The following is a 42,703-nucleotide window of genomic DNA, read 5'->3' on the forward strand; positions in this document are numbered from 1 at the left end:
AAGTCCCTTGTACATATTAATGCTGACATCATTTTTCATACAGCAAAGGTAAACATCTTTACGGAAAATCTATCATGTATCGTTGATATATTTGGGTAGGGATGCCACGGACTTTATCGGATGAGCCATAAACCTCTTGATTAGAAGCACCACGAAGAATGTCTATCAGCAGTTTAAATCCTACTTGTTGTTTAGTGCGCATGATGGCGGAAAGAGCCTTTTGTACAAGTATTGTTCCGTTAAATCTACGAGGAGGATTTTTGCAAACATCACAGTTGTCGCAATCATGATCCATTGTTTCTCCGAAATAATTGAGCAGAATTCTTCGTCGACACACTTGACTCTCCGCATACTCCTGCATACGATCCAACTTTTCATTATTGATATTCTGTTGACCACTTTCTTCTGCAAACTTTCTAAGCATTATAAGATCACCTACTTGATAAAACAGAATAGTCTCGCAAGGAAGTCCGTCACGTCCTCCACGTCCTATCTCTTGATAATAGCTCTCTATACTTTTCGGCAGATTGTAATGAACAACAAAGCGCACATTACTCTTGTCAATACCCATACCAAAAGCAACCGTTGCGCACACCACATCTATTTCGTCGTTAATAAATGCTTCTTGAACATCGTCTCGCTCCTTAGCAGAAAGTCCAGCATGATAAGCCTTGGCACGAATACCTTTTTCTTGAAGTTTCTCAGCCACCATTTCTGTAGTTTTCCTGCTCATGCAATATATAATACCACTCTCGTTATGATGACGAGCAATCAACGAAAGCAGAAAGCGCAACTTATCTTTTGCAGAATAGCCACGACGAACATCTAGCGACAAGTTTGGACGATCGAAAGATGATATAAAAATCTTCACTTCTCCTGTTTCATCTTTATCTAAACGGAGTTGCTGTATTATATCTTCTTTAGTAATTTTATCAGCAGTTGCTGTAAATGCCGCAACAGGCACATTAGGAAACAATTCTTTTAGCTTACCAAGCTGAGTATATTCCGGTCTAAAGTCATGTCCCCATTGAGAAATACAATGAGCTTCATCTATAGCAAACATACTAACTTTGAGAGAACCAGTTGGTTCTGTTCCATGAGAATTACTGAAGATACCATATTGAATCTCTGATAATAATTTTTCAGGCGACACATATAACAATTTATATTCACCTCTGTATGCACGTTCTGCTATATCATGATTCTCAGCTTCTGAGGCATTACTATTTAGAGCAGCTGCAGCAATGCCGTTAGCACGTAGACTCTCTACTTGGTCTTTCATCAAAGATATAAGAGGAGAAACAACTATAGCCGTACCAGGCATCATCAATGCCGGTATCTGATAGCAGATACTCTTTCCACCGCCAGTAGGCATCAACACCAGACAGTCTTTGTTGCTAAGTATATGGCGTATAATGTTCTCTTGTAGAGGGCGAAAGGAATTATATCCAAAATATCTTTTGAGTGTAGATAGCATAGGTTATTATTTTAAGGTGTAATATTAATATATATATATTAATGTGACAAATGTACAAAGAATAATCGAAAAATAGAATAACGAAACGTATTATTTTGTTCAGTTTTTTCTAATGACATTTTGTCTTGCCACATAGTACTACTTCTTTTTTCTCTATCTGCTAAGTTGGGATATGATTTCTATATCTTATAGATAATCCATTCTACTATAACTCCAAACAGCAATAATTATCCCAAAAAAGATTTTGCTTTTTGGATTAATTGTTGTAGATTTGCGCTGAGATAATGATATTTAGAATAATCAATTGACTTTAGAAATATATGGATTTGACTCATAATATCATAGAATATGTAAATTGCTGTGTAGGAGCATTTGCCAATCGTTTTAGTTTGACATTGGCGCAGTCATACGCCTATTTACGCAGGTTTAAAGGAATAGATTTCCTTATAGATTGTTATGCAGCAGAGCATACTCTTTCTATAGAGGATGCTGTAGAGGATATAATGTTGTTATGCCAAAAGAATGGAGGACGATTGGGATGTTGACTTTATATCATGGCAGCAACGTTGTGATTGACAAGATAGATTTATGTCGATCACGTAAAGGCAAGGACTTTGGCTGTTATGAGCGAAGATATCCAATTTCAGATAGAATGCCTCTCTACCGAGTTGGTTGAGATGTTGATGCAAAAATATGGGTGGAATATGAAGAAGGCACTTGATGAACTGTATTCTTCCGAGACCTATAAGCGTTTGTGCAACCCAGATTGTGGTTTGTACTACGAAGGTTCGGTGTATGTGTTCTCGTATTTAGAAAACGAGATAGAAACAGGTATAGTAAAATAGATTCATGAAATCCCTCCTCTCTCACCGTCTTTCCATGGACGGGATAAATGATATTTGCTTGCTTGTTCAGGGCGAGCAAAACCATAGTTTAAAGGAACAGCTTTATCAGCTTACGCTTGACGACGACCGCCGCGTGGCTGTCAATGCGCTTTGGACGTTCACGCATTTTGCGTTGGCTGACAATGTTTGGCTGTTTGCCAAGCACGACCAGCTTATCGAACGTGCCATCACGGAGCAAGACGTGACGAAGCTCCGCCTTATTCTCACTCTGCTTCTTCGCCAACCATTCGATGAAGAAGCCATCCGTACCGACTTCATTGATTTCTGCCTGACGCGACTCGCTGACCCGAAGTCGCCCTATGCCGTCAGAGCCCTGTGCATCAAGCTTGCCTACGAGCAGATGCGCCATTGGCCCGAACTGCTAAACGAACTTCGCCAGACTCTCGAAATGATAAGCTGCGAACCGCTATCGCCTGGGCTGCGTTCGGCTTGGCAGCAGGTGATGAAGAAATGCCTTACAGGTGTTTTTTGACACGAAGAACATGTCTTCTTGTCAAAAAAACATGTCTTCATGTCCGTCATGCAAATATCGTACAAAGAGTAAAAAGCTGTTACAAAATAAAAATCAATTATAGAGAATCATAAAGCTGTTTTTATAGTTTTTTACAGCATAAAAAACACCCTTGATGACCATCAAAATAACAATAGTGCCCTCAAAGTGCTACTTTTACAGTCTCAAAGAGGCGCTGTTGCAAGGTAATAGTTGAAGTATTGGGAGGTAAAACAAGCACTATGACACCTTAAAAGAGCCACTTTTACAACCAGTTTGTTTACGCATTTTTCTTGTAAATCACATAATCGGCTGTGTGTCAGCGTTATAGCTCCAAACGCTCAAAACCCAAGAATTTCGCACCAAAGATTTCTTCGTGCGTTCAACTCATAGTATTGAGCGTTAGAAATGCAAATATTGTGTCGGACGGTGTGCCGTCCATCTTCTTGCCGTCCTTGTACATTTGGCGCATACGACGATAAAGTGGAAGACAAACGTTGATGACTTTGTCAAGTGAAAGCGCATAAAAAGCCTTGCTTGCGTAATAAATGCCTCCGAAAGGAGTGATTTTCTCAGATTTTATGTTTACCTTTGCCATATGTCGGATATTCTTTATTTAAGTTTTAAGCAGCACTAAGGTAAGTGAATTTCCTGACATATGCAAGCATTGGATAATTTATTGTTAGCCAATGTCTTGCTTTCTTGTAAAATTATAAGTCTGCTAATTTAAGGAATAACGATAATTACAATAAGTATGGAATCAAGATTGTTTCAAGTATTAAAAGCTTTCAAAGGTGCTGATGGTTGTGAAGCGAACCTATTTGAAGAGTTTAAGAAAATAGCTGAAGCAGCATTCTTCTCTGGCTATTTCCTTATTAATGGCGGTTGTAAGGATGCGTATAAGCTAAAGTTGACCTGCATCGAATTCTATTACCATGAGGATGATGGCAATATTAAAGATGAAAAAAAATATCTGAAAGGGAAAGATGAATTTGGTTATGCTTTAGGTGCTGTATGTCCAAATCCATCGGGCGTTGATGTTTTGTTTGATGATCCACAGAAGAAATACCATGCGTCTTTCTTGATCAGAGGCTATAAAGCCATTGTGCCTGGGGAAAAAGAATGGGAGAATAATGAAAAAAGAAAAAATTGGGCTCCTCATGATTTTTGGTATGATTTATTTGGTGGAGCAAATATGCTAAGCAATGGTAAGTTTTGTATAGAATGGATAGATGAGCCTGATGAAACATCGGGCTATGCAGAACCTATGCAGCGAATCAATATAAACGACAACAGATTATGGGGATTTAAACGAGTTGAAAAGCTATGATAACAGAACAATATAAAGACAAAGTGTTTTTTTCACAGTTGCTACGTACTGATTATCCCAATATCTATAAGGATGTTTGTGAAATTCTGGATGCTAATAACGTAGCGCATGAAACGCTTCCTTTAACTAAGGATTATTGGTGTCGTGATTATATGCCGATACAATTTGCATGTGATCGTTTCTCCCAATTTGTATACAATCCCGACTATCTAAAAGGAAAGGAAAAATACATTACTGATGTAGACAAAGTGACGAAGAAGATGGTTGGAAATAAATTTATTGTCAATCATTCTTCTTTGGTTATAGATGGTGGAAATATTGTTGTTGGCGAAATAGAACAACCAAATACTTACACCACTAAATCCTTTATTGTAATGACAGACAAGGTGATGATAGAAAACGAAGGATTGTCTCAAAAGGAGATAGAATCTAAAATTCGGGATTCTTTCAAACCTAAAGAATGTAATTCAACTATTGGTGAAATAATTATAGTATGGCTACCATGGGATAAAAAGGATGTTTGTGGGCATACGGATGGTATCTTAAGATTTGTCGGTGTACAAAAAGATGGGAAACCTGTAGTGTTAACCAATCTTTCTGTATATGATGATGGTATTGCGACTCTAATGCGTAATGTATTGATGGAACATTTTTATGTTATAGAGTTGAATCTTTCTGAATATAACGAATTAAGTTGGGCATATATCAACGCTCTTCAGACGCGTGATGTTATTATTGTTCCAGGAATTGGCAATACAAAACTTGATAATGAAGCAATGAGTCATTTTATTGCTTTATATCCAGATTATAAAGGAAGAATTTATCAAGTTCAGATGAAAGTATTCATCGAGAAATGGGGTGGAGCTTTGAATTGTTGTTCATGGACAATTAGTGAAGATATGTCCAAATTGCATCACGATATAGAGAATGACAAAAGATACATTTCTATTATAGAGAAGTATCAGAAAGACTCTAAGAGTGTATGCTTTGATGAAATCCGATTCCTTGGTGACTATTATCCTAAAAAACTAGAGAATGATAATAGGGATTTGGATCGTTTGTATTATGGTTTTTAATACAAAGTGGCCAGGTAAGTACACTGTCTTTCCATGGACGAGATAAAAGACATTTGCTTGCTTGTTCAGGGTGAGCAAAACAATAGTTTAAAGGAACTGCTTTATCAGCTTATGCTTGACGACGACCGCCTTGTGGCTGTCAATGCGCTTTGGACGTTTACCCATTTCGCTGTCGACGACAATGTTTGGATGTTTGCCGACCCCAAGTCGCCCTATGCAATAAGGGCGCAGTGCATCAAGCTTGCTTACGAGCAGATGAAATACTGGCCCGAACTGCTTAATGAACTGCGCCAAACACTAAATATGATAAGCTGCGAACCTCTGTCGCCGGGAATAAGTTCGGCTTGGAGACAGGTGATGAAGAGATTGTAGTTATAATGAACAGCCGCTAAAGATGCCCTTTAGCAACTACATTATAACTTCATCATGTATAGTAACATGCTGTCACAGGCATAGTCAAGCTCAGGCATAGAATCGACTTTCTTCAGTTTTATGTTGCATTTATTGCAGAAATCACTGATGAGAGCGAAGGTCAGCTTGTCGCTTACTATGATTTTTTCGGGATGTATTCCGAGCATGCAGAAATGGTTGGCGAGTTGTGTAAGCAACTTTTGTGTGTTGTCAGGATAGTTGCACGCAGAGCTTCTTCTGCTATATTACATGAATATACTATCCAGCAAATCTTTATATTGGGATATCCAGTTTTCTGCTTGATAATCGTAAAACTTATCATCAGAATTAATAGCAAAGGGAATCCCGTACTTATCAAGCTGCTTCGTCATGAATGAAGCAAATTCTATCTGTTCCTTTACACTATAATTATCGTCTTTGTTATAATCTCCAGGCATCCAAGCCCCAACCCAGGTGTAAATACCAGTTTCCTTTTGCCAATCAACTGCAACCTTGATACTTTTCTTTATCTGTTGCTTTTCTTCTGCCGTACCTGAAGTCCAGCGTTTTTTGTTGTTGGTCTTGCTGGGACCTGCAGCATAGAAATGCCATTCAGCCATCAGATAACTATTGCTCTGCGAAGGAGTCTGCAAGTATTTAAGACCTTCAGGATGAGACAGTTTTGGAGGGGCTATAAAGATGATTCGCTTTGGATTGGTCTTGCGAATGGTCGCCACACAATCCTCATAAAGAGAGTTGAGTTCAGCCACATCCTTTTTTACTTTGTCCGAAGGTTCTACAATCAAATCAAACGAAACCTTTGGTGAGAGATCCTTGCATCTTTCAGCCATTATCTTCCACCACTTTACTACTTTCTCATGCTCCTCAGCATTTGGATTCTCCTTATAAGGTTTGGCGGAGAAGGCTATAATTGGAATCAGGTCATTCTGCATGCAGGTATTTATCTGCGAAAACAGTCTCTTGAAATCCTCATCCGTGAAACGATAATGATGTAGGCGGAATCTTACATGCTTGATACCTTGCTGGGCAAATCTCTTTACTGCTGTTTCCGAATAGGCACCATATTTATTTTTTTCACTTCTTCCCCACCAATCTACATCTATTCCCTTCTTCAGCATCTGCTGATAGTCTTGTGGAGTGATGGCAGAAGGCTGGGCGTTTGCTATGAATGCTGTCAAAGTCAGCATCAGACTTATAAATAATCTTCTCATGATTTTATTAATATTTATTTTACTGACATAGTCACAATATAAATACCATCTAAAACGGTTGAAGTTAAAAACGAAAGTATCCTTTTTACATCTTTTAACCCCAAGTAAGCGTAATGTTCTTGTTTCATTCGTCCTGTTCACCGTGATGCGTCGCATGATGGGAGCCTTACCGTTCTTGTCTAATCCGCTCTTTTTGTTACAAATCCATACTCCATTTTGCAAGCACTTCTCTTGGACGAAGACGGGTTATGCTATACGACTCAATTGTGTTGCCGAGAGTTCTTCGTTCAAACTCTGAAGTTCCAATAAGGTTGTTTGCTGTGACAGAGAACTCCCAACGCTTAGCCTTGTAGGCAATGGCAAAGTCAAGAAAGTGGTTTATGCCGATGCTCTTGTCGTTGGTATGGAAGAGTTCGTTCTTCACGCTCAGCATCCATCCTTTGGCAGGGAAAACATATAGTTTAAGGAAATGTTCCCAGTCGGACGTGGGGGCAGAGGAGAGTTCTGAAGACGTGAGGTTCTTCTGCTTGTAAATGTTCACATTTGACTTTCCTTCAATAGAAAGAAATCTCGCTGGACGCAATGAGTAGTCGAACGAAACAGCGGTTGTGTTCATACGTGCATCATTCACAATGCCCGACACAAGCATACTATAATCTGTGATGTTGTGTGAGGCACCAAGACCTATTAGTGTCTTTGCCCATCCAAAAGACTTGCTTACACGACCATAAATGCCTATTGTCTGCATGGCATATTCCTTGTCTGTAGCAGTCATGGTATAGATGTTGCCGTTCATCGCACTCTCGTAAAGGATGTTTCCCGACATTCTATTATATGTAGGACGAATATTAAAGAACAGTCCCGACACAGGATTGGTGTATTTATATGCTGCAGTTGCATGAAGGGAGTGAGTAGCATCCATCTTGCCTCTATTCACTTTCTGCGTGCGATAACTTGTGAAGATAGGAATGTCATAGATAGACCTTCCCATCAATGGAGCATTCGCATAACCAAAATTAGCCGAAAATTCAGAAACAACAGTTGCCTTACAATTCCAGTTGACCGAAGGGTCTATCCACAGATGATTGCTTCTTGATTCACGATAAGACTGACGGGCATAACTTATCTTCGACTTTATTCCAATCCTGTGCTTTCCGAAAAGGAACGACATGGAAGGAGTCCAATACGTGCGAAGCAACTGATACACATTCGTCTTCTCCGCTTCCCCGTCCATTGCCACACCAATGCTCTGATAGTCGTAGTTCACTCCCAACTCATTGTTGAGATAGTGTCTGCCGACTTTCAGTTTATATTGCATTTCATTCTGTGTGGAGAAGAAACCGAGATTCAGCCGTTCTGTCATTCCACCAATAGTGAGCAACTGTCCTGGCAGATAGCTATAGGTCCAATAACTTTCAACGTTGTATATGTTGCCCTTTGCCGTTGTGTGCGACATCTGAAAATCCTCAGTAATACTGCGCTTGTGCGGCTTCACCATCATGTCGGTGCGCTGTCCGTTGTACATCATCGTGCCGACACTCTTGTTGAAGTCAATATAACCTTTAAGGTTGTTCTTGACGAAACTCTTGCTGCTGTTGTACTGATAATTAGCCTCACCCTTCCATTCGCTTCGGGTGTTGCTGACATTCTGCTCCTCAACGATGACAGGCATGTCGGCAAGGGTGAGATAAGTGGATGAATTATAGTCCTGCATGTCGGTCTTGTCTATAAATCCATTGCCTTGCACACGCAGTTCCGAATCCTTACCAGTCTTCCAAAGCCAGTTGCCGGCTACAAGATGACTATTGTTGAAAGTATAGCGGTTGTCTGCAAGGTCGGGAGCTGCAACCGACATCATTGAGAGAAAGCCCGATTCAGAACCTGTTCTTCCTTTCAACAATGCAGCAAGGTCGAGCACCTCATTATCGAGTTGCTTGCCGATGTTGTTGTTCTTGTACATCATAAGCGTCTGATACTTCTTGTTGAAACGCATACCCATCAGTCGGCAGTCGTAAAGAAAATCATCGCCACAACCAAGACCAATGTCAGCCGTCCCCGTCCAAACAGCTTTGGCATCATCTTTCAATACAAGGTTGAGAGCAGCTTGCTCGCTAAACGCTACGCCACGCAACGACTTCACCGACTGATGATTCTCCAACACCTGCACACTCTTTATCTTATCAGCTGAGATGTTTTGGTTGGCAACGCCATATTGCGACCCCATTAAGTCAAGTCCCTCGATATAGAACTTATTGATAGGTGTTCCTTGGTATTCCACCTTGCCGTCAGCTTTTACTTCAAGACCTGGCATCTTTGCTATTACATCAGCTATGCTTCGGTCTTGCCCCTGGCGGAAACCTGCAACCGAATATGTGAGCGTGTCTCCCGTACTCTTTATACGCTCCGCTTTTATCTTTACTTCCTTTAGCTTGAAGCCACCTTCTACCAACGTGATAGTCATGCCGTCCTTCAAATCAGCAAACGGCATTGTCTTTTTCTGATAACCAATATAACTTACCGTTATGCTTGCAGGATTTTTCCCTTTAGGAATAGTCAGCTTATATTCACCCTTATCGCTTGTGAGACAATACGCCACGGTTGACTTGCTCTCAGTCGATGCCACAACCGAGGCACCTACCAAGAGTTCTCCTTTCTTACCCTTCACCTTTCCCGTGAAGGTTTGTGCAGAGAGAGAAAGGTTGGTTAGCAGAAGTATGAAAAATATGGCATATCTCATTGCTTACCAAATGGTTATTGCATATCACTTATTCGTATTTATCCATTAAACAGGCATTGAAAGTCCTTTGTGCCTTAGGCGGTTCGCTATATTCGCTACCTTGCAAGCGGTTAGTGGTATTCCATTGGTCTTTCCAGTAATCCTCAAGCAGATGTTGAAACTTGACAGGAGTAGAACGCAAATAACGTTTAGGTTGAAAACAGATAGTTGCAGTTTGCCGCATTTGCTCTATTCCTGTAGCTACAAACGAAAATTCATGTCGGCTTTCAGAAGCAGCCAATATGAGTCCTGGCAAACCACCTAACTTCCATGGACCGTTATCAAAAGGCAAGTCCAACGAATACCATGCAGTCCAAGTGCGTCCGCGGAACTGACAAACGGCTTTATGGCAGGGATAACCTATAATAATAGTATCACCCTCGGCAAGTTCCCAAGTAAAGGTCGGAATGGATTCCTCATAACTGAAGAAAAAATCATTGTGCAGGACATCCGTGTAAGTGAGAGTGCCCCTCTGCGGAATATGCTTATAAACTTCATACTCGCGTCCTTTCTTAGAGCCAAACGTATTTGCCAAGAATTGCAAATAGCTCATAGGGTCGGTATTCACACTCTTTACAGAGTCGCGTTGATGCAGAAACTGCTCAAACCGTTGGCTATAAAACCGAGACGAATGACTGCCTATATCCAACAGATTTATATCATCATACGCTTCCTTTTGCTCATGTGTGTGTTTATATAATGCACGATACTGCACACGCACACTTACCGTGTCCACCACCTCTTGGGAATGGACGCATGAGGCAAATAAACAAAATGCCAATAAACTGAAGAGTATTTTCATAAGCAACAATTCTTTTTATTTACTTCAACTCAAAGGTTGCCATAAGCAGCACCTTATTGCCATCTATGTTTTCTTCGTAGAAGAAGCGATAGACGCCAGGATTGTTTGGCAGAATATCGGGAAAAAGATGGGCTGTGATGGTGCCGCTTTGACCATCGCTTAAAACATGACCGATGGCCGTGAACGAGCAATCGGTGGGCACAACAAACCAATTGCCATCCGCTCCTTGGGCCGTGATGCTATAGGCATCGCCATACACAAATTCTTCGCCACTATGGTTGGTAATCGTGAATCTGATCTCCGTGGTGCCCAATGGATAGGAAGGCTTCTCCGCCTTGAGGGAGATACCTTGGTAGATGCTCACGCCTTCCCTGTTGTCGATGATAGGGTCCAACTTGCCCTCAAACCTGATGGCGGGCGAGTTGTAAATCTGCCTACGAAACTCCTGCTGCTTCTCCTTCGTGTTCCAACGGAGCGCAACATCAATGGAGTTGGATCCCATTCCAAATCCAACAACATTTCGCAAGGCCGGGGTCTTGTCTTCCGACAGGAACTTCCGCTCAAGTATCCGCATAATGGAGTTCAGTTCCCTATGCGAATATTTACGCGCCGAAGCCTTGCGATAGGTTCTCTTCTTGCTCTTGACAACTCTCTTTTTGCTAATGGTCGCTACCTTCTTTTGTTGAGCGGCAAACGACTGTTTGCAAGCAGCAAAAGCTGTTTGCATTGAAAGGAACATTGTCAATCCTAATATTATTGCATTGAGTAGTTTTGGCTTCAGTCTCATAGTTATCAGCAATTAACAATTTAATATGTAGAGAGATATGAACTCTTATAGTATATTTCTTTTCTTATGAGAAAAGTTCAATTTATTTTGCAAATATATTGTATTTTAGTTTATCTACAAAATGACACAGCCAGAAATAATCCATCTTTTTCTTTGCCCATCCCATTTTTCTTTATACCTTTGCCCCCGAAACATCAAGAGCAGTATTAGAATCTGCACCAACCGAGCACGACAGCCACGGTGGTCAAGGTACGATGTGGAAATAAGTTTAATTTCAAAAACAAGTCTTTATGAACAATTCATTTTACAACGATTTCGCTGCGCGTTTCGCAGCCAGTACACTCCCTTCACTTGTCAGATCATTCAATAGCCAGGTTGGAAAGCGTGGCTTCAATTCCGTGCGTGCAGCCCATGACCAGGCTCTTATTGACGAGCTGGTGCGCCGTGGCATTGACGTGTCGGCAGTATTCGACGGAACAACCCTTTCTTTTGCCCATCATGTTGAGCTGGACAACAACAGGCTGGTAATCAGATAATAAAATCAATTAGCAATATATAGAAAGTCGATGATGCCGTCTGCTCTTGGCATAATCGACTGTAAAGATCGTTAGATTATCGCTGTCTTTATTCATTGTCTTTCTTAATGACAACATATTTGACATCTGCTCCCATGCCACACCAATATCCGGTGGCACCGTTCACGTTGCCTCTGATATTGTGCGTAGGAGCCATGAAGAGATTGTCTGCCATTGTAAGGTTGCGTGAATAGTCGCTCCAAAAATTGTATGAGACGTTGTCGATATGAGCAAGTTTTATGGCGAGCGTGTCGTTAAGGCAGAAGAAGGGGATGTATTTTTTTCCCGTTGCCACTCTGTGACTGCGGTATACTGTAATTTCCTTATCTTTCTTTAATGCAGCTCCCTCAATGCTTCCCAGATACGAAGCCACGAACAGACGGTTGTTGGTTCCCTCACATGTGAACAGCTGATAATATGCATTGTGCGCTTTTTCTGTGTCGATATCCAGTTTCACTTGAAACATGGTGTCTGATTCTGCACATTGTTCCAGTCTTATGTTTTTTATTGGATGCGTTTCAGGAATGGTTGTGGTTGCCGTTGCGTGCCAGTCCTTATATTCAATGTCCAGGGTGTAAGTCTTGCCAGCTACACCACGCATGTTTCCGGTGGTGTATATATAAGGCGGAAAGAAGCGCGAGTCATATTTTCCTGTCAGCACCACCTTTCTTTCTCCGTCCGAAACCGACACTTTCGCCCAGCGTATCAGGTATTGTGCAAGTGAGTCTATCCTTTGATACTTATCGCTGATGGTAAGGCTCTTCGTGAGGATAACCACTGGGTATCCTCCTTCGTCAATCCATCCTTCCACCACCATCTCACTCTTTTTTTCTGTTGTAAAGTCGGCCTCACAAGCCACAAGCATTCCTGCTATGACCATTATGATGGTAAAGAGAGCAGTCTTCTTATTCATATTTTCTTATTAGAATTTACAATAATAGCTCAACGATGGCAGCATGTCCAGCATGAAACTGACTGGGCGGACCGCAAAGTCACCGTCACGTTGTTTGTCAATACGATAGAACAGGTCGTTGCGATGAGCGGTGGCGTTATATACGGAGAAGTTTATTCCTCGTTCCTTTGCATGTTTAGGCTTCCATTTATAGTTGACCGAAATGTCCAGTCTTCCGTATGCTCCAAGTCGGTTGGCGTTATGCTTTCCGTATGTTGCTATAATGTTGCCGTTAAGAATGCTTGCCGACACGGGTGCCGTGAATGGTGTGCCCGAGGCAAAGACGAATGTGGCGCCTATGGTAAGATGTTTTCCCGTCGACCATGCCATAACGGCGTTCAGCTCATGCGGGCGTTCGTGGTTTGCGGGGTATGTATGGTTGTGTCCCTCCTCATTGAAGGTGCGTCTTGCTCTCGTGAAGGTGTAAGAGCACCATCCCGTAATTTCTCCGGCACATTTCTGCAGCATTATATTGCATCCGACATTCCTGCCTTTCCCGTGAAGCAGATAATTGTTGAGGTCGTATGACGCATTAAGGCAGTCGAGCATGCTGCCGCTGTATTCTATTTGGTTATACATACTGCGGAAGAAGATGTCAGCAGAGAGTTGCCACATACGCTTTCCGAAGTATACGGAAGCTCCTGCCGTGATGCCGTTGCAGTATTGTGGCTTGTTGTTTCTGTTCGTAGACATCCAGAACTCTGTGGGTAGTCCGGCATCAGAAAAGCCAGTCTGAAAGATATATTGGTGGCGCATAAACCAACCCACCGACATTTTCAGCCCTTTATTGTTGTCGTATTGCAGGGTGATGGATGGGTCAGCCGACTTGAAGTTATGTTTGTCAATATGCCACAGCGTCAGTCTTGTCCCGGCATTAAGAGACAACGAAGCCGACAACGGCTGCTTCCAGTCGGCATATACTGAGGTTTCCATAGCGTTCTGTCTATCGGGAACGGACGTTATGTCGCTGTAAAAGTTGTCTGCATATATGGTTTGAGGTCTGATGAAGTGAGCCACGACATCACCTCCGAATGACAGTTGTCGCCACTTACTGTTCGTCTTGAGTCCGAAGTCTGTTATATATGACGGCATGCGTCCTTCAGCCTCCTCCATCTGCAGGCGGAAGTGGTTATGATAGGAAGATACGTATATGCTGTGATGTGAGCTCCACTTTTGTCCGTCATGCAGCCAATGTATTGCCCCCGTTGTGTTTCCCCATTTTGCCTTTATCTTGGCCATGTAATTTGCTTCATTGAATTTGGCATTGTCGATGCCCGTATAGAAATCGATTAACAGTCGGTCCTGCTCGCTGAATTTATGTATTACCGATACGTTGGCATCACCGAACTGATAATAAATCTGTGTGTTGTCGGCTTTCAGCCATCGTCCGTATAGCAGGTTAAGGTACGATCCGCGTATGGATATTGTGGCAGAGATGTTTCTGCCGAGAGGTGTGCGCATTGTTCCTTGTGACGAAATCAGCCCGACGGAGTATTCGCCCTCCAGCGAGTCAGTTATGTTAAGGAAGGATGTCATGTCGAGTGTGCCGCCGATGCGGTTAGGGTAGGCGCCGTTTGTTGCAGCCCTCTTTATGTTCATCTTCTTGAAATGCGAACCGTTGAATATAGAGAAAAATCCCAATAAGTGCCCCACGTTGTATACCGGCACGCCTGATATGGTGACAGCATTATGAGCGTTATCGCATCCGTCTATGTTGATGCCGCAACGATATTCCGAGTTTGTCTGTATTCCTGGCAGCATCTGCGCATAGTGAATGGGGTCGGCATTGCCGAATATCTTGGGAAGAAGGTCGAGCTGCTGCATGTTCCAGTCGTAGCTTCCTGGTGTGTTCTGCTTTAATGCGTCAGTGTGTCGTCTTGCGCTTATCACCACACTGTCGAGCAAAACACTCTGCCTTCTCTCCACATCGTCCTGTGCCAGAGAGACTGATGTGGGGAGAAGGCAGAGTGCTGTTAATGTTATGTATGTTTTAGTGGATAAGATTCTCATATCTGTCGATAAGGTCCTCGAAGGCGTTTATGGTCTGCTTGAAGTCAGTGTCGTTGAAGAACACGTCGAACATGCTGTTGGACGACCCGTCGAAGAACACAAGCACTGGCTCCATCTCCCAGTATGTATATCCGCCCCAGTCAGAGTCGGCAAAGGATTCCAACTTCATTTCGGCCTGCTTCACTGATGTGTTGTCATAGAAGAGGTTTATCAGTGTCAGCTCGTTGGCAGAGTTTACCCATTGCTTGAATTTGTTCTCGTCAGTTTCGTTATCGTAAGCCTTATCCATGTATTCCGAATATTTGCGTACGTCTTTCACCACGCCCTGCAGCTGCAGCTTGCCGAGAATGTCGATTTTGATGAGGGCATTCTTTGCTGTTGCATTGTCGGTGTTATAGTCGTCAAAGTCGAAGTCGCCTTTTGAGAAAGCCTCTACGTTGCAAGACGGTATGCCACTTATGTCGCCTGCAATGGATACAGTGGCGAGCTTTGTGCCGTTCTTGCTCATGCTATAGCTGGCAGAAGCTTTCTGATTGCCCGAATAGGCCGCCTGTGATAATCTGAACTCATATCCGTTGCTCATTTCTATTACAGCCGACGCTGTGATGTTGTCTTTGCTCACGTCAAAGTTTTCGCCTGACAGACTTGCAATGTCAATCTTCACTGTGGTCTTGACAATCTGGGTGCCGTTCTGTGTAAGTGTCAGGACAATGTTCTCCGGCACACCAATAGTACATTTTGTACGGTCGTAATAATCGCACCATTTATATGTGTCTGAGTCGTAATCTGTCCATTCTTCGAAGTTGGCTACATACACTTTCTTGACGTTTCCGCTTGTCTCCAGTTTCAGAACGCATGTCTGTGCGTTTTGGTCTGTAAACGTAAACTGCAGGTCGTTGGCCTTGCCGCTTTCTTTCACCCACGTGCCGTTGTTGGCACGGAAGTGTCCAGTAAAGTTGGATGCAAGAGCCAAGGCTGTATATTCCGTATATACAACTGAGGCATAGTCGTCATACTTCTTCGTGGTCTTATTGCCAGTGGCCTTTCTTATGGCTTCCCAACTGTTTCTTGCCCAGCTGTTTACGTTATCCCAGTCATAATTGCATTCATCGTAAGTTTCGTCCACGTAGTTGATGAGGTCTGCGTAGTTCTTGAAGTCTGAGGCCGGGGTCATGCTCATAAACGCACGTGCGATATTGTCCATACGCTCCTTCTGGTCTGTAGGAGACATGGCGTTTTCTTCCGATGGTTTGTCAGGAGTGATGGGCTGGTCTGGCACGTCAGGGTCTTCAGTTCCGCTGTTGTCATCGCCGCAAGACGATAACGACAGTGCGCCGGCAAACATCATTGCCAGCATGCAGTTGTAAAAATAAAACTTCTTCATACGTATAGTTGTTTATAGTTTAAATATGTTTGCAAATATAGTTAATTATTATTTGACGAGCAAGAAAAATACTATATTTTATTGTCTAATACAACTATTCTACTTGTTCCTATACGCCAGCGGCGACATTCCTGACCGTTGCTTGAAGAAGTTGGTCATGGCGCTTTGGTCGCTGAAGTTGAGGTGTGCGGCTATTTCGCCCATTGACATGTCGGTTTGGGTGAGGAGGTTGCATATTTCCTTGTATACCAAGGATGTGGCGTGTTCGTTGATGGTGGATCCGCTTATTTCCTTCACCAGACGTGAGAGATAGGCTGGTGATACGTTCAGCTTGTCGGCATAGAAGCGAATCTGGCGTTCCTTGCGGAAGTTGCGGTAGAGGTGGTGTAGGAAAATCTCGTACACCTGCTTCTTGTGTCCGAGGTCGTGCGTCACGGAGCAATCTTCGTAAGGCAGCTCTTCGATTATGAGTTTCAGCACGTTAAACATACTTCTGATCATCTCCACCTTGTTGATGTGCTGACGGCGTACGATGTCGCGGATAAAGTGGAAGGTGTCCGTTATGCTTTTGTCCTTTTCGTCTGTTAGCTGGTAGCGGGTGGCGTGGTCAGCGAATGTTTCGTCCACGAGGATGCTCTCAGCCTGGAAGTCAGGCGATATTTCGGCTACGTCAGCCACTTCCTTCGGTGTGATGATAAGGAGGTCTTTGGCGGCGAGCTGTATGCTTTGTTCGTCGCCAATGGTCTGTTTCAGCAGCATGCGGCAGCTGCCTTGCTTCACTAAAAGAATCTTGGTGAAGAGTGTGCGTTCCTTCACCATGTTGTTGAATCCGCTGACAGAGAAGTATGCGGCGTATGCACCATAAATATCCTTGATGTGATATTTGGTGGCAAACTCTTCCAGATTATAGACTTTCTGTTGGTTCATTTCAGATTCTTCGATACAGTTTTTTTATACAATAGATTATGTTTCCTGTGTGCAAAAGTATGAATTTTATTCCATAACAGCAACCCTGCTGACTGGTATCTTGATGGCTTGTCTTGCAAAGAGGCAAAAAAAGAAGCCTGCAAGCCTAATCCATGTGAGAACGGACTGGCTTGCAGGCTTTCACCTTAATATATTATTAAGCTTTATCTTTTTTCTTACTTCAAAGAGAACTTTGAAGAGTGGAGCATTTCCTTCGGGTCAAGAGCCTTGTCGAGCTCTTCCTTACTGAGGAGTCCCTGCTCGATGACGATGTCATAAACCGAGCGTCCTGTTGCGTGAGCTTCCTTAGCCACCTTTGAGCTTGCCTTATAGCCGATGATGGGGTTGAGGGCAGTAACGATGCCGATGCTGTTCTTCACCATTTCGTAGCAGCGCTCCTTGTTGACGGTGATGCCGAGAACACACTCTTCGGTAAGTGTCTCGATGGCGTTCTTCAGCCATGTGAGGCTCTCGAAGAGGCTTGCTGTGATGATAGGCTCCATAACGTTGAGCTCCAGCTGACCTGCCTCTGCTGCGAAACTTACTGTGGTGTCGTTGCCGATAACCTTGAAGCAAACCTGATTGGTAACCTCGGGGATAACGGGATTAACCTTACCCGGCATGATAGATGATCCGGGAGCCTTTGGAGGAAGGTTGATCTCGTTCAAGCCGCAGCGCGGACCTGAAGCCATAAGGCGGAGGTCGTTACAGATCTTAGAGAGCTTGATGGCAAGACGCTTCAGAGCTGAAGAGTAGCTTACGTAAGCGCCGGTGTCAGGTGTAGCCTCTACGAGGTCGATTGCCGATACGAAGTTCTCGCCGGTGAGCTTGCTGAGGTTGGCAGCGCAGAGCTTTGCGAAGCCGGGAACAGCGTTCAGACCAGTACCGATGGCAGTACCGCCCATGTTGATTTCGTGGAGGAGCTTCACGTTGCGCTCGAGGTTGAGGATTTCCTCTTCGAGGTTGTTGGCGTAAGCGTTAAACTCCTGACCGATGGTCATAGGCACAGCGTCCTGCAGCTGTGTACGTCCCATCTTGATGGTGTCGTTATATTCCTCTGCCTTGTAGCGGAAAGCGCTGATAAGTCCTGTCAGAGCGCCCACCAAGTGGATGTTCATGCGGATAAGCGCGAGGCGGATGGATGTAGGATATGCGTCGTTTGTAGACTGGCCGCAGTTGACGTGGTCGTTAGGCGAGCAATACTGGTATTCGCCCTTCTCGTGTCCCATGATTTCGAGGGCACGGTTGGCTACCACCTCATTGATGTTCATGTTAACGGAAGTACCGGCACCACCCTGAATCATGTCGATGGGGAAGTTCTCGTGCCACTTACCGTCGATGATTTCGCGGCAAGCCTGTCCCATTGCGCTTGCTATCTCGTCGTTGATAACGCCGAGCGAGTGGTTGGTCTGAGCGGCAGCCAGCTTCACGTATGCGTTAGCGATGATGAAGTCGGGATAGTCGCGCATTGTCTTGCGAGAGATATGATAGTTGTTGATGCCACGCTGTGTCTGCACGCCGTAGAGTGCGTCAGCCGGAACCTGAAGTTCACCCAGAAGGTCAGCTTCTACTCTGAATTTCTTTTCGTTTGCCATAATGGTAATCTTGTTTTAGATGTTAGTTCTGTTTTCTGCTGCAAAGGTACGCTTTATATCATACATGTCTTTTATAAAAAGCGAACCTTAATTTGTAAAAAGCGAACCGTTTTGCAGTTTCCTTGACATCTTCACGCCATTATAGCAGCTTCATTCTGTATATCATTCCCAGTTCTATGCAGTCCGTGTTATATCCCGTCAGCGTGCTGCGCTTGCTGTAGCTGTATTTCCTTCCCATGTAGGCAAGGTAGAATCTGAGGTCTTGCTGTTGCTTGCGTGCAGGATAATACTCCACGCTTCCCACGTAGCCGTATGCCTTACGATAGTTTCTGAACTGCTCTGACTGTGTCATGCTGGCTGTCTCGTACGTGCCCTTCAGCATGAGGTTCCAGTCTGAGGTGAACTGCCAGTTCATCTTCGTCACCAATGACAGGTTGCATATCTTGCCCATATACAGATTTTCTTCTGTCGGCGCCAGCACCTTTGCCACCTCGCGCGTCGTTATCTTCATGCGGTCAAGGTCGTCCAAGGAGATGCTATAGTCGACGTACCATTGCAGGCGGTCGAGCTTGAGCTTCTGTCCGAAGCGTATCAGCTGGCTATACTTGTCCTTGGCTTGCGTGCGGAGCATGTATGACCATCGCGTCTGCAGCTTGCCGCCGAAGAACTTGCCGTTCCATCCTAAGGCGTACGTCAGTGGTGCGCTGGCTTTCTGGAGCAGGGCGATGTCGGGCTTCGGCTCCGCATTGCCGTCGCTTGTCATCTTTCCGTCGCTTATCTTGGCGTCTTTGCCGAACTCGTCTGCCAGCTTACCGTTGTAGGTGTTGCTCACCTCGGCGGATAACTGCTGGTCGGGCGTGGGATTATACACCACGTTTATGGCTCCCTTTGAGCTGTCTATGTTGCCCTCCAGGTCTGAATACTGATAGATGAAGAGCGGGTTCTCGCTGAACTCGAACGATCCGAGCGCCTGACATTTCTTGCCGCCTTGGATGCTCCAGTGGTCGTTAAACTTCCATCCCACCATCATATAGTCGTTGGCTTTCGAGAAGTTGTCCTCGCTCTGTTCTACGTTCGACTTGTTGATGCGTTGGCGGAAGCGGTAATATATATGGTCTGTCAGCCATCCCACCATCTCTATTTTAAGGTAGCGGTTGTAAATGCGTGCTCCCCATTCGTCGTTGCGCGAGTCGTGTGTGGCTTGTGCCGCTGCTCCATAATTAATGTATAGCTCTAAGGCTTTCGACTTCTGCTCATGCTTGGTGACCATCTCGTAGAGCGATTTGAGGTCCACTTCCTCCACTCCGAATCCGTCATTCGAGCCTTGAGCCAGCGTGTTTAGTGGCATTGCTGCCGTTGTGAATAGTGCTAATATAATTGATTTTCTCATTTCTTACAGGAATTGTATGATCAGGTAGCCCACACCTATGGAGACGAAGGTGGTGATGAAGCCAGCCGGCTGGAACTAATTATTCTGCAAAATTACTGATAAATCCTAATTCATACCGCCTTGTTTCGTTTTTTTTGTCTAAATTTGTAACTTCAATAAGAGATACATTCAATTTTGTATCTTCAGAAAAAGATACATTCACATAAGATATATCCAAGAATGAACAAAGTCTGCATATTAGTTATATGTATGGTGTCGCTTCTTCTCCTGCCACTCAAAGGTGTGGCGCAGGAGAGTCAGACCGCCTATAATTTTCTTCGTCTTCCGGTTTCGGCACGTGCAGCTGCGGTTGGCGGCGACGGCATTGCCCTCATCGAAGACGATGCTTCGCTCATATTCCACAATCCTGCGCTGCTTTCGTCTGTCAGCGACAAGCAGCTGGCTCTCAACTTCATGACGTACATGGCAGGATCGACCACAGCCAGTGCGTCGTTCAACCGTGCCGTAGGCGAACGTGCCACGTGGGCTGTGTCAGGACAGTTTATGAATTATGGCACCATGAAGCAGACCGACGCTTCCGGACAGCAGACAGGCGACTTCTCAGCCAAGGACATTGCCATGGCTGGCTATTTCTCTTACATGCTCTCTGACCGCATTGCCGGTGGCGTGACAGCCAAGGTAGTGTCTTCGTTCATCGGCGACTATTCGTCGTGGGGCGTGGCATTCGACCTCGGTGTCAACTATTATGACCCCGAGTCCGAATTGTCAGCTTCCATCGTTGCCAAGAACCTCGGCGGACAGACCAAGGCGTATGAGGAAGACTATGACGCGCTGCCTTTCGACCTCCAGGTGGGCGTGTCGAAGAAAATCAGCCATACGCCGTTCCGCATATCCCTCACAATGGGCGACCTCACGCATTGGAACTATCGATTTGCCGACCATTTCACGGTGGGCGTGGACGCCACGCTGTCACAGTCGATGTGGATAGCTGCGGGATATAACCTCCGCCGTTCGCACGAGATGAACATCAACGATGCAGAAGGAGGAAGCAGCCACATGGCAGGACTCTCGCTTGGTGCCGGCGTAAGCCTTAACCGCCTGAAGTTGAGTCTGGCTTACGGCAAGTATCACGTCTCAAGCTCTTCCATAATGGGCAATGTGGCGTTTAGCTTATAAATAATAATCACATACACTTACTTTATATAACTATGAAGAAAATAACGATAGCCATCGACGGCCACTCTTCTTGTGGCAAGAGCACGATGGCGAAAGACCTTGCCAAGATGGTGGGCTACGTATACGTTGACACTGGTGCCATGTATCGCGCCGTCACTCTTGCTGCCATGCGTGGCGGCATGTTCGGCGATGACGGCAGTCTGGACACGGAGCGTCTGAAGGCTGCTGTCAATGACATCGACATCAGCTTCCGCCGTGACGAAACGACGGGCAAGGTGGAGACATATCTCAACGGCGAGAATGTGGAGCGCGAGATACGCACCATCGACGTATCGCAGCACGTCAGCCAGGTGGCAGCCCTTCCTTTCGTAAGAGAACGTCTCGTTGCAGCGCAGCAGGCTATGGGCAGAGAGAAAGGCGTGGTGATGGACGGACGCGACATCGGCACCGTGGTCTTCCCCGACGCCGAACTGAAGATCTTCGTTACGGCTACAGCCGAGATTCGTGCACGCCGTCGCTTCAAGGAGCTTGAGGCAAAGGGAATGCCTGCCGACTATGACACCATCCTCGAGAATGTGCAGCAGCGCGACTATGCCGACTCTCACCGTGAGGTGTCGCCGCTCCGTAAGGCTGACGACGCCATCCTCCTCGACAATTCGGAGCTTACCATCGACGAGCAGAGAGAGTGGCTGCTTGAGAAGTTTAAGGAACGTACAGAATAAATAATCACTTTTTTATATGGAAACATTGCAAAACGAATTTCTGACCGTAGAAGTGTCAGACCTCGGAGCAGAATTGCAGAGCATCAAGGACGCAGACGAACACGAGTATCTCTGGCAGGGAGACGACAAGTATTGGGGACGCCGTTCTCCGATTCTCTTCCCCATCGTTTGCGGACTCTATCAGGAACGTATCGCACGGAGGGCGGCACATTCCAGCTGGGCAGACACGGCTTCGCCCGCGACATGAACTTCCGTCTCCTCCGTCATTCGGACGACAAGGTGACGTACGTGCTCAGCGAGACAGAGCATACGCTGCGCCAGTATCCTTACCGCTTCATGCTCTCCGTGACATATAAGCTTGTGGACAACGAGATACACGTTATCTGGCATGTATATAACACTGATACGAAGGAGATTCATTTCCAGATTGGCGCTCATCCCGCATTCCGCTTGCCGGGTGTGAAGGAGGGCGACGACGTGAAGGGCGTGCTGCGCTTCGACAATAACGGACACATCGAACGCATTTACGGCAATCATGAGGGTTGCATCACGTCAGACCGCTATGCTCTCGAAGGCGTGCAGGACGGACTGTGGGCATTTACGGAGGAAGACTTCAAGGACGACGCCGTCATCCTCGACCAGAGCCAGATACATGCCATCGACATCCTTTCTCCTGTTACGGGTGAGGCTGAGGTTAGCGTTGAATTCAGCGCTCCGTGCGTAGGCGTGTGGACTCCCTACGGCAAGAAGGCTCCGTTTATCTGCCTTGAGCCGTGGTACGGTGTGCATGACCATCTCGGCTATAAGGGTCAGCTGCGCGACAAGTACTTGATGAACCACCTCCAGCCGGGCGCTTCCTTCATGAGCGAATACGTCATCCGCATCGGCGAGAAGCTGGCTGAATAAAGTCGATGCTTGAGCTATGGCTGAAAAGAAAAGCCGTGCTGAGGCATGGCAGGACAAATATGATGCCTTATGCGCTTACGTAAAGGTGCACCGCCAGTTTCCGGATAAGAAGAAGGAGGAGTCGAGAGGCTTGCTCAACTGGTGGAAGTACAACAAGAAGCGTATTAAGCAGGGCAAGATGGACCAGCGCAGAATAGAAATGCTTCAGAAGCTAAGCGATATGCGCGACGAAGCATATATAAAGTTTTGAATTAGGAATTTTGAATTTTGAATTATTCTCGGCTTCGCCTGCGATCTTGAATTGTTCAGTTCTGATTTTATAAATAAAGGAGTTAAGAAGCCAAAACTTCTTAACTCCTTTTCTTATTATCTAACTGTAGGAGTGGCGTGCATTCCTATATTTTTGTATTCCTTTTTATTTCTTCTCCCCGATTATTTCATTTGCACGTTCCAGGGCAAGATTGATGTGTGAGCAGATGTTCTTGTTGCCGAGAATGTCATAGAAGCGTGCCTTCTCCAGCTGTTTGTGCACCTTTTCGCAAACGCCCGAGAGCACCACCTCGATGCCTTCGTTATGGCTCATCTCACAGAGGTTGGTGAGGTTGTGGATGCCGGTGGAATCTACGAACGGCACCTTGCGCATTCTTATTATTCGTACCTTGGGACGGTCGCCGAAGGCAGCCATCACCTCCTCAAACTTATTGCCGGCACCGAAGAAGTAAGGACCGTTAATCTCGTAAACCTCCACTCCCTCAGGGATGGTGAGGTGTTCGGCGTTGTCCTTTATCATGTCGCTCTCCTCGTTAATCTCGTCCGTCACAGCCTTCACGTCCGTAATCTCAGACACACGCTTCATGAAGAGCAGGCAGGCGATGATGAGTCCCACCTCAATGGCAACGGTAAGGTCGAAGATGATGGTGAGGAAGAAGGTGATGAGCAGCACCGTTACGTCGCTCTTCGGATTCTTCATCAGCGCTAAGAACGAACGCCATCCCGACATGCCGTAACTTACTATCACGAGCACACCGGCAAGACAAGCCATAGGGATGTACTTGGCGAGAGGCATGAAGAAGAGGAAGATCAGCAGGAGCACAATGGCATGCACGATGCCGCTGACCGGAGTCTTGCCGCCGTTGTTGATGTTGGTCATCGTACGGGCGATGGCACCGGTGGCAGGGATGCCGCCGAAGATGGGCGAAGCGATGTTGGCAAGACCCTGAGCCACCAGCTCCGTGTTAGAGTTGTGGTGTGCACCTATCACACCGTCAGCCACCGTAGCAGAGAGGAGCGACTCTATGGCGCCGAGCACGGCGATGGTCAGCGCAGGAGCCACAAGGCTCTTGATGGTGTCCCATGTCATGGCTGGCATGTGAGCGTCGGGGATGGCGCTGCTTACAGAGAAGCGGTCGCCGATGGTCTCGATGGTGGTCACGCCGAAATAGTTCTTCAGGATAAGGGCTGCGACGGTCATCACGATGATGGCAACGAGCGAGCCGGGAATCTTCTTGCTCACCTTCGGAGTGAGGGCTATGATGACGACGCTGAGGATGCCGACAATGGAGCACCAGAGGTCGGCAGTGGAGAAGTGAGAGATGTAGCATCCCCATTTCTCAATGAAGTCAGACGGTACGCTCTCTATGGTAAGTCCGAAGAGGTCCTTTATCTGTGTGGTGAAGATGGTCACGGCAATACCGCTCGTAAATCCCACTACGATGGGGTAGGGAATATACTTGATTATGGTGCCCAGCTTCAGAAGACCGAACAGCAGCAGGAACACGCCAGCCATGACGGTGGCTATCATCAGTCCCTCTATGCCATACTTCTGTATGATGCCGTAGATGATGACGATGAAAGCGCCGGTGGGTCCGCCTATCTGCACCTTGCTGCCGCCAAGCAGCGAGATTATGAATCCGGAGATGATGGCGGTGATGATGCCTTTCTCAGGGGTTACGCCGGAGGCGATGCCGAATGCGATGGCAAGCGGCAGGGCGACAATACCTACGATGATACCAGCCATGATGTCGGCTGTCAGGGTTTGTCGGTTGTACGTCTTGAGGGACGTAAGAAGCTGTGGTTTCAGACTGAATGTTTTCATCCTCTTATATACTTAATTATATACTTAGTGTGAAATGAATGTGTGAAAAATAATATTATTGTTATCCTTAGAGACTGCAAAATTAACACTTTTTTAGCAAATACCAAGCCTTTTCCGCCACAATAGTCGTCTCTACTTGCAATATTCGTGGATAATGCGTAATTTTGATTGGATTTTATAATAAAACACACGTAAGCATATATATATATGAAAATGAGAAAATCATTACTGTTATTGGCAGCCGCCTTTATGTCCTTCGGAGCACAGGCAAAGGTAAGGCTTCATCATCTTGTGTCGGACAACATGGTTCTGCAGTGCTCCTCGGAAGCCCGTCTCTGGGGATGGGACACGCCGGGAAAGACGGTCCGCGTAAGCACGTCATGGAGCAAGGACGTCGTAACGGCGCGTGCCGCAAAAGACGGCTCGTGGGAGGTTCGTGTACGTACGCCGAAGCCCAGCTTCACGCCGCTCACCATAACCTTCGACGATGGCGAGCAGACCACCATAAAGGGAGTGCTCTCGGGAGAAGTGTGGGTCTGCGCAGGACAGTCCAACATGGAGATGCCCGTCCACGGCTTCGACGGATGTCCCGTGGAGGGATATAACGACGCTGTCATCGATGCCGCCAACTTCAGCGGCGTACGTTATGCCAAGATACCGTCGCGCATGTCGATGAGTCCGGAGCAGGACGCAGACACCCGTTGGACCGTCGTGTCGCCGTCCACCGTACGGAGAGCTTCCGCCACGGGCTATTTCTTCGGTCGTCTGCTCAGCAAGAGTCTTGGTGTGCCGGTGGGACTGATTGAGGCCAACAAGGGAGGAACGCGCGTGGAGTCGTGGCTCAGTCAGGAGAATCTCAAAGCCAATACCGACGAAAAGCTGGACAAGCAGTCCATCGACGCCATAAAGACCGACTATTACAGACCCTTGGTATGGGGCAACGGCACGTTCTCGCCGATAGAGAAATACACCGTCAAGGGCATCATCTATTATCAGGGATGCTCCAATGTAGGCTATCACATGGACGATTATGCACGCCGTCTCGGACTGCTCGTCACCCAATGGAGAAAGGCTTTCGCATGCGGCGACATTCCCTTCTACTTCGTCGAGATAGCTCCTTACTGGTATGACGATGCTGACGGCACTAACGCTGCCGTCCTGCGTGAGCAGCAGTATAAAGCCTCAAAGCTGATAAAGAACTGTGGATTTATCGGCAACAACGACGGTGCCTACGCATGGGAGATGAAGCAGATCCATCCCTCGCAGAAACGTAAGGTGGGCGAGCGCCTTGCCTATCGTGCCCTCACCGACACGTACGGCGTAAAGGGGCTTATCTCGAAGAATCCAACATTCGAGAGTCTGACGGTCAACGGCAATGAGGTGATTGTGAAACTCTCGAATACCGACGGCGGCATTTATCCGCTCTACGGCATACAGGGCTTTGAGGTGGCAGGAGCCGACGGCAAGTTCCATCGTGCTGCAGCCCGCTACGACTGGCACGACGGCATCATCGTCAGCTCAGAAAAGGTGGCTGTCCCACGTGCCGTACGCTACTGCTTCCGTAACTTCATGCTTGGCAACGCCCGAAACCAAGGAGGCTTGCCTCTCATACCGTTCCGCGCAACGGTCAAGTGACGGCTTTAAATTCAATAACTTCTGAACTTGCGAAAGCTTAATCTATATATAAGTCACTTATTATGGACAAGAATTTCGAGCCTTTAGAGCAGCTGTATCTCTCGCAAGCGTTTGACAAGTGTGAGTGTGAAGAACAGATGCTTGAAGAATGTAAGATGATAGCTAAGGCATACGCCTTGACAGAGAATGCGGTTGTCTCAATGGGAGATAACCGCAAAAACTGCAGCTATTGTTATTTCGGTGGTATGGCTGATGTTCTGGGCATACCGATGGAGGAACGCCTCAGTCTGCTTCCTTCGCTCTACGAGCACTTTATCTTTGACCGTTGCCATCCTGATGACCTCGGCAAACGTCATGCTGACGAGATAGCTTTCCTGCACTACATAGCCACCAACTCAAAGCCCCGTCACTATCGCGATAATGTGCTCTGCAACTATTTGCGGGTAAAGGATGGCAGCGGAGAATATCGTTGGGTGAAGCATCGTATGATTCCGCTTGCCACAGACAAGCACGGCTGTCTGCTGCTCTGCGCCTGCATCTACACATTAACAACTGAGGAGGACAGAAAAGCAAAATTCGTCAATACCCGGACCGGAGAGGTGCGAGTATTGACGAACAAAGATTACGAGGATGTGCTGTCCGAGCGAGAGCTGGAAGTGCTGCGGCTCATTGATCTTGGCATGCTTTCGAAAGAGATTGCCGACAGACTTTGCATCAGCATCAACACCGTGAACCGACACCGCCAGAACATACTTCAGAAACTGAAAGTGGATCGTGCCATCGAAGCATGCAAAGTGGCACGTGTGATGGGATTGCTATGACAGCCCCTATTCTCCCATTCGGAAGTCGCCTACAGTCTCCGTTGACAGACTCAGCTCTGAGAATTCACTCACACAGACACCTTTTTGAGGTGCCTGTGAGCAGATGCCGACTTTCAGGTCTTTGGGATAATTGTTGCGATAAAGGCGAACCATCTGCCACTCCTTGCCATCCAGTGAATAATAGGACGCTATGGTACGTGTGTCAGAACTTATCTTATAATATATGAAATCCTGACTCACAACTTCATGATTGTTGTCATCGCTGGTTCCTACGGTGCGTACTGTCACCACTCGGTGCTTGCCACGTTCGTCCTGCTCAAAGCAGAATTTCTGATAGAGCGTGTCGTTGGCCATCACAATGAGGTCGGCTGCATGATAGAGTCCGTCAGACGTAAAGCCAGGCTTCATTCTGGCAGAGAAAGTGAACGGCTTGGTATTGTCTACTTCCGCAAAAAGCACCTTTGCTGTATTGGCGGTCAGCTTGGCATCATTGGGGTCGATAAACAGGTCGGTTTTCTCAGGAGCTACGAAGGTGATGATGCCGTCCTTTTCGCTCACATGCTTGTCGGCACCGTTTAGCATCTTGGTGAAGTGAATGCCGCCAAGTGTCAGGTCGCAATCCTGAAAACTCATAACTGATGTCTGAACTGAATCAGCAGTTGTTCCTTCCGCATTATTCTGCTTGGAAGAGTTGTTGCACGATGCAAGAATGCATAAAGCTGCCATTGGAATAAATGATTTGAATGCCATAATAGTGTTTTTTATTAATTCGTGCTGCAAAAGTACGTTGTCTTAATCATTATGACAATAGTCATTTATAACCATAGCTGCCACAGCAAGGCGGTAAATGTAAGGAGGAATATGAAGCAGAATATTGATTTGTATATTATTGTATCTTTGGTGCTGAAGGCAGCTAAACATACAGGATATAGATGTGACTTAACAAAAATTGCACAAGAAAGAAAAATGGGGCAACTACTCAGCTCGTACCTTCTTGCCTAAAAACATGTCTTTATGTCTTCTTGTCTAAAAACATGTTCTTCATGTCTTCTTGTCTAAAAAACGTATTCTTGTCCGCCATGCAAATATCGTACAAAGAGTAAAAAGCTGTTACAAAATAAAAATTGATTCTAGAGTTCCGGATTGCTGTTTTTACGGTGTTTTGCTGTGCAAACAGCACCCAAGTTTAACAATAGCGCCACTTTTACACTGCAATAGTGCCACTATTAGAGTGTAAAAGTGGCGCTATTGCATGATAATAGTGGCGCTATTAGAGTGTAAAAGTGGCGCTATTGCAGCCCAATGATGCTTTTTTGCTCCGTCATTCATTGCACACTTCTCTTTTCAGCAGCATAATCAGTTGTATATCAGCACACTATCGCTGCATGCTCAAAACTCAAGAATTTCGCACCAAAGATTTCTTCGTGCGTTCAACTCATAGTATTGAGCAATAGTAATGCAAATATTGTCTTCGGCGGAACCGCCAAACAGGAATTTATCGGTGCGTTGAACCGAATTTTGAATTACAGCAGACGAGGCAAACATAGGAGGCTATGGCGTCTCGCCGTAGCCACGCAGCCTCCCATAGCAGGTCATCAATCAGCGCCGTGTCCCGAGGGGACACGTATCTATCAGAAACCCACTGCAAGCTCCGAAGAAGCGCAGCTGTGGGACAGGGATCCCCTCACCCTCTCTTGGTTCCGCAAAGCGGGACAGACTATCATCCTCAACATCATAGGGGATGCGTCAGTCCCCCTTCGGGGAACTCATTTGGGGGGCAGATTTACCCACAGCTGCGCTGCTTCGCAGCTTGCAGTGGGTTTTCATTATATAGGTCCCGCTCCGCGGAACCCGCAGCTTATACTCAATCTGCTGGTCGTTCGTGGGTGCGTGGCTACGGCGGGACGCCATAGCCTCCTATGTTTGTCACGGCAAGCTCATTTATAATCCCACCGATAAACTGCAATTTACAGCTTATGGGCGAAAAGTAGAGGTAGGTGAGAGTCTACAAGAAGTAAGTAAGGCTAATTCGTCATTAGCAATGTGATTCAGTATTTTGCCACATATTCTTTCCAAGTCTCAGGATATATTTTTTTATCATTTCTAATATCGTCTCTGGAATTTTAGATTTCCTTTTTTGATAATTAATGCCATGCTCACCGAATTTATTTATTATCGCTTTTTTCATTAGATGCTCTTTTGAATCAAGTGGATAAGTTAAGTACAGCAATAAATCAACAGGGAAAAATGGATTTTTCGAATCAATTTCGGATGTTCCAAACTCATAATAATAATATGGTTCTGTAATACTGGCATTTTTAGATACGATCAAATAATATGCACTCTGAATATCTTCTGAACGTAAAGCTTCTATTGCCGCTGTCGTTCCCAATGGAGTTTTTGCATCTATTTTTGCGCCATATTCAACAAGTGTTTTAACTAAGTTATAACCAGAAGAATATGCTATTGCATACATCAGAGGGGTAGTGCCATATTCTATTACATTTACATATCCATCTTTATTTTCTTTATAATCATATATAATATTGGGATCAGCTCCAGATTTCAATAAAATCTTCAACATACCATCATCAATAGTCGGTCCCTCATCCCATCTATAAGACATAGCGTCAAAAATTGGTGCTTCTCCATCTTTTGAATGCAAGTTTAAATCTACTCCACACTCTATTAAAGTTTTAGTTGCAGCATATTTTCTTCTTCCGACAGCTCTTCGGATAGGTGATATTCCATAAGCAGGTTCTTGGTAATTAAGAAGATTAGGATTCTTATGCAATATCTCCTTAATCTTCTTGCTGTCATCTTTTTCAATGGCTTTAACCAGCTCCCAAGCTGGGGTCTGGTTAAAGAGTCTTATATCAGTGATATCAATTTCCTCTGAAGAATAGGATTGTTGTGCTGTGCAATACATAAATAAGCAGCACAGCATACACAATACTATGAAAACAGACTTTTTCATAAGCTATGGATTAGGTTTTACATATTACAAAGTTAGCGAAGTTATATATAGGGTGTATGCCGGAGGAAACAATACCTTAATTCATTGATTTAGGATAATAATCCTGAATGGCTTGCAGAGGCGCAAGTTCACGCTGCATGGTGTTTTCATATATATAACAAAAAAATGAAGTCCACTGCAAATATACTAATAAAATAGCATAGATTTGCAGTAGACTTCATTTTTATGTTGTTTTTTAAGTCGTTTTTGCAGTAGACTTCATTTTTATGTGCCCTTTACTTACACATTATCTTGAATGTCTTGCCGTTCTGCTTCACTATGGCAATGCCCTTGTGGTTGTTGAGGCTTGTGATGCGGCGTCCGGCGATGTCGTAGGCGGTGTAAGGCATGGTCGGGTTGAAGGCGACGGTGGTGGCTGTTACGGAGCCGATGCCACTTATGGCTTTCGTTCCTGTTACGGCGATGTCCATTATCTCCCATGTGGCGTTCACGCTTTCGTTGCTGGTGTAATGGAATGAGATGGTGATGCGCTTGCCGGCGAATGCTGTCAGGTCTACGTCGCCCGACTCATTGAATGTCCATGAGTTGCCCTTGGGCCATGTGATGCCGTCAAGCTTGGTGGTGGTCTTTGTCTCCTCGTCCGTTACCTCTACGCTGAGCATTGACGACGGATTGGAGAGGAAGTTGACGGCGTGCTTGAAGAGCAGCTTGGCTGAGGTGTAGTCGGTAAGGTCTATCACAGGTGTGAAGAGTCGGCTGTCTGCTGCGTGACGCGTGCCGTTGATATATGCCGTGCCAACCCATCCGTACATATAGCTGCGCTTCCATGCCGAATCGTCCTGAGTGGGAGCCACGTCGTCCTTCACGGTGCATGATCCGTCCGTCGACTTGAAGTTGGCTGTATAGATGGTCTCCTCTGTCGGGTCAGTCGGGTCTGTGGTTCCGCTGCCACCCGTATAGCTCTCGCTTGTCACGGTCTTCGCAGGGTCGAAGGCATAGTTGACGCTGTCGCCCCAGATATAGTCAGGGAGGTTAGGGAAGTCGATGAACGGGTTGCGGTTACCCTGAATCTTATACACGGCGTTGTTTCGCTTCACCTCCAGCTGGCTCACGGGGTCGAGCTTTCCCCACTTTATGTAAAGCTTCGAAGCCCATTCCTTCAGGGTGGGGTAGTCGCCCTGCTCCAGAGAGATGAGAGCCTGCTCGCCCGACCACTTATAGTCCTGGTATGCCGTAGCCATATACATGTAGGCACGTGAGAAGTCGCCCCTCCATTCGTCGCTGGGCTGCCAGTACTTCTTGTTCTGTGCGCCGGTTCCCACCTTAATGCATCCGTTGTCGTAATATCCCTTTCCTGAGGTCTGCGTCACGACACCCATGCCGTAGTTGCTCTTCGATGAGTTGGCTTTGCTGTCGCTCGGCATAAGATTGAAGAGGTCCTTGTAAGCCTGCGTCTTCGTGCCGCCCCACCAGCTCTTGGGGAATGAATGCTCGATGTTCATGCCGCCGGGTACTTGGCCTTGCGCTCCGAACTTCACCTTATTATTACTATATCTGTCTATTACGTATCCGTTGTCGTTGTCCGTGGTGTAGAATCCCCACCACGTAGCACCCTTTCCCGAACCGTAATCGAGGACTTTCGCGTTCTTGATGATGTTGTGAACGGCAGTCTTAAGCTCCGCGCCCTTCTTGCCCTTCAGTCCGTCGTAATAGCCCGCCGGAATCTGCGCCAAGGCATTGATGTTGGCGATGGCGCCAAGAATCACAACAGTAAGCAATCTGAAATTTTTGAGTTTCATAATATGTATTTTGTTGGTTTGTATCCTTTCCTATACATATATATAATATGTAGGGAGTGCAAAGTTAGCCTTTATTTAGCATACGTAAAATACGCAGCATGTTAAAAAGTGAAAAAATGATTGGTATTTTTATCGAAACATTTGGCGGTTTCGAAATTATGTGCTACCTTTGCACTCGCTTTAAAATAAGACGGGCAAGTCTTATACGGCCAGCTCCCTTCGAATCCTCCAGGACGGGAACGTAGCAAAGGTAGTTGGTTGTAGCGGCGCGATATGAGTAGCTTGCCCACCCGCCTCTTTAGCTCAGTTGGCCAGAGCACGTGATTTGTAATCTCGGGGTCGTTGGTTCGAATCCGACAAGAGGCTCAAGAAAATCGTAAGGACAGGACTTTATAAGAGTCTTGTCCTTTTTTTATGCGTCAAGCTTTGATGTTATGCAATTTTTCTGTAATTTTGTAATGATTTAAAATTACGCCCCTAATCCCATAACATGTTAAATAGATAAACCGATAAAGAAATGAAGAAGATAGAGGTTTCTGAATTGAATGACAATGTGTTTACCACCATTGGCAAGGAATGGATGCTTGTTACTGCCGGCACAAAGGATAAGTTTAATATGATGACCGCCTCATGGGGCTGTCTCGGATGGTTGTGGAACAAGCCCGTGGCTGTGATGTTCATTCGTCCGGAGCGCTATACTCATGAGTTTATCGAGAGTCAGGACTGCGTCAACCTCGTCTTTCTCGGTCAGTCAGAGAAGGCGCGTGAGGCTTACGCTTTCTGCGGATCCAAGTCTGGACGCGACCATGACAAGGCTCGCGAGTGCGGACTGACACCGTGCAGCACTGAAAACGGCAGCGTAAGCTTTGAGGAGGCACGCCTCACACTCGAGTGCCGCAAGATTTATAAGACCCGGATTCGTCCTGAGGAGATGACAGACAAGACCATCGAGCAGTGGTATGGTGGAGCCAAGGGCGGGCTGCATGACGTGTATGTCATGGAGATAACCTCAGTAAGCGTGGCGGAATAACCGGAAAAACGATAATGATAATGGAGATAAGCAAATATAAAATCCTTGCAGCCCTCGTGCGCTCCTTCTTTGATGCCTTCTCTTCGGGCATCATCGACAACAGCGACGTGGCAGCCGAAGAGCGCAGACAGCCGAAGAACGTGAAGCAGTCCATGCTTAATCACTACGAGCATGTGGCACCGGTGTTCTTCGACACCATCTTCTTCCCGCTTGCAGCGATGAACTTCCAGTACGACGACATCATGCGCATTGTGCGTGAAGCGCAGGGTAGGGGAGACGATATGCACGGCCTCGTAAAGACGGCTTGTGCCTCCGATGCCATGTATGAGGCGATGGTGGCAGAATATAAGCGCAACTTCTCTGCCTTGCTCGGCGGACGCTGCGTGTCGGTGGCAAGCCATCTGGAGGATTATACGCGTCCTGCAGAGGGTGCTGACGTGGAGACATTGAAGGCTGAGCGTGCCATAGAGCTGACCGTGCGAGTGGTGATGTATGCCTACGCCCGTGGCTTGCGCCATTCTGTTGCGGACGGAAAGCCGTCGCTTCGTCAGGCTACGCTCTTCCGTCTGCTTCTTGACGCCATGAACGTACTGCTCTCCGATGAGGCTGCAAAGTATGATGACTGCGAAGACGACCTTGCCGCCATGTTCCTCAAGGTGTGCCAGTCGCAGCACAACTTCACCGTTATGACGTCCGAGATGGACCGCACTTACGACGAGCTTGTAAGCAAAGAAGAAATAGACGGCAACGACACAATGACAAAATAAGCGCAATTCAAACGTCTTATTATTGTGAAAACGTCATTTTTTCACTAACTTTGCATTCGCTAATCAATAAATATAACTAAAACAAAATCAATGGAACCTAATATCCAAAACCGTCGTAGCCCTATCTCGTGGGTGCCTACGCTCTACTTCGCCATGGGAATGCCGTTCGTGGTGCTCAACATGGTATGTACGCTTATGTTCAAGGGACTGGACGTGAGTGATGCGCAGATTGCTTTCTGGACGTCCATCATCATGTTTCCGTGGACGCTGAAGCCCCTCTGGAGCCCGCTCCTCGAGATCTACAAAACCAAGAAGTTTTTCGTGATATTCACACAGATAGCCACCGGATGCATCTTCGGACTGGTGGCATTGGCTCTGCATCTGCCCAATTTCTTCGCCGTATGTATAGCCTTGCTTGCCATCATCGCCTTCAGCGGCGCCACTCATGACGTGGCTGCCGACGGCGTTTATATGGCTTCGCTCTCGAAGGACGACCAGGCACGATACATCGGATGGCAGGGTGCTTTCTACAATATTGCCAAGATTGCAGCTACTGGCGGACTGGTCTATCTTGCCGGTATGCTCATCGAGACTTACACTGGCGACGTTACCGGACTGAGCCCTGCCGCCGCAGCTGCCGCCAAGCATAAGGGCTCGGTGATGGCATGGACCGTCATCATGGCTGTCATTGGTGGCATTATGGTGGTTCTCGGACTCTATAACGCCAAGTTTGTGCCGTCAGAAGTGAATAATGATGCTGAAGAGCGTCCTGGATTTAAGGAGACAATGGTGGAACTGGGCAACGTATTTGTCGACCTCTTCCGCAAGCGCCATATACTATATTATATATTCTTCATCATTCTCTATCGCTTTGCCGAGGGATTCGTGATGAAGATTGTGCCTCTCTTCCTCAAGGCAGACCGTGCCGATCAGGGTCTTGGACTCTCGGAGAAGGAGATAGGTCTGTGTTACGGAACTTTCGGAGCGGCTGCTTTCGTCATCGGTAGCATCCTCGCCGGTTATTACGTTGCTCATCGCGGACTGCAGAAGTCGCTCTTCTCTCTCTGCTGTGTGTTCAACCTCCCGTTCGTGGCATACACTCTCCTCGCCGTCTATCAGCCTGAGAGCCTCGTGCTCATCGGCGGTGGTATTGTCCTGGAGTACTTCGGTTATGGCTTCGGCTTCGTGGGTCTGACCCTCTTCATGATGCAGCAGATTGCTCCAGGCAAGCACCAGATGGCGCATTACGCCTTTGCTTCCGGCATCATGAATCTCGGCGTTATGCTTCCCGGTATGCTTAGCGGCTACGTAAGCGACTGGCTCGGCTATCGTCACTTCTTCATCTTCGTGCTCTTCTGCACCATCCCGGCATTCCTCATCACATGGTTTGTGCCGTTTACATACCCGGACAAGAAGAAGTAAAGAGGAGTTTTGAATTGTTAAATTGTGAATTCAGAATTTCATCTTCTAAAAATAATAAATACTAAATAGTAATTACTAAATAAAAAAGAACTATGAGCAAACTAATCATTTCTGGCAACCCGTTGCCTAATATGCCTTGGGAGGACCGTCCCGAGGGTCAGCGCACTCCGCTGTGGCGCTGTTCGAAGAACCCCATCATACCTCGTGACCTGCTTCCTACAAGCAACAGTATCTTCAACAGTGCTGTAGTGCCCTTCGGTGAAGGTTTCGCAGGTGTGTTCCGTTGCGACGACACCAACCGTCGTATGGTTCTCCACGTAGGTTTCTCTAAGGACGGCGTAAACTGGAACATCAACGAGGAGCCGCTTCGCTTCGAGTGCGACAACAAGGAGATTGGCGAGTGGGTTTACGGTTACGATCCCCGCGTATGCTTCATCGAAGACCGCTACTACGTGACATGGTGCAACGGCTATCATGGACCTACCATCGGTGTGGCTTGGACAAAGGACTTCAAGACATTCCACCAGCTTGAGAATGCTTTCCTTCCCTATAACCGTAACGGCGTGCTCTTCCCCGAGAAGATCAACGGTCGCTTCGCCATGCTCTCACGTCCTTCTGACACCGGTCATACTCCGTTCGGCGACATCTTCTACAGCGAGTCACCTGACATGGAGTTCTGGGGACGTCATCGTCACGTGATGGCACCTGCCGCTTTCGAGCTTTCAGCTTGGCAGTGCATGAAGATCGGTGCAGGTCCTGTGCCTGTTAAGACTTCAGAGGGCTGGTTGCTCTTCTATCATGGCGTGCTCCGTTCTTGCAACGGTTATGTATATGCCTTCGGTTCTGCATTGCTCGACCTCGAGCAGCCTTGGAAGGCCACACACCGTTCAGGTCCTTACCTCATCAGTCCGCAGACTCCTTACGAGTGTATGGGCGACGTGCCTAACGTATGCTTCCCATGTGCAGAGGTTCACGATCCTGAGACAGGTCGCATCGCTGTATACTACGGTTGCGCAGATACAGTCACTGGTCTTGCGTTCGGATACATTCCTGAAATCGTAGAGTGGACAAAGAAGAACAGCATCATCTAAGAACTGAATAGATAAAAAATAAGACGGGTAGCCGGGTTGTAAGGAATAACGACAACCTGACTACTCGTCTTTTTCATTGATAAAAACCAAAAAACGATGGAAATAGATTTAAAACAAAACCGTGAAGAGTTCGACTCTCTGCTGCGTTCCACAGAGCGTGAAGGCGTGGAGGATGTCATCTCTGACCTTGAGAACTTAGGATTTTATGAGGCTCCGGCATCGGCTGGTCATCATCTCAACACCGCTGGTGGACTTGTGCTCCATTCTCTCAACACCTGCAAGGCTGCGTTGGCAGTGTATGAAAGCATGAAGGCTCTTGAGCCGACGCTCGCCAATGAGGTGAAGCGTGAGAGCGTCATCCTTGCCAGTCTTCTCCATGATGTCTGCAAGAGCGACATCTATGAGCGTACCGTGAAGCGTCGCAAGACACGCATCGGAACATGGGAAGACTCGGAGGGATATAAGATAACGTATAAGAAATTCCCGATGGGACACGGCGAGAAGTCGGTCATTCTCCTTCTCTGCAGCGGACTCGACCTCTACGATGACGAGATGCTTGCCATCCGTTGGCACATGGGAGCCTTCGGTCTGAATATGAGCAGCTACGAGGACGAGCGTTGCTACGACACGTCACGCAAGCTTTATCCTCTCGTGTCCATCATTCAGGTGGCAGACTCGCTTGCCGCTTCCATATTGGAAAGAAAAGGAGAGGACCTTGACGAATTGTAAAGGTCCTCTTTAGCTCCTTTGATTCTTGTTGAATAATTAGAAGTCAACTACTGTGATGCCGGCACCGCCAAACTGTACGTGCTCGTCCTTACATGCTGTCACGTTGGGGACAGACTGCAGATATTGGCGGATTAGCTGGCGCAGGATGCCGTTGCCCTTGCCGTGTAGGATGCGCACACGCGGCATTCCCACGAGGATGGCATCGTCAATGAAGTGCTGTACGGCGTTAAGCGCCTCGTCGCCACGCATTCCACGCACGTCAAGATCCTGATGGAAGTTGAGCTTGTGCGAGTCGATGGTCTGTCGTGTCTCGCGACTGATGGCGAAGGTAGCAGGCTGTGTCGACTCCGGTTTCTTCGTTGTATGCTCCAGTCGTGACGCCTTCACCTTTGTGCGTACGTCGCCGAACACCACCGTAGCCTCCTTGCCTTGCAGACTTTCGATGGTTCCCACTGTGGTCAGACCACGCATGCGCACCGTGTCGCCGACTGAGAAGGTCTGTTGTTCGGAAGCGGAAGTGGGCTGGGGCAGCTTTGTGCCGATAGTTGTCGGCTTGCCCGCATTCTCCTTTTTCTCCTTCTTGCGCTTTTCGCGACGTTCCTTGCGCTCCATTATCTGGCGCATCTTCTTCTCTATAAGGTCATCGGCTGACTTAGTGTCTATTTCGTTTACGTCTTCCTTAAAGGCGTTAAGTTCCTCACGCAGACGCTTCGTCTCCTCCTTCTCCGCCTGACATTCACGTATTTCGCGAATGGTATTTTCGATGTTACGGTTACTCTCTTTCAGGAGTTCCTGAGCCTGTTCCTTAGCCTGACGCAGAATTTCCTTACGCTTCTGTGCCAGTTCCTTTATCTCTTCCTCGTACTTGGCAATGGTTTTCTCCAGGTCCTTCTCGCGCTGATGCACGTTCTGGCGCTTGTTTTCCCAATATCGCTTGTCGCGAACTATGTCCTGAAGGTATTTGTCGCTCTGGATATAGTCAGAACCAACGATTTCGCTTGCCTCCTTTATCACCTCTTCAGGAATGCCCGTCTTGCGGGCTATCTCGATGGCGAACGACGAACCCGGTTGTCCGATGGCAAGCTGGAAGAGCGGACGCATCTCGTGCCTGTCGTAGAGCATGGCACCGTTGGCGATGCCGTCGTGCGAGTCGGCGTAATGCTTGAGGTTCTGATAGTGAGTGGTGATGACGCCCCACGCCATGCGTTTCACAAACTGATTGAGCACAGCCTCTGCCATAGCGCCGCCAATCTGTGGCTCCGTACCCGTACCAAACTCGTCGATGAGCAGCAGGGTTCGGTCGCCTGCCTGCTTCATCATATTCTTCATGTTCAGGAGGTGAGAAGAGTATGTGGAGAGATCGTTCTCAATGCTCTGCTCGTCACCGATGTCAATCATGATGTCGGCAAATACTCCCACCTTCGAACGCTCACTCATAGGTACGGACAGACCGCACTGCAGCATATACTGCAGCAGACCAACCGTCTTCAGACACACCGATTTACCTCCGGCATTAGGACCGGAGATGATGAGGATGTGACGGTCGCGGGTCAGTGTTATGTCGAGAGGAATGGTGGGCTTGTCCTGCTTTTTCAGAGCCAGCCACAGGAGCGGATGGCGTGCCGTAATCCAGTCCACCACAGGCTTCTTGTCCACTTCCGGCTCGATGGCGTTGGTAAGGTTGGCAAATTCGGCACGAGAGCGGATGAAGTCCACCTCTGCAAGCATCAGATAAGCATATATGATGTCCTCCACGTGCGGACGTACCAGCTTGGTAAACTCCGTCAGAATCACTATAATCTCACGGCGCTCGTCAGCTTCAAGTTCACGTATGCGGTTGTTCGCTTCCACCACCTCGGTAGGTTCCACGAACACCGTCTTACCCGTAGACGACTCGTCATGCACAATACCCTTTATACGGCGCTTCATTGCAGGAGCAATAGGCACCACGAGACGTCCGTCGCGGATGGTCGGCGTCACGTCCTTGTCGACGAGACCCTCGCTCTGAGCTGCGTGCAGGATGCTGTAAAGCGTTTTCGACACGCTGCCCTCCGCCTTTCTCAGTTGCGTACGAATCTCCGCCAGGCGTGGCGAAGCCGTATCCTTCATCTTGCCATACTTGTCCAGAATCTGGTCGATGCGGCGTATGAGGTCAGGGAAAGTGAGCACGTTCTCCGTGAGTTCGTGCAGGGTGGGGTAGTCATAGTTGCCGTCCTCGTCGCTGCGGTTGAGGAATTTCACTATTCCTGCTACTGTCTCCAGCGAACGACGCAGGTCATATATCTCGTTCTCCTCGAGGTGAGTTCCTTCGATGCGGATGCGCTTTATGGAAGCACGCATGTCGAAGAAGAACTGCAAGGGGAAATCATCAGTCTCCTCCTGCATACGTCTGAACTCGCGTGTCTGTCTCAGCATAGTGTTGATGCGTCCACAGTCGGCGGTGAACGTCATTGTGTCCACCTTGTCCTTGCCCAGTTGGCTGAGGCAATAGCCCTTCAGCAGTGAGCGAATCTCACCGAATTGTATTTTGTTTTCGAAATTGCTTGGATAAATCATGCTGCAAAGTTACTGAAAGTATCGCACAAATGCCGACTGCACGCTTCTCTTTTTTCGCTGTATACCTTATATATATAGGGATGAACCACTTTTTTTGACTTTTTTGTGAAATTTCTTTATGAAAAGTTTGGCGAAACCAACATTAATCACTACCTTTGCACCCGCAAAAGTGAAACGAAAAGTCACAATGCTAAGTGCGGCTGCGATGCAATCCAAACTATTGGAGAGATGGCAGAGTGGTCGAATGCACCGGTCTTGAAAACCGGCGTACTGAGAGGTACCGGGGGTTCGAATCCCTCTCTCTCCGCAAAGTCCTGTAAGTCGAAAGACTTGCAGGACTTTTTTTTGTAGTATACTCGGCATGAGCATTGATTTTTGAAAGTTCATACCAAGTAAAAACCGGCCGTCGGAATGCATCTGATTCGTGACCGTAAAACAAAAATGCGCCCGCACAATACGGACGCATTTCTGTTTTTATAAAATTACCACCAACAGCAGAACAGCAGTGATACTCCCTTCTTCAGCTTCTTTTGAGGCTTCCTGTTCTGTTTGTTCTAGGCGATGGCGGGAGAAGGCACTCCCATAGAAGATAGAGCTCTATCTTTCCACCTTGAATATGGCGGCACTTATGCCAGAAGCTTTAATCACATCAGTCTTTTTTCCTGATTTATACACAACCTTTCCTGTGGAAAGAACAGAAACAGCCTTACCACCAACGGAGCTGATATTGAGAGAGGCTGCCTTGGCACCAGGATTCACGACAACAACATACTCCTCCTCGCCCAAAGTACGCTCATATACCATCGGATATTCCTGCCCCTTCTGGTTCAGAAGCTTCCAATCACCCTCATTGTCAAGAGCCTTTGCAGAATGACGCAAAGCGGTCAGCTTACGGGTATATGACAACAGAGAATTCTGATCACCCTGCTGAGCCTCAACGGTCAACTTTCCGTTTTCCGTATCTACGGGGAAGTAGAGCTTATCAGGTGCACTCGTAGAGAATCCGGCATTCTTACCCTTGGTCCACTGCATCGGAGTACGGGTACCCGAACGCTCATTGCTACCCTCCTTGTTAGGGAGATTCATCTGATACTTCATACCAATCTCATCACCATAATAGATAAACGGAATACCAGGCATGGTGAGGAAGAAGGTCATCGCCACCTTCAACTGGTCTGGCGTATTGCGGGTACCGATGTTAGGGCGCTGGTAATCGTGGTTGGCAGATGGAACAGCGATGTAGCCGAGATTCTTGGTGGCATTGTATGCCTTGGTATAGTTCTCGCTAAATTCCTTAAGCGAACCCTTGCCCTGCTTGTCGAAATAGCAGTTCTGGTAACTCTGCTCCCACTTGCCCCATGGAGTCTTGCGGTCGAAGAACAGAGAGGCATAGCCCTTGAGACCGAAATGGATGTAGAAATCGATGTTGAAGCCGGCAGGAATGGCTTGCTGCGGATCAGCCCACTCTGAAATCAATACGGTCTCTGGATAATACTTATCCTTCCAGGCACGCATCTCATTCCAAAGCTTGGAAACCTCCTTCTTGTCAGGGTCGTTCTTGACAAGCGATGACGCCATATCTACACGAAAGCCATCCACACCCTTATCAAACCAAAAAGCCATGATGTTACGTATCTCCCTGCGGACAGCCTGTGGTCCTGGAGCATCTACGCCCTGCTCCCAAGGATGATTTGGATCTGGATGAGCAAAACCATAGTTCAAGGCAGGCTGGCACTCGAAGAAATTCTTCTCATAATACTTGGCACGAGGAGCATTAGCCTCCACATATCTTCCTCGGGTACTCGACTCCGGACTTGCTTCCTGATGACGGGCTTCTATTTCTTTCTTCTCACTCTCAGGGATATCATTCATCCAGATATAATAATCACTGTAACGCTGGTTAGGATCTTTCTCGGAAGACTCCTTAAACCAGGCACACTTGGTGCTGGAATGTCCTGCCACCAGGTCGAGACAAACCTTTATGCCCCGCTTATGGGCCTCATTGACCAATGTAACCAAATCGGTATTGGTACCGAATCGAGGATCCACCTTGTAGAAATCGATGACATCATAGCCACCATCAAACCATCCCGACTCAAAGATTGGATTGAGCCAGAGGGCGTTCACCCCCAGAGACTTGATGTAATCCAACTTGGAATTGATACCCGGCAGATCGCCAATACCATTGCCATCAGTATCCATATAGGAAGATGGATAAATCTGATAGAAAAGTGCATCACTCAACCAAGCCGGTCCCTTCTTCTGTTCTGCCTGAACAGAAAGTGTGGTTGCCGCCAATGCAGCAACCAACAGCAATTTATTTATTCTTTTCATAAGCGACATTGTTTATTCAAAAAAACATTCTTTCATAATAACTCAAGATTCTGCATTTTATTGTGCAAGAATGCTAATTGCAAATCCGCCACCTGCAACAGAGTTCAACTTCAAGACAGACTTGCTGATCACAGTCTTCTTGTCCACCATGCAAATATCGTACAAAGAGTAAAAATATGTTACAAAATAAAAATCAATTCTAGAGAATCAAAAAGCTGTTTTTATGGTGTTTTGCTGTGCAAACAGCACCCAAGCTTAACAATAGCGCCCCTTTTACAGTCCAATAGTGCCACTATTAGAGTGTAAAAGTGGCGCTATTGCATGATAAAAGTGGCACTATTGTAGTGTAAAAGTGGCGCTATTGCAGCGAAAAACGGCTCTTTTGACTTTAACTGATTTTACTTTACACTTTTCTTGTTGTTTTACTAATTTACTTCACTCTCATTTTGTTCCTTTACTGAATAACTTTACAATGCAGGAAAAGTGTTACTGAAACGCTTTACATA

Annotated in this window: 35 protein-coding genes, 2 tRNA genes, 1 other RNA gene, 2 pseudogenes and 1 riboswitch; of the genes and pseudogenes, 21 read left to right on the forward strand and 19 right to left on the reverse strand. The window is 46.8% G+C overall.

Features of this window, described 5'->3' with window-relative positions; genetic code table 11:
- Positions 1-70 precede the first annotated feature (70 nt).
- A pseudogene (locus tag CHL74_RS08630) lies at positions 71-1,477 on the reverse strand (RecQ family ATP-dependent DNA helicase); the annotation flags it as partial.
- A gap of 320 nt (positions 1,478-1,797) precedes the next feature.
- On the opposite strand from CHL74_RS08630, the gene CHL74_RS08635 reads away from it, so the two are divergent.
- Both CHL74_RS08635 and CHL74_RS08645 read left to right on the forward strand, forming a co-directional pair.
- Complete coding sequence (locus tag CHL74_RS08635; RefSeq protein WP_094880766.1) at positions 1,798-2,022, forward strand: DUF3791 domain-containing protein; 225 nt, start codon at positions 1,798-1,800, stop codon at positions 2,020-2,022.
- A gap of 304 nt (positions 2,023-2,326) precedes the next feature.
- Positions 2,327-2,854, forward strand: coding sequence for a hypothetical protein (locus CHL74_RS08645; RefSeq protein ID WP_094880768.1), 528 nt, complete (start codon positions 2,327-2,329; stop codon positions 2,852-2,854).
- Positions 2,855-3,254: 400 nt separating this feature from the next.
- On the opposite strand, the gene CHL74_RS08650 is transcribed toward CHL74_RS08645, so the two are convergent.
- Positions 3,255-3,470: a hypothetical protein gene (locus CHL74_RS08650; protein ID WP_094880769.1), complete on the reverse strand. Its 216-nt coding sequence runs from the start codon at positions 3,468-3,470 to the stop codon at positions 3,255-3,257.
- A 156-nt stretch (positions 3,471-3,626) separates the two neighbouring features.
- Here CHL74_RS08650 and CHL74_RS08655 point away from each other — a divergent pair, with 156 nt between their 5' ends.
- Genes CHL74_RS08655 through CHL74_RS08665 form a run of 3 tightly spaced genes read left to right on the forward strand, consistent with a single transcriptional unit; the run spans position 3,627 to position 5,650 of the window.
- The gene (locus tag CHL74_RS08655; protein ID WP_094880770.1) at positions 3,627-4,202 is read left to right on the forward strand and encodes a hypothetical protein; all 576 of its coding nucleotides are present in this window, start codon (positions 3,627-3,629) and stop codon (positions 4,200-4,202) included.
- Positions 4,199-5,278: an agmatine deiminase family protein gene (locus CHL74_RS08660; RefSeq protein ID WP_094880771.1), complete on the forward strand. Its 1,080-nt coding sequence runs from the start codon at positions 4,199-4,201 to the stop codon at positions 5,276-5,278. Before CHL74_RS08655 ends, CHL74_RS08660 begins: the two co-directional genes overlap by 4 nt.
- A gap of 33 nt (positions 5,279-5,311) precedes the next feature.
- Positions 5,312-5,650, forward strand: coding sequence for a hypothetical protein (locus tag CHL74_RS08665; protein ID WP_094880772.1), 339 nt, complete (start codon positions 5,312-5,314; stop codon positions 5,648-5,650).
- A 41-nt stretch (positions 5,651-5,691) separates the two neighbouring features.
- Here the strand turns inward: CHL74_RS08665 and CHL74_RS15550 are convergent.
- The 5 genes and pseudogenes from CHL74_RS15550 to CHL74_RS15555 all read right to left on the reverse strand — a co-directional run.
- A pseudogene (locus CHL74_RS15550) lies at positions 5,692-5,889 on the reverse strand (DUF6930 domain-containing protein); the annotation flags it as partial.
- 45 nt (positions 5,890-5,934) lie between these two features.
- On the reverse strand, positions 5,935-6,900 hold the full coding sequence (locus CHL74_RS08670) for a glycoside hydrolase family 5 protein (protein WP_176452209.1): 966 nt from the start codon (positions 6,898-6,900) through the stop codon (positions 5,935-5,937).
- A gap of 196 nt (positions 6,901-7,096) precedes the next feature.
- On the reverse strand, positions 7,097-9,637 hold the full coding sequence (locus tag CHL74_RS08675) for a carboxypeptidase regulatory-like domain-containing protein (RefSeq protein ID WP_094880774.1): 2,541 nt from the start codon (positions 9,635-9,637) through the stop codon (positions 7,097-7,099).
- Between the two features lie 28 nt (positions 9,638-9,665).
- Positions 9,666-10,478: a GLPGLI family protein gene (locus tag CHL74_RS08680; protein WP_094880775.1), complete on the reverse strand. Its 813-nt coding sequence runs from the start codon at positions 10,476-10,478 to the stop codon at positions 9,666-9,668.
- A 19-nt stretch (positions 10,479-10,497) separates the two neighbouring features.
- Complete coding sequence (locus CHL74_RS15555) at positions 10,498-10,980, reverse strand: immunoglobulin-like domain-containing protein (RefSeq protein WP_141241276.1); 483 nt, start codon at positions 10,978-10,980, stop codon at positions 10,498-10,500.
- A gap of 471 nt (positions 10,981-11,451) precedes the next feature.
- A riboswitch (SAM-I-IV-variant riboswitch) is annotated at positions 11,452-11,557 on the forward strand.
- Between CHL74_RS15555 and CHL74_RS08690 the strand changes: the two genes are divergently transcribed.
- A complete protein-coding gene (locus CHL74_RS08690; RefSeq protein ID WP_094880777.1) occupies positions 11,556-11,801 on the forward strand; it encodes a hypothetical protein in 246 nt (81 codons plus the stop codon). It overlaps the preceding riboswitch by 2 nt.
- Positions 11,802-11,889: 88 nt before the next feature.
- On the opposite strand, the gene CHL74_RS08695 is transcribed toward CHL74_RS08690, so the two are convergent.
- The 6 genes from CHL74_RS08695 to CHL74_RS08720 all read right to left on the reverse strand — a co-directional run bounded on the left by CHL74_RS08695 (position 11,890) and on the right by CHL74_RS08720 (position 20,137).
- A complete protein-coding gene (locus tag CHL74_RS08695; protein WP_094880778.1) occupies positions 11,890-12,753 on the reverse strand; it encodes a DUF4249 family protein in 864 nt (287 codons plus the stop codon).
- A 9-nt stretch (positions 12,754-12,762) separates the two neighbouring features.
- Positions 12,763-14,802: a TonB-dependent receptor plug domain-containing protein gene (locus CHL74_RS08700; RefSeq protein ID WP_141241277.1), complete on the reverse strand. Its 2,040-nt coding sequence runs from the start codon at positions 14,800-14,802 to the stop codon at positions 12,763-12,765.
- On the reverse strand, positions 14,783-16,186 hold the full coding sequence (locus CHL74_RS08705; RefSeq protein ID WP_094880780.1) for a hypothetical protein: 1,404 nt from the start codon (positions 16,184-16,186) through the stop codon (positions 14,783-14,785). Before CHL74_RS08705 ends, CHL74_RS08700 begins: the two co-directional genes overlap by 20 nt.
- Positions 16,187-16,285: 99 nt before the next feature.
- Positions 16,286-17,113 carry a helix-turn-helix domain-containing protein gene (locus tag CHL74_RS08710; protein ID WP_094880781.1) on the reverse strand — a complete coding sequence of 276 codons (828 nt, stop codon included), beginning with the start codon at positions 17,111-17,113 and terminating at the stop codon, positions 16,286-16,288.
- 215 nt (positions 17,114-17,328) lie between these two features.
- Positions 17,329-18,747 carry an aspartate ammonia-lyase gene (aspA, locus tag CHL74_RS08715; protein ID WP_094880782.1) on the reverse strand — a complete coding sequence of 473 codons (1,419 nt, stop codon included), beginning with the start codon at positions 18,745-18,747 and terminating at the stop codon, positions 17,329-17,331.
- A 139-nt stretch (positions 18,748-18,886) separates the two neighbouring features.
- On the reverse strand, positions 18,887-20,137 hold the full coding sequence (locus CHL74_RS08720) for a porin (protein WP_094880783.1): 1,251 nt from the start codon (positions 20,135-20,137) through the stop codon (positions 18,887-18,889).
- 219 nt (positions 20,138-20,356) lie between these two features.
- On the opposite strand from CHL74_RS08720, the gene porQ reads away from it, so the two are divergent.
- From porQ to CHL74_RS08740, 5 genes are read left to right on the forward strand one after another with little or no spacing between them, the layout of a single operon-like run.
- Positions 20,357-21,313 (forward strand): type IX secretion system protein PorQ, encoded by a 957-nt coding sequence (porQ, locus tag CHL74_RS08725; protein WP_141241278.1) that lies wholly within the window; start codon positions 20,357-20,359, stop codon positions 21,311-21,313.
- A gap of 32 nt (positions 21,314-21,345) precedes the next feature.
- A complete protein-coding gene (gene cmk, locus CHL74_RS08730) occupies positions 21,346-22,035 on the forward strand; it encodes a (d)CMP kinase (RefSeq protein WP_094880785.1) in 690 nt (229 codons plus the stop codon).
- Positions 22,036-22,051: 16 nt separating this feature from the next.
- On the forward strand, positions 22,052-22,282 hold the full coding sequence (locus CHL74_RS16570) for an aldose epimerase family protein (RefSeq protein WP_369597362.1): 231 nt from the start codon (positions 22,052-22,054) through the stop codon (positions 22,280-22,282).
- On the forward strand, positions 22,204-22,941 hold the full coding sequence (locus tag CHL74_RS08735) for an aldose epimerase family protein (protein ID WP_369597363.1): 738 nt from the start codon (positions 22,204-22,206) through the stop codon (positions 22,939-22,941). The genes CHL74_RS16570 and CHL74_RS08735 overlap by 79 nt, the downstream gene beginning before the upstream one ends.
- A 16-nt stretch (positions 22,942-22,957) precedes the next feature.
- Complete coding sequence (locus CHL74_RS08740) at positions 22,958-23,191, forward strand: helicase associated domain-containing protein (RefSeq protein WP_094880786.1); 234 nt, start codon at positions 22,958-22,960, stop codon at positions 23,189-23,191.
- A 165-nt stretch (positions 23,192-23,356) separates the two neighbouring features.
- Here CHL74_RS08740 and CHL74_RS08745 read toward each other — a convergent pair whose 3' ends face one another.
- The gene (locus tag CHL74_RS08745; RefSeq protein WP_094880787.1) at positions 23,357-25,036 is read right to left on the reverse strand and encodes a SulP family inorganic anion transporter; all 1,680 of its coding nucleotides are present in this window, start codon (positions 25,034-25,036) and stop codon (positions 23,357-23,359) included.
- Positions 25,037-25,249: 213 nt separating this feature from the next.
- On the opposite strand from CHL74_RS08745, the gene CHL74_RS08750 reads away from it, so the two are divergent.
- The gene (locus CHL74_RS08750; RefSeq protein ID WP_094880788.1) at positions 25,250-26,671 is read left to right on the forward strand and encodes a sialate O-acetylesterase; all 1,422 of its coding nucleotides are present in this window, start codon (positions 25,250-25,252) and stop codon (positions 26,669-26,671) included.
- A gap of 62 nt (positions 26,672-26,733) precedes the next feature.
- Positions 26,734-27,492 carry a response regulator transcription factor gene (locus CHL74_RS08755; protein WP_094880789.1) on the forward strand — a complete coding sequence of 253 codons (759 nt, stop codon included), beginning with the start codon at positions 26,734-26,736 and terminating at the stop codon, positions 27,490-27,492.
- A 6-nt stretch (positions 27,493-27,498) separates the two neighbouring features.
- On the opposite strand, the gene CHL74_RS08760 is transcribed toward CHL74_RS08755, so the two are convergent.
- From CHL74_RS08760 to CHL74_RS08775, 3 genes are all read right to left on the reverse strand, one after another.
- Positions 27,499-28,242, reverse strand: a complete 744-nt coding sequence (locus tag CHL74_RS08760; RefSeq protein ID WP_094880790.1) for a DUF1349 domain-containing protein — start codon at positions 28,240-28,242, stop codon at positions 27,499-27,501.
- A gap of 1,285 nt (positions 28,243-29,527) precedes the next feature.
- Positions 29,528-30,469 carry an ankyrin repeat domain-containing protein gene (locus CHL74_RS08770; RefSeq protein ID WP_094880792.1) on the reverse strand — a complete coding sequence of 314 codons (942 nt, stop codon included), beginning with the start codon at positions 30,467-30,469 and terminating at the stop codon, positions 29,528-29,530.
- A 275-nt stretch (positions 30,470-30,744) separates the two neighbouring features.
- Positions 30,745-32,268: an endonuclease gene (locus CHL74_RS08775; RefSeq protein ID WP_094880793.1), complete on the reverse strand. Its 1,524-nt coding sequence runs from the start codon at positions 32,266-32,268 to the stop codon at positions 30,745-30,747.
- A 192-nt stretch (positions 32,269-32,460) separates the two neighbouring features.
- On the opposite strand from CHL74_RS08775, the gene ffs reads away from it, so the two are divergent.
- The 7 genes from ffs (at position 32,461) to CHL74_RS08810 (ending at position 37,307) form a co-directional block, all read left to right on the forward strand.
- Positions 32,461-32,559, forward strand: an RNA gene (ffs, locus tag CHL74_RS08780) — signal recognition particle sRNA small type.
- 1 nt (position 32,560) lies between these two features.
- Positions 32,561-32,634, forward strand: a tRNA-Thr gene (locus CHL74_RS08785).
- Between the two features lie 151 nt (positions 32,635-32,785).
- On the forward strand, positions 32,786-33,298 hold the full coding sequence (locus tag CHL74_RS08790) for a flavin reductase family protein (protein ID WP_094880794.1): 513 nt from the start codon (positions 32,786-32,788) through the stop codon (positions 33,296-33,298).
- A 20-nt stretch (positions 33,299-33,318) separates the two neighbouring features.
- A complete protein-coding gene (locus tag CHL74_RS08795; protein WP_094880795.1) occupies positions 33,319-34,065 on the forward strand; it encodes a hypothetical protein in 747 nt (248 codons plus the stop codon).
- 90 nt (positions 34,066-34,155) lie between these two features.
- A complete protein-coding gene (locus CHL74_RS08800; protein WP_094880796.1) occupies positions 34,156-35,487 on the forward strand; it encodes an MFS transporter in 1,332 nt (443 codons plus the stop codon).
- Positions 35,488-35,579: 92 nt separating this feature from the next.
- Positions 35,580-36,578 (forward strand): glycoside hydrolase family 130 protein, encoded by a 999-nt coding sequence (locus CHL74_RS08805; RefSeq protein ID WP_094880797.1) that lies wholly within the window; start codon positions 35,580-35,582, stop codon positions 36,576-36,578.
- A 96-nt stretch (positions 36,579-36,674) separates the two neighbouring features.
- A complete protein-coding gene (locus tag CHL74_RS08810) occupies positions 36,675-37,307 on the forward strand; it encodes an HD domain-containing protein (protein WP_094880798.1) in 633 nt (210 codons plus the stop codon).
- A 36-nt stretch (positions 37,308-37,343) separates the two neighbouring features.
- Here CHL74_RS08810 and CHL74_RS08815 read toward each other — a convergent pair whose 3' ends face one another.
- Positions 37,344-39,863 carry an endonuclease MutS2 gene (locus CHL74_RS08815; protein ID WP_094880799.1) on the reverse strand — a complete coding sequence of 840 codons (2,520 nt, stop codon included), beginning with the start codon at positions 39,861-39,863 and terminating at the stop codon, positions 37,344-37,346.
- Between the two features lie 222 nt (positions 39,864-40,085).
- Here CHL74_RS08815 and CHL74_RS08820 point away from each other — a divergent pair.
- Positions 40,086-40,170, forward strand: a tRNA-Ser gene (locus tag CHL74_RS08820).
- 290 nt (positions 40,171-40,460) lie between these two features.
- Here the strand turns inward: CHL74_RS08820 and CHL74_RS08825 are convergent.
- Entirely contained in the window at positions 40,461-42,206 is a 1,746-nt protein-coding gene (locus tag CHL74_RS08825; protein ID WP_094880800.1) for an alpha-amylase family glycosyl hydrolase, read from the reverse strand.
- Positions 42,207-42,703: the final 497 nt, after the last annotated feature.

It is taken from the genome of Prevotella sp. 885, assembly GCF_002265625.1.
Lineage (GTDB): Bacteria > Bacteroidota > Bacteroidia > Bacteroidales > Bacteroidaceae > Prevotella.

What these genes read in the sequence shown, in the direction of transcription:
- CHL74_RS08635 (WP_094880766.1), top strand. Translation starts at nt 1,798, where the DNA reads ATGGATTTGACTCATAATATCATAGAATATGTAAATTGCTGTGTAGGA.
- CHL74_RS08645 (WP_094880768.1), top strand. Translation starts at nt 2,327, where the DNA reads ATGAAATCCCTCCTCTCTCACCGTCTTTCCATGGACGGGATAAATGAT.
- CHL74_RS08650 (WP_094880769.1), bottom strand. Translation starts at nt 3,470, where the DNA reads ATGGCAAAGGTAAACATAAAATCTGAGAAAATCACTCCTTTCGGAGGC.
- CHL74_RS08655 (WP_094880770.1), top strand. Translation starts at nt 3,627, where the DNA reads ATGGAATCAAGATTGTTTCAAGTATTAAAAGCTTTCAAAGGTGCTGAT.
- CHL74_RS08660 (WP_094880771.1), top strand. Translation starts at nt 4,199, where the DNA reads ATGATAACAGAACAATATAAAGACAAAGTGTTTTTTTCACAGTTGCTA.
- CHL74_RS08665 (WP_094880772.1), top strand. Translation starts at nt 5,312, where the DNA reads ATGGACGAGATAAAAGACATTTGCTTGCTTGTTCAGGGTGAGCAAAAC.
- CHL74_RS08670 (WP_176452209.1), bottom strand. Translation starts at nt 6,900, where the DNA reads ATGAGAAGATTATTTATAAGTCTGATGCTGACTTTGACAGCATTCATA.
- CHL74_RS08675 (WP_094880774.1), bottom strand. Translation starts at nt 9,637, where the DNA reads ATGAGATATGCCATATTTTTCATACTTCTGCTAACCAACCTTTCTCTC.
- CHL74_RS08680 (WP_094880775.1), bottom strand. Translation starts at nt 10,478, where the DNA reads ATGAAAATACTCTTCAGTTTATTGGCATTTTGTTTATTTGCCTCATGC.
- CHL74_RS15555 (WP_141241276.1), bottom strand. Translation starts at nt 10,980, where the DNA reads ATGGGATCCAACTCCATTGATGTTGCGCTCCGTTGGAACACGAAGGAG.
- CHL74_RS08690 (WP_094880777.1), top strand. Translation starts at nt 11,556, where the DNA reads ATGAACAATTCATTTTACAACGATTTCGCTGCGCGTTTCGCAGCCAGT.
- CHL74_RS08695 (WP_094880778.1), bottom strand. Translation starts at nt 12,753, where the DNA reads ATGAATAAGAAGACTGCTCTCTTTACCATCATAATGGTCATAGCAGGA.
- CHL74_RS08700 (WP_141241277.1), bottom strand. Translation starts at nt 14,802, where the DNA reads ATGAGAATCTTATCCACTAAAACATACATAACATTAACAGCACTCTGC.
- CHL74_RS08705 (WP_094880780.1), bottom strand. Translation starts at nt 16,186, where the DNA reads ATGAAGAAGTTTTATTTTTACAACTGCATGCTGGCAATGATGTTTGCC.
- CHL74_RS08710 (WP_094880781.1), bottom strand. Translation starts at nt 17,113, where the DNA reads ATGAACCAACAGAAAGTCTATAATCTGGAAGAGTTTGCCACCAAATAT.
- aspA (WP_094880782.1), bottom strand. Translation starts at nt 18,747, where the DNA reads ATGGCAAACGAAAAGAAATTCAGAGTAGAAGCTGACCTTCTGGGTGAA.
- CHL74_RS08720 (WP_094880783.1), bottom strand. Translation starts at nt 20,137, where the DNA reads ATGAGAAAATCAATTATATTAGCACTATTCACAACGGCAGCAATGCCA.
- porQ (WP_141241278.1), top strand. Translation starts at nt 20,357, where the DNA reads ATGAACAAAGTCTGCATATTAGTTATATGTATGGTGTCGCTTCTTCTC.
- cmk (WP_094880785.1), top strand. Translation starts at nt 21,346, where the DNA reads ATGAAGAAAATAACGATAGCCATCGACGGCCACTCTTCTTGTGGCAAG.
- CHL74_RS16570 (WP_369597362.1), top strand. Translation starts at nt 22,052, where the DNA reads ATGGAAACATTGCAAAACGAATTTCTGACCGTAGAAGTGTCAGACCTC.
- CHL74_RS08740 (WP_094880786.1), top strand. Translation starts at nt 22,958, where the DNA reads ATGGCTGAAAAGAAAAGCCGTGCTGAGGCATGGCAGGACAAATATGAT.
- CHL74_RS08745 (WP_094880787.1), bottom strand. Translation starts at nt 25,036, where the DNA reads ATGAAAACATTCAGTCTGAAACCACAGCTTCTTACGTCCCTCAAGACG.
- CHL74_RS08750 (WP_094880788.1), top strand. Translation starts at nt 25,250, where the DNA reads ATGAGAAAATCATTACTGTTATTGGCAGCCGCCTTTATGTCCTTCGGA.
- CHL74_RS08755 (WP_094880789.1), top strand. Translation starts at nt 26,734, where the DNA reads ATGGACAAGAATTTCGAGCCTTTAGAGCAGCTGTATCTCTCGCAAGCG.
- CHL74_RS08760 (WP_094880790.1), bottom strand. Translation starts at nt 28,242, where the DNA reads ATGGCATTCAAATCATTTATTCCAATGGCAGCTTTATGCATTCTTGCA.
- CHL74_RS08770 (WP_094880792.1), bottom strand. Translation starts at nt 30,469, where the DNA reads ATGAAAAAGTCTGTTTTCATAGTATTGTGTATGCTGTGCTGCTTATTT.
- CHL74_RS08775 (WP_094880793.1), bottom strand. Translation starts at nt 32,268, where the DNA reads ATGAAACTCAAAAATTTCAGATTGCTTACTGTTGTGATTCTTGGCGCC.
- CHL74_RS08790 (WP_094880794.1), top strand. Translation starts at nt 32,786, where the DNA reads ATGAAGAAGATAGAGGTTTCTGAATTGAATGACAATGTGTTTACCACC.
- CHL74_RS08795 (WP_094880795.1), top strand. Translation starts at nt 33,319, where the DNA reads ATGGAGATAAGCAAATATAAAATCCTTGCAGCCCTCGTGCGCTCCTTC.
- CHL74_RS08800 (WP_094880796.1), top strand. Translation starts at nt 34,156, where the DNA reads ATGGAACCTAATATCCAAAACCGTCGTAGCCCTATCTCGTGGGTGCCT.
- CHL74_RS08805 (WP_094880797.1), top strand. Translation starts at nt 35,580, where the DNA reads ATGAGCAAACTAATCATTTCTGGCAACCCGTTGCCTAATATGCCTTGG.
- CHL74_RS08810 (WP_094880798.1), top strand. Translation starts at nt 36,675, where the DNA reads ATGGAAATAGATTTAAAACAAAACCGTGAAGAGTTCGACTCTCTGCTG.
- CHL74_RS08815 (WP_094880799.1), bottom strand. Translation starts at nt 39,863, where the DNA reads ATGATTTATCCAAGCAATTTCGAAAACAAAATACAATTCGGTGAGATT.
- CHL74_RS08825 (WP_094880800.1), bottom strand. Translation starts at nt 42,206, where the DNA reads ATGTCGCTTATGAAAAGAATAAATAAATTGCTGTTGGTTGCTGCATTG.